The following is a 56,397-nucleotide window of genomic DNA, read 5'->3' as shown; positions in this document are numbered from 1 at the left end:
CCGTTGAGTTCGTTGGCACGGACAACTTCGCGCGGCTCTTCGCGGATCCCACGTTTTGGCGGTCGCTGCTGAACGTCAGCTACTTCGCCGTCGTGGTGGTGCCGGTCCAGTCGGGCCTCGCCCTGGCGATGGCCCTCCTGATCAACAAGAAGTTCCGCGGCGTAAACTTCTTCCGCACCATCTACTTCCTTCCCGTGGTGACGTCCATGGTGGTGGTGTCCCTGCTGTGGATGTTCATGTACCGCAAGGACGGCCTGATCAATGAGTTGCTGTCGACGGCCAGTTTCGGCCTGATCAACGGCCCGGACTGGCTCAACGATCCCGCGACCGCCATGCCGGCCATCATCGCCCTGTCCATCTGGCAGGCCGCGGGTTTCCACATGATCATCTGGCTCGCAGGTCTGCAGAGCATCTCCGGGGAACTGTACGAGGCCGCCCAACTCGACGGGGCCAGCCGCTGGCACCAGTTCCGCTACGTGACCTGGCCCGGCCTCAAACACACGCGCACCCTGGTCCTGGTGACCATCACCATCCAGGCGCTCGGGCTCTTCGACCAGGTCAGCGTCATGACCCAGGGCGGGCCCCTCGATTCCACCACCACCATCATCTACGAGGCGGTGCGCTCCGGCTTCAAGCAGCAGGAGACCTCCTACGCCTCGGCCATCTCGCTCGTGTTCTTCGTGCTCGTGCTGCTGATCTCCGCAGTGCAGCGCTACCTGACCCGAGAGAAGGACTGACGTGAAACAGACACTCAATTCCAAGGGTCTCGGCAGTGCAACGACCATGGCGGTCCGCCTCCTGTTCGCTGCCGTCGCCGCCTTCCCCATCGTGTTCATGATGGTGTCCTCCCTCAAGCCGGACCAGCAGATCTTCGGCGACATGTCCTCGGTGGCAGCGTTCCTGCCGATCGGCAACATTTCGCTGGACAACTACGCAGCCGTGTTCGACCGGGTCCCGGCCGCCCGCTTCCTGATCAATTCCATCGGCATCTCCGCGGTCACGGTGGTGCTCGGCATCTTCATCAACAGCCTCTGCGCGTTTGCCTTGTCCCGCATGGAGGTCCGCGGCAAGCGCGTGGTGTTCACCGCGATCCTCGCCACCCTCATCGTGCCCTTCCAGACGCTGGCGCTGCCGCTGGTGTGGTGGGTCAACCAGCTGCCGTACTTTGAGCTCAACGGGTTCAGCCTCGAGATCTCAAAGGGCTGGCTGGACACCTACCAGGTCCAGATCATCCCTTTCATCGCCAACGCGTTCTCCATCTACCTGTTCCACCAGTACTTCGAGTCCATCCCGAAGGAACTGGACGAGGCAGCCCGGATCGACGGCGCCGGCTGGTTCACCATCTACCGCAAGGTGGTCATGCCCCTCGCGGGACCGGCCACCGCCACCGTGGCCATCCTGACCTTCCTGCCCGCCTGGAACTCCTACCTGTGGCCGCTCATGGTGGTCCAGTCCGAGGAGCTCCGCCCGGTGATGATCGGCATCCAGTACTTCTTCCAGCTCAACGTCTCCTGGGGCGAGGTGATGGCTTACGCGTCCCTCATCACCATTCCCGTGGTGGTCCTGTTCGTCGCGTTCCAGCGATCCTTCATCAACAGCATCGCCTCCAGCGGCGTCAAGGGCTGACCAGCCTCCTCACGCGAAAGCCTGCAAAGAACCCTCATGAAAACACTCACCGAACTCGACTGCCAGTACCGGCCACAGTGGCACTACTCAGCGGAGCGCAACTGGCTCAACGACCCCAACGGTCTGGTCTACTCCAACGGCACCTACCACCTCTTCTACCAGCACAACCCGCACGGCGCTGAATGGGGCAACATGTCCTGGGGCCATGCCACGTCCACGGACCTGCAGCACTGGGACGAGCAACCCGTGGCCATCTGGTGCGATGACCAGGAGGCCATCTTTTCCGGCTCCGCCGTTCTCGATGTCCATAACACCAGCGGTTTCGGCGTCGGCGGAGTGCCTCCGCTGGTGGCCATCTACACCAGCGCGTATTCGCCCGCGTCGCCGCTCGCCGGACGGCAGGCACAGTCCCTCGCCTACAGCACGGACGAGGGCGCCACCTGGACCAAGTACGCCGGGAACCCAGTGCTTGACCGGGCGTCCCCGGACTTCCGTGACCCCAAGGTCTTTTGGCACGACGGTGACGCCGGCAGCTATTGGGTGATGGTCGCCGTCGAGGCTCTCAACCACGAGGTGGTTCTCTACAAGTCGGCGGACCTGTTGTCCTGGGAGTACCTGAGCACCTTTGGCCCCGCGAACGCCACGGAAGGGGTGTGGGAGTGCCCGGACCTGTTTGAACTGCCGGTGGACGGCGATGCCTCAAACACCCGGTGGGTCATGGTGGTAAACCTGAGCCCCGGCGGCATCGCCGGCGGCTCCGGCGGCCAGTACTTCATCGGAACGTTCGACGGCGTGAGGTTCCGTTCCGAAACCACAGTCACCGAAGGCGTGCAGGCCGACGACCGCCGGATGGCCGACTACGGATGGCTCGACTGGGGGCGGGACTACTACGCGGCCGTGTCCTTCAGCAACGTCCCGGACGGCCGGCGGCTCATGATCGGCTGGATGAACAACTGGCAGTACGCCGCCTCAACACCCTCAGACGGCTGGCGCAGCGCGATGTCACTTGTCCGTGAAGTCAGGCTGGTGTCCCGCGGCGGGCGCCCCGTGCTGGTGCAGGAGGCGGTGGACCCGTTCGACAGCGACTGTGCAGAGCCGTTTGCCATGGATCGGCAGCCGTTAGCGGAAGGGGTGACGTGGCTTCCAGCCGAGGCCTGCGGTGATGTGCTGCGAATCGATGCGGAATTCGAGCCGGGCACTGCCAGCAGGGTAGGTCTCGTGCTCCGGGCCGGCAGCGAAACGGACGGTGCATCCGGCTCCAGGTCCGGGCCCGGGGCCGGGGCGCGCATTGTCCTGGCCTACAACTGCCTCACGGCGGAGCTCAGCCTGGACCGGACCGGATCCGGCAACGTGGGGTTCCACGAGGCATTCCCGTCGGTGGAGCGCGTTGCCATGCCATTGGAGGACGGCCGGCTACGGCTCCGGGTCTTCCTGGACCGCTGTTCCGTCGAAGTCTTCGCGCAGGACGGCCTGGCGACCATCACTGATCTGGTCTTTCCTGCACACGCCGGCAACGCCGTCGGACTGCTGGCCGAAGGCGACGGCGGCACCCTGGCGAGTCTGGCCGTCCTCCGTTGACCATCTAAAGCGTTCAACCTCGACCACGGCCCCGCACACCGGTAGAGTTCCCGCATCTGTTCCGGACACTTCTTGGGGGCCATCGTGCTTAAAGGAATCAGCAGGATGACAGGTGCTGTGGCGGGGCTGGTGCTTTCGCTCGGCATGATCGCACCATCGGTGACGGCAGTGGCCGCGGTGGGCTACGACTTCGATTCTGCCGCCAGCCTGCAGGTGGCGGTCAACAAGCACCGGCAGCTGAACCCGGCTGCTTATGTGCCGGGGCAGCTGGTCAGGGTCCAGGGCGAACGCTTGCGGACGCAGGCCGCGGACGCCTACAAGCAGTTTGCCAGAGCCGCCAAAGCGGCCGGCGTGAACGTCATGCCGATCAGCGGCTACCGTTCGTTCAGCGAGCAGGCCAGCCTCTACGACAGCTACGTGCGCCAGTACGGACAGGCGACGGCAGATACCCTTGCAGCCCGGCCCGGCTACAGCGAACACCAGACCGGCCTGGCGATGGACATCGGCAATGCCAGCGGAACCTGCGCCCTGCAAGCCTGCTTCGCAACTACCCCGGCAGGCCAGTGGGCTGCTCAGCACGACTGGGAGCACGGATTCATCATCCGATATCCGGCCGGGGCCGGGGCCACTACCGGCTACACCTACGAGCCATGGCATCTGCGCTATGTGGGACGGGCGATCGCCGAGGATATGCATTGGACCGGGATTAGCACCCTTGAGGAGTACTTCGGTCTGGGCGCGGCCCCGGATTATCTCCCGTAATGGACTCGCTCTTCGCCGTCGTGCGGTGCGCTGTGGGCCGCACGTCACCGGTCAGTGTGTGGAGGCCAACCGCCTGTAGCTGAAGGACTTCAGCGTCAGCGCGCCCCCCGCCGTGGCGGCTTTGATGCTCGGCGTCCCCGCGGAGGGGAAAACGAGTGAGGTCATGGTCTTTTCCCCGCCGTTGATGAAAACCTCCACCGAGCTATAGTCGACGAATATCGATAGCTCCACTTTGCCGTCTCGCGCTGGGCTGACTGCGCGCCGCGATGCCCGATAGTCCGGACTGAGTCCGGCCTTGCCGGTGGCGGCAGCATCAGCCTCGCGGGAGATGAATGCCGATTGGTCGGCAAAGTCATATCCGACAGTCGCGAACGTTTCCCCGTCGCTTCCGAGTTCGATCCTCGCAACGGAACCGTCGTCGTCCGCCGTCCGCTCAAGCGTCACATCGAGCCGGTACGCTCCGCCCTCCGGAGCCGGCAGCTGTCCGGCGCCGTCCTGTGTCAGCCGGCGTTCCCCGGTCGTTGCCACCGGGCCCTCAATGGACTGCATGGCGGCGGAGGGGCTCGACACAAGGGTCGGCGTCCCCGCGATTGTCTTCAGCCGGATGTCGCGCACCATGGAGTCTGCGCCGCCGTGCCAGTCCTCGGTGGGCAACTGCCGGGCGTACGCCCAGTTGTTCATCCACCCGATAGCGTGCCGGGAGGACATCCGCTGGCTTTCGGTGAGCCTCGGATCGTCCCACGTCACGGCTGCGTAGAAGTCGGAGCCGGCGTCGAGCCACTGATGCGGCCCGCCGGACGGGGCGAAGCGCGTTCCGTCCCACTCGCCGGTCCAGTAGGCAACGCCTGTGGTGAATCCCTCGCCGCTCCCGTTCGCGCTGGCCGCCAGGACCCAGGTCCGCTTGGATGGATCACCGTCGAGATCCAGTTGGAAGAGGTCCGGGCATTCGAGGACGCCTAGGCCGGTGCGTTCGACGCCCGAGGCGTAGCGCCAGTTCTTCAGGTCGGGCGAGGTATACATGCCGATTTTGTCGCCTTCGGCCAGGGCCATCACCCATTGGCCGTGGGCTTCATCGCGGATGATCTTAGGATCCCGCCAGTGCGGTTCGCCGGGGTTATCCATGACCGGATTCTGCCTGTACGCGGTGAAGGAGTATCCGTGGTCGGTGGAATAGAACAGGGATTGCCGCTGGATTCCCTGGTCCTGCTGCGTCATGACAGCGATCACGGCTCCTTTGCCAAAGCCGGCCGAGTTGTCATGGTCCACCACGGCGCTTCCGGTCTCGATATCGCCCAGCCCGTTTTTGTACTTGGCGATCGCCACCCCCTCGTCCTTCCAGTGCACCAGGTCTGTGCTGGTCAGGTGGTACCACTCGGTGCCGTTCTCTTTCGGGTAGCCCGCGTTGTAGAGGTAGTAGTAGTGCCACACGCCGTCCAGCAGGATCGGACGCTGCGGATCATTCATCCAGTTCTTCGCGGGCGTGATGTGATAGCTCGGCCGGAACTCGGATGCCCCCTCAGGCCGATCGAAAGCTGAATGCGCCTGCTCGGCCTGGCTCTGGGCGCCCGGACGGGATCCCGTCGCAGGGACCAGCGCCAGCACGACAAGAACGGCCGCGGCCGCTGCTGCGAGCACAATCCAGATCGTCCGAAGGTTTTTCATGACTCAACATTCCTGTTTCTGGCGGAAGCCATCCCGCCCCATCTATGGCCTGTATATGCGGAGGACGGAAGCGCCCGGAATTCCGGGCGCTTCCGCCTCATGACTGCCTATTGCACTACTTGTAAAGGCCGGCTCCGCCGACGTTGAGGTTCGTGGGCAGGTACCCGAACGGGCCAAGGCCGTTCTGGCCGAAGGTGCGGTCAACTGCCGAAACTCCGTTGCGGAAGTTGATCTTCACGGTGGGCGAGAGTGAACCGCCGCGGACACCGTTCACGTTGTCGATGAAGGACTGCACCAGACCGCCCGGCTGCACGTAGTGCGAGTAAGCCTGGAACTGGCGGCCGTTCTGGAGGGGATTCGGTCCTTCGGGCGCGTTGGCCGGCATGTTCAGGTCCGTGGGGGAAGCCAGAGCCAGGCCGCTGTTGTTCATCGGCTGGTAGTCGGAACGGACACCGTTGCCCACGAAGCCGTAGACGCCGTCGGGGCCACGCATTCCGTCAGCGTAGGTGAACTGGTGGCTGATGGTGAACAGGTAGTACTTGTTCTTGCCGTCCTCGTTCTGGATGAAGATCTGCGGGCGCTCGGTCTGGTCGTTGACGCAGTTGGCGGACAGGATCGGCGGCAGGAAGTGCCACTTGGTCAGGTCCTTGTTGTCCGCGACGGCCAGGCCGACATTGGCGGTCTGGAACCAGGAACCGGTCGTGGTGTTCACAGTGTTCGTGGATTCGGCATTCGGATCGCCGGGCTGGTAGCCCAGGTCTTCGTCCTTGCACTTGTAGTCGCCGCGCTTGCCGCCGGTGTTGCCTTCGAAGACCATGAAGGTCTTGCCGGGCTGAGCCGGGTCCGCAAACGTGTACGGGTCCCGGAAGGCAAAGCCCGGGTTCTGCGCCTTGTTCTGGTACATGACACCGTCGGGCTCGAGGAGCTTAGTGTGCTCGAAGCCGTCGAAGCTCACGCCGTTCTGGTCCGCGTGGATGTTGCCCAGCGCCTTGGCAATCACGGCATCAGGGGCGATTCCGCCGCCGCCGGCGTTGCGCTCGGCAACGTCGTAGAACGTGGTTGCCGTGTAGAAGACGTTGACGTTGTCGCCCTGCATGAGACGGGTGGAACCGGACCATTCGGTGTTGCCGATGGAGGTGTTGTCCAGGAACAGGTGTCCACCGTAGTTCCACTTATCCTTGGCCGGGTCGGCGTTGGTCTTGCGGAAGAAATAGCCGATCCGTGCGTTCCAGTGCCGCTGGTCGAAGCCGTATCCGGCGTGGCGATCAGCAACGAGTGAGAAGATGACGTCCCAGCCCTTGTAGCTGATCTGGTTTGCGTTCTCGTCGGTCAGGGACCAGGTGTCCCAAACCCACACGTCGTCGTTCATGGCCGGGAAGTTCTCGGGGATTTCCGGCATGGTGACGTTCGGGCTCATGGAGTTCTGGCCCGGGGACACGGCGGTGCTGCTTTGGGCCATGATCTGCTTGGCATCCGCACGCGTCCACTTGGAGGTGAAGGCTGCGGCGGGATCGAACGACTGCTGGGTGTGCTTCGTGGGCAGGGGGAAGCCGGGCGTCGGAGCCGGCATCTGCCCGCCGCTCGGCGGATCCGAGGGCGTGTTTGCCTGTGCTGACGGAACGGAAAGGAAGACGGAGGCCGCCACGGCCGCCGCCAGTGCCGCGGCGACAGAACGCCACCGCAGCTTCCGGGGTGTATTGGGGTGCTCGTGCATTTTTGCTCTTCTCGCGGAGTGAGACCATTCGTGGAAGACGGGCGTGTGCCCTCATTCCCCGAAACTCCGGCAGCCCCGATGACACCGCAGGCGTCATCGAGGACGCCATTGTGTCGAGGGGGCGGGACCTCGGTAGGGCCCCGCCTGATGGCCCGGGAGGGTGCTGACTTCCCGGACGTTCATCACCGTAGACAGTGCTGGCGAGGATTCAAAACCACATTTCAGGCACGAAAGAGGGCCGGAACGTGAGGCATGTAAGCGCTTGCACAACATTTGCGCGCGCGTGCCACGACTCAAATTTTGTGTCAAATGTTTCACAAAAAATATGCTTTATTTTCTCAGTTGCCCGCTGTTCACCCGTTTGTTCCTCCGTAGTCGTCCGCCATTGCGCCCAACAGGGCCGTCTCAGGCCCAGCGCAAACCAGAGCCCCCGGCCTAGGCCGGGGGCTCTGGTGGACGTCACGTCCAGGCCGACTCAGTGATCTACTGCCACCCGCTTCCGGCTCCGGGAGGGCGCCGCTGCGATGAGCAAGGCTGCAAGCGCCACGGCCGCGCTCAGGATCAGGCCCGGGCGATACTGTTCCAGCATGGCCGCCGCACCCAGGCCGGCGCCGCCGGCGGACGCATTGCCGTGACCGCTGACCATGGCGGTGGTGACGGCGAGAACCAGTGCAGCCCCCACCTGGGTGCTGGTCTGGATCAGGCCGGCCGCCAAACCCTGCTCAGAGTTCCGGATGCCCGCGGTGGCCTGGACGTTGATTGACGGAAAGGCCAGGGCGAAGCCGACACCCAGCAGCAGAACTGAGGGCAGAATGTCCGTCACGTAGTTGGGCGACGTGCCCACCCGCAGAAACAGCAGATAGCCGAGCGCCAGCGAGGACAAGCCGGTCAGGATCAGCCGCGGTGCGCCAAACTTGTCGATGAGCCGGTCAGCGAAAGGTGCGCTCGAGGCCACCAGCAGGCCCGTGGGAAGAAGCGCCAGGGCCATGCCGAGGGGGCTCCATCCCAGCACGGACTGCAGGTAGAGCGTGAGGATGAACTGGAAGCTCAAATATGAGCCGAACAACCCCACGGCGCTGAGGTTCGCCCGCGCCACCCAACCTTCCCTGAGGATGCTGAACCTGATCAAGGGGTGCCTGACGCGGTTCTCGATCACCGCGAAGGCTGCCAGCACCGCTGCCGAGGCCACGAATCCGGCGATAGTTGCCACAGATCCCCAACCGTTCCCGGGTGCCGCGACGAGTGTGTACACGAGCCCCAGCATGCCGGCGGCGAGTGTGACGGCACCCCAGAGGTCGTGCCCGCTGTCATGATTACTGCCCTCGGCCTTGCTGGCGGCGTTGTCCCGCGGGATGTATTTCAGGCCAAGAATCACGACGGCGACCGCCACCGGTACCGAAACCAGGAAGGTCCAGCGCCAGCTCAGAGCAGTCATCAGGCCCCCGACGACCAGACCGAGTGAGAAGCCGCTGGCGCCGAAGGTAGTGAAGATGGACACGGCCCGGTTGCGTTCCCGACCTTCCGCGAAGTTGGTGGTGATGATCGAGAACGCGGCAGGAGCGGTGAACGCGGCAGCTAGGCCCTTGAGGAAGCGGGTGCCGATCAGCAGGGCGGGGTCATCCACCAGGCCGCCGAGCAGGGAAGCTGCGGCGAAGACGCTGAGCGCGATCAAAAAGATGCGCCGCCGCCCGAGCAGATCGGCCATCCGGCCGCCCAGCAGAAGAAGGCTTCCGTAACCGAGCACGTAGGCGGAGACGATCCACTGGAGCGACTCGGTTCCCAGGTGAAGTTCAGTGCCGATTGAAGGCAGTGCCACACCGACCATGGATACGTCCAGCGCATCGAGCGCCAAAACGGTGCACAGGACCAGGAGCAGCATCCACTGCGCACGGCTCCAGCGGACGGGAGCAAGCCGGTCTCCGGCAGGTCTTTGAAGAGTGGAAGTTGAGGTCATGGCACTAATTTATATGACACGTCATTGAATGACAAGGAATATTATGACGTGGACTTTTATTTCGCCATGAACTAGAATTTCGGCATGGCAACACCGCAGGACCGCCAGCTGGTTGAGCAATGGCGCAGCATCCAGACCACGTACTTCCGCACCGCGGCGGCGATCGACCGCGCCCTTGAGTCGCGGTTCAACATCGGCCTGACTGAGTTTGAAATCCTGGATCTCGTGGCCGAAAGCGAAGACGCGGCGTGCCGGATGAAGCAGCTGGGTGAGCGCACCCCCATGACCCAGAGCGCCATGTCCAAGGTGGTGGATCGGCTCGACAAGGCCGGACTCATTTCCCGCCGCTCCTGCCAAGATGACCGGCGCTCACTCTTTCTGGAACTCACCGACGCCGGCCGTGCGCTCCACCGGGAAGCCGCGATCGAACACCGTGCCCTGCTCAAGGAAAACCTCGCCTGAGCCGGCAGAGCCAGGATTTGCCGCGACGCGACCTCGCTTATCACCTCTCCGTGATGCACACCCCTAGCCTGCCCGCATGGGTGGATCACCGCTGCCCCGGTGGCTGGACATGCGAGGATCGGGGTATGGAATACACCCCCGAGGTCCTCCGCTATGCGGCCTTTTCCACGACGCCAAACGGCGGCAACCCCGCCGGACTGGTGCTGGATGCCAGCCATTTGGACGATGCCGGGATGCTGGCGGTGGCGGCCGCCGTCGGGTATGCCGAAACAGCCTTCGTGACGGAGCCGGGCGTCGGCGGGGACCCGCGCCGGAGCCGGGTTCGGTACTTTTCGCCGATCGCGGAGGTGCCATTCTGTGGCCATGCGACGATTGCGCTGGCCGTTGCGCTGAGCGCCCGCGACGGGGCAGGATCCTTCACCTTTGACACTCCTGTCGGCCCCGTCGTCATCGAAACTGCGGGCGACGGCGCCGACATCACCGCCTCGTTCACCGGGGTTGAACCACAGCTGGCCGCATTCGACGACGACGTGCTGGCTGACCTTCTGGGCCTGCTCGGCGTCGGGCTGGCCGATCTCGATCCCGCCTACCCGCCGCGGATCGCGTATTCGGGGAACTGGCATCCGGTGCTGGTCTTCGCCGACAGCAACCTTTTCGACTCCTTTGGCTTCGACCCGGAGGGGGTGCGCCGGCTTATGGATGCCCAGGGCTGGGCCGCCACGGTAGCCGTCCTGCACCCGGTGGCAGATGGCGATTTCGAAGCCCGGAATCTGTTCCCCGTGGGAGCCATCACGGAGGACCCGGCAACAGGGGCCGCCGCGGCGGCAGTCGGCGCCTACCTGCGCATCCTGGGCCTGGTGGAGCCCCCGTCGAGGGTCCTGATCCACCAGGGACGGCACGTCGGCCGGCCAAGCGTACTCACAGTGGACATTCCCGCTGCCGGCGGAATAGTGGTCAGCGGCAGGGCCGTCCGGATCCCCGCCGCTACCGGCAGCAGCTGACTTGTTTAGCTGTTGCCGGTGTAGACGAGACTGTCGGGGTCGATTTCGTGAGCCGGGGCATCCGCAAGTCCCTGCGGGGACAGATCCATGTCCATAAGCCCGGGTGGTTGATTGTGGGCCGTGGAATGCCCGGTGGTGGATGTGCTGTGGTTGGTCACGGTGTGCCCCTAATACTTTGTTGGATACAGACCCCGGATGATGCTGCCTGTCATGGGCGGGGTATTTCCATCTGGAACCCGCACCGGCACCGCAGAACACGCGTCCGGAGATAGTCGCCCAGAATATCCGGAGTCCCGGCATGAGTGGAAACCGGCCGGTGCGCGCTGCGCCGCTCGGGGTCCACCGCTGACATCGGCTCCTGGCAGTGGCGGTAGGTCTCGTCCCTATGGACGGCGCCGCTGCTGTTCCCATTCGGCCCCGGGATGGCTGCGAGAAAGGCCGCGGTCGTAGCCACCACGTGCGAGCTGCCGCAGTTCGTGCAGCTAATGGCGGCCGCGAGGATTTCCCGCTGCGGATTCATCGTCGTGACGGAGTCCAGGAGGAGGTGCCGGTCGGTGTCGCATGTCGCACACCATGGCCGGCGGCCTCGGGGCTGGTGGGCATCCCGGGGCAGGTACGTGCTTGACGTGATTGTCATCCGGGTCAGACCAGACCCGGGTAGCTGGCCAGGATGTAGTCCGCTGCGGCCGGTCCTTTCATGCGGAGGCCGTTGCGCTTGGGATGGATCTGCTTCTCCTTCATGGCCGCCCAGAAGGCATCTTCCGGGCGGGGTGTGGCCTGGCTCAGGAAGCACCAGCTGGTGTAGAGGCCGTAGAGGCAGTCCCGGCCCAGGGAGTGGTCGGATGCAGGGTCTTGGGTAGTGGCTTCCTGCAGGAATTGGTCGTATTGAGAAGTTGCCATGAGTGGCTCGTTTCCTCGCGGTGCATTTTGTGCCGCCGTGTGGCTACAGCAGCTAAGCGTCAAGGCCGTGCACGGGGCGCTGAAGCGTGATCCCGGACTCTACGTCACCGCAGATCCGGGGCAAAGCGTTGCTGGGATGGCAATCCGCGTGGCCGCGGAAACCAGACAAAACAACTTCTCTACAGTGTAGACTGTAGGCGTAGACTACACATTAAGCAACCTGCTTATTGTCTTGGAAATGCGACTTCTCCGCACCGACCCGAACGGAACACCATGTCGCCCGAAGAGCATCCGGCACCCCCAGCGACTCCTGGCAAGAAGGCGCGGCTCAGCCGGGAGCTTGTTCTGTCCGCAGCGCTGGCACTGGTGGACGCCGAAGGACTCGACGCCCTCACCATGCGCAGGCTGGGGCACGAACTCGGGCGGGATCCCATGAGCCTGTACCGCTACGCCGCCAACCGCGCGGCATTGCTGGACGGAGTCTCAGAACTCGTCCTGAATGAACTGGCCATCATTCCCGATGACCCCAACTGGCAGGCCCAACTCCGGCGCATTGCCCACGATCTGCGGCTCCTGGCGCTCCGGCACCCCAACGTAGTGCCCCTCCTCGTGACCCGCCCCCTGTCAACACCGCTGGGCCTCCGGCCGCTGGGGACGCTGCGGCCGCTGGAGCAGATCCTGTCCCTGCTGATCGATGCCGGGTTCGCACCCGACGACGCCCTGCACGTCTACCGCGCCTACTACGGATACCTCTACGGGCACATCCTCAACGAACTGCAGGAATTCGTCGTCGACCCGGACGAAAACGAGGCCCTCCTCCGCCTGGGCCTGCACCGTTTGCCGCCGAAGGACTTCCCCCGCCTCCGCGCCCTCGCCCCCGTCCTCGCCGACTACGACGGGATGGCCGAACTGGACGAAGGAATCACCATCCTGCTCTCGGGCCTCGCAGCCCGCCTTTCACTGCCGGGGGCACCGGCCGGCCCCAGCGATCTCAGCGGGGCTTAGACAGCCGCTCCTTCGCGTGATGGCTTCCTGGCCCGACAGGCACAAGCTCGGTGGCCTGCGCGAGGCCTTCGGTAGGCATCGAGACATACATGCTCTCGGCCCGGCTCACCTGGAATGTCTCATGCCAGATGCCGACGGCGTTGGGGGCCTTTCTTGCCTGGCGGTTGAAAGCAGTCCAGGCTGGCCTGTGCTCGGACTCGGGCGCACTAGCGTAGGCATACAGCTTGTCCAGCGAGTCCCAGTACTGCACGATGACCGGCCCGCCGGCTCCGAGGGCAAATCGAAAACCACGGAGGCCGGACCCCGGCTCCCTGAAGAGTTCTGTCAGCATCCGGGGCATCGCAAGGAAGACCGGCAGCCACAGATCCGGACGCCAGGGACGGTTGATGCGCATGCCGATGAGGAAGACCACCAAATCACCGGAATGGCGGTGCGTGAAACGTCCAGCATTGATGCGTGCCATACTTTTCTCCTAACTAGATACCATCACTCCCCAATATTGGGGAGTATCACTATCTAAGTCAAGGAGAATCTTTGCGCATCTCAGAGCTGGCCGCGGCCACGGAGGTTCCGGTGGCCACCATCAAGTACTACCTTCGGGAGAATTTGCTGCATGACGGCGTGCTGACGTCCGCGACCCAGGCGCGCTACGACGACTCGCATGTCCGGCGGCTGAAGCTCATCCGGGCGCTGATTGGCACCGCCGGGCTCAGCGTCAGCGCCACCCGCGAGGTACTGCTTGGCCTGGAGAATCCGCCAGAGTCCGGCCACGATCTGCTCGGAATCGCGCACCACGCGGTCACCCGGACCGCGCCGGACGACGTCGACCTCTCCTCGGCACAAAAGCTCCTGGACCATTGGGGCTGGGGCGCAGAGACATGCGACCGCGACACCCAGGCTGCCTTGGTGGCGGCCCTGCACGGGCTTTCAGATGCAGGATTCGACGCGCCGGCGGCGCTCTTGGACCGCTACGCCGCGGCAATGCAGGACATCGCGGAGGCCGACGTCGAAAGTGTTCCCACGGATTCGGCCGAGGCCGCGATGCGGCACGTGGTCCTCGGGACACTCCTGATGGAACCCGTACTCCTGGCCATGCGCCGGCTGGCGCAGCAAAGCGCATCCTTCCAGCGGCTTGGCCGGGCGGGGTCCCCCGTGCCGCCCGGCGCGGAATAGCTTGCCGGGGCGAACCCCACTGGCAGGCAGGCTGGAGACGCCTAACTGCTCTGCGGGCGCATCACCGGCGTTCTAGATGATCGGGGAGCGCCGCTCGATCAGCACAGTATCCCGCCATTGACCCGCGCTGGGCCCGTAGCTCATGCGGGCGATGCGGCTACGTCTTCCGACGACGGCGAATCCGTTCGCGAGGTGGAGCTTAAGGCTTGCTGCGTTTTCGGGGAAGATGCTGGCCTGGATAGTCCAGATTCCGCACTGTTCGGTCGACGCTGCCAAGGCCTGAAGCAGTGCGGATCCGACTCCCCTGCCGCGGGCCTCCGCGGCGACGTAGACAGAGTGTTCGACCACGCCGGCATACACAGGCCGCGCGGACACGGCAGAGACAGCCGCCCAGCCAAGAATCTCACCCTCGGGCGCCTCGGCGACCAGACGGTGGCCGGGCAGCCGGGAGTTGGTGAAGCGTTCCCAGTCCGGCACGTCTGCTTCAAAGGTGGCGTGTCCCGTGGCGATTCCTTCGCGGTAGATCCCCAGGACGGCCGGCCAGTCGTCCTCGCGCATGGTGCGGACCGTGACCGCAGGCTGTTCTGGCGCGGTCACAGGGTTGCCAGGAGCCCGGCCGTCTCCTCGAGCGCCCCGGGCACCAGGGAGTAGTAGGCCCACGTGCCGCGCTTTTCACGGTGCAGCAGCCCGGCTTCGACCAGGATCTTCAGGTGATGGGAGATCGTAGGCTGGCCCAGGTCCAGGGGCCCGGTGAGGTCACAGACGCATGCCTCCCCTGACTCGCCGGCTTTGACGATGGAGAGCAGCCGGAGCCGGTTCGGGTCGGCCAGCGCCTTGAAGACCAGCGCTTTCTGCTTGGCCTCCTCTGCGCCCAGGGCAGGCGTTCCTGACGGCGAGCAGCAGGTTCCGTCCATGGTCGGTTCGAGGATAGGCAGGGCGTTCATGTGTCTATTATGCCCTGATATTGATAATCATCAATATATGAGCCGCAGGCCTCGGGTCGGGAGCGTCCCCGGCGCAGACTCGGTTACGGCGGGCACTGGTCGGCCCGTCGCGTGCCGGCGCAGCTTATGAGCTGGCCGGTTCGGCACTGCGCGGGAGAACGACGTCGTCCGCGATGCGGGCCGCGGCCGGGAACAGCAGGAGGAGCAGGCCAAGTCCCACTGCGGCGCCGAACAGCTGAGCAATAATGAATGGTGGAACGGATCCCGGGGCGATGCCGGCGAAGGTGTCGCTGAAGATCCGCCCCACCGTCACTGCCGGGTTCGCGAACGACGTCGAGGACGTGAACCAGTACGCCGCGCCGATATACGCACCCACCGCAGGTGCAGCGAGGGCGCCGCGGGACGTGGCCGCAAGGGCGAAGATCAACAGGATGAGCCCAGCAGTGGCGACGACCTCACCGAGCAGATGCCCTGCGGTTGCGCGCTCCTTGGTGGAGACGGACGTGCCCATGTCAAACATGGCGTTCGCGAGAACGCTGCCACCGATAGCGCCGAGCGTCTGCGCCGCCGTGTAGACGCCCAGCTCCGGCAGGGTCAGGCCGGAGCCGCTGCGGCGGCCCAGGAGCCAGTCAACCAGGGACACCGCGGGGTTGAAGTGCGCGCCGCTTACCGGTCCGAACATCAGGATCAGCACCGTCAAACCCAGCACCGTGGCCGTGCTGTTCTGGAGCAGCTGCAGGCCGACGTCACCGGGGGAAAGCTGCTGGGCGGCGATTCCGGAGCCGACGACGATGGATACGAGCAGGCAGGTGCCGAGCAGTTCGGCCACGGCGCGGCGCCACAGCGGCGGCTGGTTTGAAGTCATGGCAACAGCTTGATCCAAAGAACTAACTCAGTCAAAATTGAATCAATGAATATTGAAGGAGTTGACTCGTTCCGAAGACGGGTAGCCAGGCACGCGGCCCTCGCTGATGCCGCGCGGCTGCGCATCGTCGACCTGCTCACCCTCGGGGATTTTTCCCCGACGGAACTGCAAGCAGAGCTGGGCATGCCGTCCAACCTCCTCTCCCACCACCTGCGGACGCTCGAAGATGCCGGCCTGGCAACGCGCAGCCGCTCCGAAGCCGACCGGCGCCGCAGCTACATCCGCCTCGCCGCCGGCGCCCTGGACGACCTCGTTCCCGGGGCGGAGCACGGTGCCCACCGCGTCCTGTTCGTCTGCACGCACAACAGCGCCCGGTCCCAACTGGCGGCCGCCCTCTGGCAGCAGGTCAGCAACATCCCGTCAACCTCTGCCGGAACCCACCCCGCGGACCGAATCGCCCGGGGAGCCATCGAGGTCGCCCGCCGTCATGGCCTGGACCTTGCGGACCTTCCCCCGCGCACCCTGAACCAGGTGGCAGGCGAGGGCGACTTCATCGTGACCGTCTGCGACAAGGCCCACGAGGAACTGCCCGGACTGGGTGGAATCCACTGGTCGGTGCCGGACCCGCTGCGCCCGGGCACCAAAGAAGCCTTCGACAAGGCGTTCAACGACATCTCCCGCCGCATCAATGACCTTGCACCCCGCATAACCGCCGCCTAGGTCCGTCGCAGAAACCCGCCGAAAGCAAATATTGACATTCATCAATCTATAGCCCGATACTCTCTATATCGATCATCATCAATGTTCGGTTGAGAGCTTCAAACCGGGCGCAAGACTCCAGACTGTATCGCCCACTCACCTCATTGATTCCAGGAGAAACCCCGTGAGCACCGAAACCGCCAAGAAGCCGTCCGTCCTGTTCGTTTGCGTCCACAACGCCGGCCGTTCCCAGATGGCCGCAGCCTTCCTGACCACCCTCGGTGAGGGACGGATCGAGGTCCGTTCCGCCGGTTCGCAGCCCGCCGACAAGGTCAACCCGGCCGCGGTCGAGGCCATGGCCGAGCTCGGCATCGACATGTCCGCCGAGATCCCCAAGATCCTCACCACCGAGGCCGTGCAGGAATCCGACGTCGTGATCACGATGGGTTGCGGCGACGAGTGCCCCTACTTCCCGGGCAAGCGCTACGAGGACTGGGTCCTGGAGGATCCGGCAGGCCAGGGCGTGGAAGCCGTCCGCCCGATCCGCGACGAGATCAAGGGCCGCATCGAGGACCTGATCGAGTCCCTGGCCCCTGCCGCCAAGTAAGGGGCAGCACCACACGTCTGACAGATGACGGAAAGGGGGTGAGCTGAATGAACACCGGATGCTGCGGCGACGGATGCTGCGACGACGAGGATCAGGACTGCTGCTAACCCAACCCCGGCACCTGCCGGCCCACCCCGGCCGGCAGGGCCAACCGAAAACAACCGCAACACCACTACGGATGAAAGAGGACACCAATGGATTCAGCGAAGAACCTTCCCGTTGCCGTGATCGGCGCCGGTCCCGTGGGCCTGGCCGCCGCGGCCCACCTGATCGAACGCGGATTGGAGCCGCTGATCTTCGAAGCCGGCCCCTCCGCGGGTGCCGCCATCGAACAGTGGCGCCACATCCGGCTGTTTTCCCCGTGGCGGTTCAACATCGATGCCGCCGCCGTCCGCCTGCTCGAAGCCGCCGGCTGGGCGCCGCCGCGGCCCACGGCCCTGCCCTACGGCGGGGAACTCATCGACAACTACCTCGGCCCGCTGGCCGCGCTCCCGGCCATCAGCTCGCGGCTGCAGACCGGCGCCAGGGTCATCGCCGTGACCCGCGCCGGCATGGACAAGACCCACACCCGAAACCGCGAGGCCACCCCGTTCGTCGTCCGGGTCGAGCACGAGGACGGAGAAACCCGCGACCACACCGTGGCCGGGGTCATAGACGCTTCTGGCACCTGGTCCACCCGCAACCCGCTGGGTACCTCCGGGCTCCCCGCCGTCGGCGAAGACACCGCCGCGGACCGGATTTCCTCTTCATTGCCGGACGTCACCGGCCGGGACCGCGCCTCGTTCGCCGGCCGCCGTGTCCTGGTCGTCGGTGCCGGCCACTCCGCCGCCAACACGCTGATCAGCCTCGCCGACCTGGCCAAGGACGAACCGAACACCCGGATCCTGTGGGCGGTCCGCGGCGCGTCCGCCGAGAAGGTCTACGGCGGTGGCGACGCCGACGGGCTGCCCGCCCGCGGCCAGCTCGGCGCCCGCCTGCGCCGCCTCGTCGAGGCAGGAACCATCGAACTGCACACCGGATTTGGCATTGGCTCGCTGAAATCCCTCGCCTCGGGAGTAAGCGTCGATTCCGTTGACGGCCGGACCCTGGAGGCCGACGTCGTGGTGCCCTGCACCGGCTTCCGCCCGGACCTGAACATCCTGCGCGAACTCCGGTTGAACCTTGACCCGGCCGTCGAAGCACCCGTGGAGCTCGGCCCGCTGATCGACCCGGAATTCCACTCCTGTGGCACTGTCCCCCCGCACGGCGCAGCACTGCTGGCACACCCGGACAAGGACTTCTACATCGTCGGCATGAAGTCCTACGGCCGGGCGCCGACCTTCCTGCTCGCCACCGGCTACGAACAGGTCCGCTCAGTCGTCGCCGCCCTGGCCGGTGACCGCGAGGCGGCCGACACAGTCCAGCTCGAACTCCCCGAAACCGGTGTCTGCTCCTCTGACGCCGGCACCAGCTGCGACGTCCCAGCACCCGCCACTGCGTCCGAATCCTCATGCTGCGCCGCTCCCGAGCCGGTGCTCGTGGGCTTCCCCACCGGGCTGTCCCACGGACGCTCCGGCGACAGCAACTGATCCGGATTTCCTTTCCGTGAATCACATCCTTGGAGCGCCGAGATGACTGAACCCCACGAAAACCGGTATAAAACCCGCCAGAGGCTGCAGGAGAACACCGAGCTGCTGCAGCGCATCAGCAACCGTCTGGCCGACAAGTTCGCGGGCATCTTCGCCGCCGAAACCGTCGAACGCTACGTCTTCGAGACGTACACGGCCATGGCCCGGACCGCGAAGATCACCACCCACCTTCCTGCCACCACCGAGCACTTCGCCAACGACCGGCTCACTGCGCTGGCCAAATCCAAGGGAGCCGTCGCCTCGGAGGTCCCCGAAGTCTTGTTTGTCTGCGTGCAGAACGCCGGCCGCTCCCAGATGGCCTCCGCGCTGTTGAACGTCGAGGCCAAGGGCCGGATCCGCGTCCGCTCCGCGGGCTCGATGCCGGCGGCGGAACTGGACCCCGGCGTCGTCGCGGCGATGTCCGAAATGGGCCTGGACCTGACCCGGGACTACCCCAAACCCCTCACCGATGATGTGGTCCGTGCCTCGGACGTCGTGATCACGATGGGCTGCGGCGACTCCTGCCCGATCTACCCCGGCAAACGCTACGAGGACTGGGAACTGGCAGACCCGGCCGGACTACCCGTTGCGGCAGTCCGGATCATCCGCGACGAAATTCACGAGCGGGTCAAGGCACTGGCCGCATCACTGCTCAGCAGCCCCAGCTCAGATAAGGAAGAATCCAACGCATGATCGATACCACGAAAACCCCCAGCGTCCTGTTCGTCTGCAGCAAGAACGGCGGAAAATCCCAGCTCGCCGCCGGACTCATGAACCAGCTTGCAGACGGGACCGTCACAGTGCACTCAGCCGGGACCAAGCCCGCCGAATCGCTGAACCCCCAGTCCGTGGAATCCCTGGCAGAACTCGGCATCGACATCACCGGCGAACACCCCAAACCCGTCACCGACGAAGTCCTGGACGGGGCCGACGTCGTTATCGTCCTGGGCAACGAAGCTAAGCTAGAGCCCCGCGAGGGCAAGCGGCTCGAGTTCTGGGATACGGACGAGCCCTCCGAACGCGGCATCGAAGGCATGGAACGCATGAACCTGGTCCGGGACGACATTAGGGCCCGCGTGCAGAAGCTGTATGCGGAGCTCACCGGGGACTAGGCATGCCCGCCCCGGCGTTATCCCGGACACTGGTCGCCGAGGGTGCACCGCGCGGCGGCCTTGCCGCGCTGTGCATCACCCAGACCACCGGATGGGGCGTGCTCTACTACGCGTTGATCGCGGCGGTCCGGCCCATCAGCCAGGACACCGGCTGGGACCCGGCCCAGGTGACGGGAGCCTTTTCCGCCGGCCTGCTGGTCTCCGCGGCGGCGGGGATCGCCGTCGGCAGGATCCTCGATCGGACCGGCCCGCGCATGCTGATGATCGGCGGATCCCTGCTCGGCATGCTTGCCCTGGTCGTGGCGGCGATGGCACCGAACCTGGCAGTGTTCATTGCGGCCTGGCTGCTGGCCGGTACCGCGCAGGCCGCCGTCCTGTACCAGCCAGCCTTCACAGTCATTAGCCGCTGGTACGGCCCGGCGAGGGTGCGGCCGTTGACGATCCTGACCCTTGTCGCCGGGTTCGCGTCCACCATCTTTGCCCCCGCCACCGCAGCCCTGACGTCCGCGTTCGGCTGGCGGGGCGCCTTCATCATCCTCGCCGGGATCATGGGACTCATCGCCGTGCCGCTGCACGCCCGCTACCTGAACCGGAACTGGGCCCCGGCCGCCCCCGGCACCCTTGCGACAGTCCACCGGGCCATGCCGCGTATCGTCCGGCGAAGCCCGGAATTCCTCGGGCTGCAGGCGCTGATGGTCCTGCTCTGCCTGGGGCTTTACACGGTGACGCTGAACATCATGCCGCTGCTCGCGGAGAAAGGCGCCGACTACGCCACGGCCGCGCTCGGTCTCGGTCTCGTGGGCGCCGGTCAGGTCGGTGGCCGGCTACTGTTCGCGGCCATCCCGGCCGGCGCCCGGCTGCAGGTCATCACCGGAACGGCGGCCTGCGCCGCCTTCCTGCTCGCTGCACTGCCCGGCCCGGTGCCGGCGCTGATCGCGGCGGGAATGCTCGCCGGCGCGGTCCGCGGTTGCCAGACCCTGCTGCAGGCCACCATCGTGGCTGACCGCTGGGGAACACAGAATCTTGGCACTTTGCAGGGGCTGTTCGCGGCACCGCTCACAGCCGTTACGGCCGTCGCCCGGCCGCGGGTCCGCTGCTGGCGGCCTGGCTCGGCACCTACACGGGCATGGCCTACGCCATGGCCGCTGCAGCGGCCACGGCCGCCGTTCTCGCCGCCGCCGGAAGCGTTCGGAAGCTCAGGCCCTCCACGATCGGCTGAGAGATCCTCCGCCCCTGCGGCTGATCTACGCGGGACATAATGAAGGCACGTCGCCATGGATGCGGACCATTTGAGGGCCGCGGCCGGCTGAAGACCGAAGACTACGAAAGGCACATCGTGGACCCGACAAGGGAAGAGATCCTGGCCGGGTACAGCCGCGCCCGCCGCGACCTCGCCGCCTTGCTGCAGAGCGCAGCGCCCGCAGATCTCGACCGCAGGAGCGACGGCACACGCTGGACCAACGAGGAGCTGCTCTTCCACATGGTATTCGGCTACATGGTGGTCCGCGCCCTGCTTCCCCTGGTCCACGTTGTCAGCCGGCTCCCCCGCCCGGTCGGCAGGGCTTTTGCTGGCGTCCTCAACTCGGCCACCGGCCCCTTTGATGTGGTGAATTACTGGGGTTCCCGGGCCGCCGCCCGCGTCTACAACCGGCGAAGGATGAGCCGGAAACTGGACAAGACCATCGCTGCGCTCTCCCGCCGTCTCGGTCGCGAGAGTTCCCGGTCCCTCGCCAGGTCGATGCCGTTCCCCGACAGGTGGGACCCTTTCTTCACTCCGCTAATGACACGCAACGATGTGTACGCCTACCCGACACTTCATTTCGACTTCCACGCCAAGCAGTTGAGTCTTCGGCACCCGGACGCACCGGTCGAGTCCTAACATTCAAGCCGAAATAGCATGGGGTTCAGCAGCGGCCGCCCTGTGCCAGCCAACTGCCCGACGTCGGACGGGCCGCCACCCGAAACACAGAGTGGCGGCCCCAGTTCCCTACACCGAGGCTGCCGCCGGGACCTTCAGGGGCTCGATCTTGCCAAGGATGAACAGATAGTTTGCGGCGCCGATCAGTGAAACGATTCCAATGACCGCGAGCGGCGCCACGAAGGACCCCGTCTGATCCACCAGGACGCCGATCAGGATCGGCGTGAAGATGCCGGCCAGGTTGGAGGCAAAGTTCTGGAGTCCGCCAATGGATCCCACGTGCCGGGAGCTCGGGGCAACATCGGCCGGCAGGGACCAGATGCCGGTGGCGGCGACGGTGAGGCTCGAATACGCCACTGAAAGAAGCGCCAGGGCCATCCACGCCTCCGGCACCACGGCAGCGAACATGATGACCGAACCGCCGATCAGGCCACCGGCGATGGCGGTCTTGCGGACCCGGGTCACCGAGACGCCGCGCTGTACCGCACGGTCGGCGACATAGCCGGCCAACCAGCCGAAAGCGACTGCACAGATGCCCGGAATGGCACCAAAGAACCCGAGCTTGAGCAGGTCGAACCCGCGCTCCTTCACGAGGTAGCTCGGAAAGAACGTGATGAAGAAGTAGATAGCGGCGTTCAGGCAAAAGAAGCCGAACATCATGCTGAGTATGGTGCGGTACTTGAAGAGTGACCGCCACGGCAGCTTCGCTGCGCCGGCGTCGTCGCTCGCCTCGCTTCGGGCACCACCCTCCTGGATGTAGGACACCTCGGCGGCGTTGGCAGCCGGGTGTTCCTCGGGGCTGCGGTACGTCTTCCACCACACGGCGGCCCAGACCAGACCGGCAATGCCGATGATGATGAAGACCGCGTGCCACGAGGTGAACGCCACGATCAAGGTAACGATGGGCAGGGCGATGACCGCACCCACACGGGAGCCCGAATCCCAGATGCTGGTAGCAAAGGCCCGCTCCCGGACCGGGAACCAAGTGGCCACAACTTTGGCCGCGGTGCTCGGCGCCGGGCTTTCACCCACACCCAACAGGAACCGGGCGGCGAAAAGCGACCAAAAGCTCGTCGACATGGCCGTGATCATGGTGAAGATGGACCACCAAACCGCCGCAAGCGAGAACGATTTCCGCGGCCCCACCTTGTCGACGTACCACCCGGCTGCCAGTTGGCAGAAGTCGTAGGCCCAGAAGAAGGCGGCGAAGATGAGTCCCTGCTGGGTTGCGGAGAGTTCGAAGTCCTTGCCCATGAACGGCAAGGCCACGCTGAGGCTGGACCGGTCCAGATAATTGATGCTCAGCCCAATGAACGCGAGCCAAATAATCATCCAGCGTTTGCGGGTCATGGTGCGGGGCATATTGGGGGATGACTTGGGGGCGAGCTTACTGCCGAGCGCAGTCATGCGGTCTCCTTTGACATAAACATGGCTTCGGGTGCCTGGGCACCGGGATGGTCAGGCGCCAAGAGTGCCAGCACCAGAATCATATAGGAATCGGGTTAATCATATAGAGAATGTGATCCACGACAAGTCCCTTTCCGGAAAATCTTTCAGACCGCCCCCCGGCGCCCTGTGGCTTATGATTCCCACAGCGACTCCCACCACTCCACACAAAGAGGTAAACGCGTGCCCCCACGTCAATCGTCCGATGCATCCAGAGGCAAGGCGGCCGTGAGTGATGTCTACTCGGCCATGCGCGCCTCCATCCTCACGGGCGAAATTGAACCCGGCACGCGGATCAACATCGATGCCGTCGCCCGCAGCATGGGCGTCTCCCAGACTCCGGTCCGCGAAGTGCTTCAGCGACTGGAGGGCGACAACCTGGTGGTCTACACCCCAGGACGCGGCTACAGCACCACTCCCCTGCTGGACCTGGCCGAGTTGCGCTCCCTTTTTGAATTCCGACTCCTGGTCGAGCCATGGGCGGCGCGCTCTGCCGCCGTGGACCGCCTGGCCAACCCGGCCGGAGCCCTGGAAAAGGAGCTGTCGGCCTTCCGGGACCGGATGCAGAACAGCGGGGACCTTCGGCAGGACCTCGTGGCCCATGACACCCGCTTCCATGACACCATCCTCGCGGCGGCGGGGAACCCGGTTGTGCGGCACGCCTTCGCGCAAACCCACTGCCACCTGCACACGTTCCGCCTCTACCCCGCAGACGTCGACGGCGCCATTACGGTAGCCGAGCACTCGGCCGTGCGGGAGGCCATCCGGACATGCCAGCCGGAACGTGCCGAGGAGGCCATGGCCGAGCACATCAGAAACTCCTTCACCCGGTTTGCCCAGGCTTTCAAGGACAACGCGGCCCTCTCTCCACTGGAGGACAGCGGACCCCCACGGCCGCACATCGTCGGCTGAAAAGAAGCCCCGGCCTGCTGGCCGGGGCTTCTTTACTCTCCGGAACACTTGATCTGGATCACCTTTCCTATATGATTATTGGAATTCATATAGGAATCGTGTCCACTCATTGAACTGATCTGAGAGAAGATATCCATGCCTTCCATCATCTCCATCCACACCCAGGACGTGCGCTTCCCCACGTCGCTGGAACTCGATGGCTCCGACGCGGTCAATGTTGACCCCGACTACTCCGCCGCCTATGTCGTCATCCGCACCGATGCGGGAGACGAAGGCCACGGTTTTGTGTTCAGCTGCGGACGCGGCAACGAAATCCTCACGCATGCCATCGACGCCTACGCCCGCCTGCTCGTCGGCCGGGACATCGACGAACTCATCTACGACCTCGGGGGCGCCTCAAAGCGGCTCATCCACGATTCCCAGCTGCGCTGGCTCGGCCCGGAAAAGGGCGTCACGCAGATGGCCTGCGGTGCGCTCGTGAGTGCCCTCTGGGACATCCGCGCCCGGCGTGAAAACAAGCCGCTGTGGCTCCTCCTCAGCGAGATGCCTGCCGAGGAAATTGTCGACGTCGTCGATTTCACCCATATTCGCGACGCCCTGAGCCCGGAGCAGGCGCTGGACATCCTGCGGGCCGGCGAAGCCGGCAAGGCTGCCAGGATCGCGGCCCTCAAAGTGGAGGGATATCCCGCGTACACCACTTCGCCCGGATGGCTCGGCTACAGCGACGAGAAACTGGTCAGGCTGAGCAAGAAGGCAGCCGCCGACGGCTTCTCCATGATCAAGCTGAAGGTGGGCGGTGACCTCAACGATGACCGCCGCCGCATGGCCCTGGCCCGGGCGGCCGTCGGCGACCTCCCGATCGCGATCGACGCCAACCAGCGGTGGGAAGTTTCCGAGGCCATCGAATGGGTCAACCAGCTGGCAGAGTTCAGCCCCTACTGGATCGAGGAGCCCACGAGCACGGACGACATTTTGGGCCATGCCGAGATCCGGAAGGGTGTTGCACCCGTGCGGGTCGCCACCGGCGAGGCGGTAGCGAGCCGCATCGTCTTCAAGCAGCTGCTGCAGGCCGGGGCCATCGACGTTCTCCAGCTGGATTCCACGCGGGTGGGTGGCGTGAACGAGAACATCGCCAACCTCCTGCTCGCCGCCCGCTTCGACGTGCCGGTCTGCCCGCACGCCGGCGGTGTCGGGCTGTGCGAACTTGTCCAGCACTTCTCGTTCTTCGACTACGCGGCCATCAGCGGTACCCAGGACGGACGGATGATCGAGTACGTGGACCATCTTCACGAGCACTTCGCCGAGCCGGTCCGCATCATCAACGGCCGGTACGCCGCCCCGGAACTGCCGGGGACCGGCGCCGAAATGTTCAGCGCCTCCCGCTCCCGCTGGGAGTTCCCCGCCGGGGCAGGATGGGTGGAAGTGGGAAGCCGCGCCGCCGTCACGGGCGCGTCCCTGACCGAAGCCGGGGCGGTCCGATGACAACCGCTCTTGAGGACCTCAACGCGCGTATCGATGCCGCCCAGGCCGCGTTCGAAAAGGGCCGCGCGGCCGATCCCCACACCCGGGCGTCTTGGCTGGAGGCAGCGGCCGCCGGCCTGGAGACTGACGCGGATTCGCTCGTGGAAATCGCCCACGAGGAAACGCATCTGGGCGACGCCCGGCTCCGGGGCGAATTGAAGCGCACCGTCTTCCAGCTCAGGCTCTTCGCGGCGGAAATCCGTCAGGGCGAGCACCTCGACGCCACCATCGACCACGCAGACCCGGACTGGGGCATGGGGCCGCGGCCGGACCTGCGCCGGCTTAACGTGCCGATCGGCGTCGTCGGGGTTTTCGGGGCGTCCAACTTCCCCTTCGCCTTCAGCGTCATGGGCGGTGATAGCGCCTCGGCCCTGGCCGCCGGCTGCGCCGTCGTGCACAAGGCACACGACGGACACCTGAACCTTGCGGTTCGCACGGCCGAAACCGTTATCGCCGCACTTGACGCCGCCGGGGCACCCTCCGGCCTGTTCTCGCTCGTCACCGGCCGGCCCGCGGCGGAGGCCCTGGTGGACCACCCCGCAGTCAAGGCCATCGGGTTTACGGGTTCGACGGCGGGCGGACGGGCCCTGTTTGACCGTGCCGCGGCCCGGCCCGAACCGATTCCGTTCTTCGGCGAACTGGGCGGCATCAATGCTGTTTTCGTGACCGAGGGCGCCTGGGCGGCCCGGCGCGAGGAAATCCTCTGCGGCTACGCCAGCTCCTTCACCATGGGAATGGGCCAGTTCTGCACCAAGCCGGGGCTGCTGTTTGTTCCCCGCGGACAGACCGACCTCGTCCGGCGGGTGCTCAGCGGCGCCCTGGCGGACTTCGCCGCAACTCAGTTGCTGAGCTCGCGGCTGCACGACGGCTACAGGCAGTCTGTGGCCCGCCTGCAGAGCAACGCTGGTGTCGAGGTCCTGGTGGAAGGAGACTTCGCCGAGACGCCGGCGCCGACCGTGCTTCACACGACTGCAGCTGCGGTGCGCAGCGATCCGTCGATCCTCCGGCAGGAAATGTTCGGACCGGCCAGCCTGGTGGTGGAGTACGGCGACGAGTCGGAACTCCCCGCCCTCGCGGAACTTCTTGAGGGACAGCTGACCACCACTGTCCAGGCGGAGCCCGGCGACGACGTCTCCGACCTCGCCGCGCGGTTGACGGACATCAGTGGCCGCGTGCTCTGGAACGGCTGGCCCACGGGGGTCACGGTCAGCTACGCCCAGCACCACGGCGGACCCTACCCCGCCACGACGTCCGCCACCACATCGGTGGGAACGGCCGCCATCCGCCGATTCCTCCGGCCCGTGGCTTACCAGTCGTTCCCGGAAGCGCGGCTGCCCGAACCGCTGCAGGACGCCAACGGCTGGAACGTGCCGCAGCGGGTGGATGGAGTGTGGCGGCGGCCCGTCATCGCAGAGGGACTTCCCGGGAGCGAGGCTCAGCGATGAACGCACCCCTGAACATCGGCGGAGCATCTGTGCTCCCGGACGATGCAGCGCAGGCATTGCTGATCGGCCGTGTCTGGGACGTTGAAACCTCGGGACCGCGGGTGGTCGCGGTCCAGGAGGAGGGGGTGTTCGACCTTCACCAGCTGGCCGGGACGGTCTCTGAGCTCCTCGAACGTCCCGATCTTGTGGCGGACGTCCGTGCTGCGATGGATGCGGCGCGCTGGAAGACCGCCGACGTCGTCGAAGCATCCCTGGCGCAGGACCCAACGCGTCCGCACTTCCTGGCGCCAGTGGACCTGCAAGTCGTTAAGGCCTGCGGCGTCACCTTCGTGGACAGCATGATCGAGCGCGTGATCGAGGAGCGTTGCGGCGGAGACGCCAGCAGGGCCACAGAGATGCGGGAACTGGTGGCCACCGCCCTCGGCGGCAGCATCGGCGCAATCCGCCCGGGCTCCCCGGCGGCGGCCGAGGCCAAAAAAGTCCTGATCGCGGAGGGCCTCTGGTCGCAGTACCTGGAGGTGGGCATCGGACCGGACCCCGAGGTCTTCACGAAGGCCCCGGTCCTGTCCTCGGTGGGGCTCGGCGCGGGAGTCGGGATTCCGTCCTTTTCCGCATGGAACAACCCCGAGCCGGAACTGGTGCTCATCGTCACCTCGGCCGGTCAGGTTGTGGGCGCGACGCTTGGCAACGACGTGAACCTCCGGGATGTGGAGGGCAGGAGCGCCCTGTTGCTGGGAAAGGCGAAGGACAACAATGCCTCCAGCGCTTTGGGCCCACTGATCCGGCTGTTCGATGACGGGTTCAGCCTGGAAACGCTGCGCCAGGAAGAGATCCTGCTGCGTGTCGAGGGCCAGGACGGCTATTCGCTGGAGGGCCGCAACTCCGTGGCCAGGATCAGCCGGCCGTTCGAAGAACTCGTGGCGGCGACTTTCGGGAAGCACCATCAGTACCCGGACGGGTTCGCGTTGTTCACAGGCACGCTGTTCGCCCCGACCCAGGACCGGGATGAGCCGGGGCAGGGGTTCACCCACCACATGGGAGACGTTGTGACGATCCGCAGCAGCCATCTCGGGGCCCTGATCAACCTCGTGGGCGCTGCGGAAGAGTTGCCGGAATGGTCCTTCGGGCTGCGGCAACTGTTCGGCTATCTGCAGTCCCAACAGCATGTTCAAGCCGTATCCCTCGGCGGCCGGTAGCACGTCCCGCCCGTCCGAAAGCCCAGGCTTGACCTGCTAGGAGGGGCCAGCGACGGCGGCCGCGCACCCGGCGCGCGGCCGCCGTCTTGAGAGAGGCGCAGTTATATGTAAGTATCTGCGTATGAATGCAGATAACAAAGCTTGCACCCTCACGGCGGACAGCCAGTACGTTGAACTGGCGGTGGAGGTTTTCGCCATGCTGGCCGACGCCACCCGGGTCAGGCTGATCCTGGCCCTGCGCCACGGCGAGCTGCCCGTCAACGTGCTCGCCGAAAAGGCGGGGAAATCGGCGGCTGCGGTTTCCCAGCATCTGGCCAAGATGCGGCTGGCGCGCATGGTCGCCACCCGGCAGGAAGGCACCAAGGTCTACTACCGCCTGCAGGACGGGCACGCCTGGCAGCTTGTGGCCGACGCGATTCACCAGGCCGAACACACCCTCGGCACAGCTCCGCATCACACCATCGCTCCGCACAGCCTCAAGAGGGAGGCCGGCGCATGAGCCAGCCGATGCATCCCGGCCACGACGTCCACCGGCACACGCACGCTTACTCTGAACACGGCGTTGGCAAGGGCGACCTTCAAGCTCACGACGGCGACCACCACCACGGCCCGCACGGGCATGTTCACGCGACCGGGTTCAAGGGGTGGCTGCAGGAGCTCTTCGTGCCGCACTCCCATGACTCGGCCGACTCGATCGACTCAGCCCTGGAGACCAGCTCCCAGGGCATTCGCGCCGTCAAGGTATCCCTGCTCGGGCTGGGGGCCACGTCGCTGTTCCAGCTGGTCATCGTGCTCGTCAGCGACTCCGTGGCATTGCTGGCGGACACGGTCCACAATTTTTCCGATGCCCTGACCGCCGTGCCGCTGTGGATCGCTTTTCTGCTCGGACGCCGCCGCGCGACCCGGACGTTTACCTACGGGTTCGGTCGTGCCGAGGACCTCGCAGGGCTGTTCATCGTGGCGATGATCGCACTCTCGGCCGTCGTGGCCGCCGTCGAATCCCTCCGCCGCTTCTTTGAACCCCAGCCGGTCCAGAACCTGGGCTGGGTGCTCGCCGCCGGGCTGGTGGGCTTTGCCGGCAACGAACTCGTCGCGATCTACAGGATCCGCGTGGGACGACGGATCGGCTCCGCCGCGCTCGTGGCCGATGGCATTCACGCCCGCACCGACGGGTTCACCTCACTGGCCGTCGTCGCCGGAGTCATCGGCATATGGCTCGGGTTCCCCCTCGCGGACCCGATCGTGGGCCTGCTCATCTCCGCAGCAATCGCCGTGCTGCTGTGGGGAACCATTCGCGACATCGGGCGCCGGCTCATGGACGGCGTCGACCCGAACCTGACGGACCGCCTGGCAGCAGTTGTCACCGCCCACGCCCCCGAGGGCGCAACGTCCCGGCTGCGCTGGTCCGGCCACCGGCTCCACGTCGAGGTCTCCATCCCCATGACCGCGATCACCGCTTTAGGGGAACTTGCCACTCTCCACGACGAAATCGACCACGCCACCCGCCACGCACTCCCGAACGTGGGATCCGTGACAATGGTGCCCACGTTCACCCAGGCAGGGCCGGTCTAAAGCCTGCACGTCCGGCCCTGCACCCCGGCCGCTCCGAATCACTTTCAGAGACCACGAACAGAAGTGACCGCGGCTTCCCGCGGCTTCGGCCCGTGATCGGGTGCTGATTGATCTGTCCGGCTGGGCGAATCCGCGAAGGGTGCCCGGCTGGAACATTTCAGCGTCGAGGCGATGGCACGGACTGTCGGCCCTGGGTCCGGCGGCGGCCGGCAACCTCCCCACTGTCAGCGAAATACCAGTCGGATGGACCGTTGACCGGCGACACTCACCGATATATCGTTAATTATCGCCGAAGGATCGGCGACCATCAGTGAGATTCAAGTGAAGTGGAAGGACGATGTTGTTATGAAAGGCAATCACGACGACAAATTAACGGACGGCGGACCCGCGCTGGGACGCTTCGGGCGCGGCAGGAGCTGTCGCGGACCCCACGGACACGGCGGATTCGGGCCGGGCCGCGGGTTTGGGCCGGGTTTCGGGCCAGGATTCGGACCGGGTTTCGGACCGGGATTCGGTCCCGGCGGTTCGCGGCGGGCCAACAGGGGCGATGTTCGCTCCGCGATTCTCTCCCTCTTGGCCGAATCACCGTCCAACGGCTACGGCCTGATCAAGACAATTGCCGACAAGACGTCGGGAGCCTGGCGTCCGAGCCCGGGCTCCGTCTACCCGACGCTCCAGCAGCTCGTTGATGAGGAGCTGATCGCGCCCGTGGGTGACGGACGGCGCACCGAGTTCACCCTCACCGACGCGGGCAAGGCTTACGTGGCCGATCACGCCGAGGAGCTGGGGAACGCGTGGAACACCGATCCCCAAGGATCCGGGCCGGCGTTTCACCAGAGCGTGGGAAAGCTCATGGGAGTCATCCACCAGTTCCGCTTCTCGGCGACCGAGGAACAACGCACTGCCGCCATGGAAGTAATCGATGACACCCGCCGCGCGCTCTACCGCATCCTCGCCGACTAACACCCCCGTTTACGGCCCCGAGTTCCATGCGTTGGCTTCGGGCGCGGCCCCCTGCCAATGGTGCCAATGGCCCCTCCCGCAAATGACCCGGCAACAATATAGTTAGAGCCACACCCCGCAGCGGGAAAAGAGCGATGATGCGCGGAATAGGCAGGCGCCAATCTGGCGGGCGCGGAATAGGTCTGATCGGGACCGTGTATCTGGCCATCGGCGTCGTGGTCGCCGCCACCCACGGCTATCTAGTGGCCTGGAACATTCCCGGCAACATTGTGGAAGGCCTGGCGGCAATTATCCTCTGGCCCCTTGTAGCCATCTTCGGAGTGGATCTGCATACCCTGATCGCTTGATCCTGACAGGTTTCCCAGGGCCGCACGGTGGCCCCGGACCGCCGCAAATGGTGTCGGGTCATCGCCCCCACTTTCGGCACATCTGTCCCTACAATTAACTGTGGCCTCCATGGCATTCACGTCGCGGGGGCGACCAAATAAGGAGGATCATCATGGGCCTGGGTGACAAGATCCACAATGCCGCCGAGAAACTCCACGGCAAAGGCAAAGAGACGGCCGGCAAAGCCACCGGCGACGATAAGATGAAGGCAGAGGGCAAAAGCCATCACGTCAAAGCAGACCTGAAGCAGGCCGGCGAAAAAGTCAAGGACGCCTTCAAGAAACACTGAAAACAGGCCTCCGGAGGGCGGAGGTGCGATCCGTATCGCACCTCCGCCCCGGCCTTTTGACCACACAATCCAAGGACTTTCCCTAACGGAGCAGGTCGAGTGCCTCAAGGAGCCGCCCGACCGAGCCGCCGAGGTTCCACTCTTTGGCGAGACGCTCAAGATCGGCCCGGGAACCGCCGAGGACTGGGTGCAGTTGCGCGCCGGCCTCCTCGAGCGTCGGCAGTTCCAGGTCCCGCACGATCTTCACGACGGCGGGCGCGACCGCGAGGTAGTCCGCCGCCGCGGCGAGCTTCGACCGTACGGATGCGGAGAGCCCGCTTTCTGCGTCAGCGGCAGCCGCGAGCAGCCCGTCAAGCGTGCCGTACTCCCCGAGCAGCGACGCGGCGGTTTTCTCGCCGATGCCGGCGACGCCCGGCAACCCGTCGGAGCTGTCGCCGCGCAGGGTCGCGTAGTCGGCATACTGCCCGGGCAGCACGCGGTACTTGCCGACGACGACGGCGTCGGTCAGGACTTCGAGGTTCTTCATGCCGCGCGCGGTGTAGATCACCTGCACGTGGCGGGCGTCGTCGACGACCTGGAAGAGGTCGCGGTCGCCCGTCACCACGTCGACCGGAAGCTCGGCGTGGCTGGCGTAGGTGCCGATGACATCGTCGGCCTCATGCTCGACAGCCCCGACGACGGCGATGCCGGCGAGCCCGAGCACCCGGCGGATCATCGGAATCTGCGCCTCGAGCGCGTCCGGCACGATCTCCACATCGGGGGCGTCGGCCACCACCTCGGCAACTCGATGCGATTTGTAGCTCGGGATGAGGTCCACCCGCCACTGCGGACGCCAGTCGTCATCCCAGCACGCAATGAGGTGCGTCGCGCCGTAGTCGGTGGTCAGCCGCGCGATCATGTCGAGCAGCCCGCGGACGGCGTTCACCGGGGTGCCGTCGGCACGGCGGATGGTGTCGGGTACCCCGTAGAACGCGCGAAAGTACAGCGACGCGGTGTCGAGCAGCATCAGACGGTCGGTCATAACTGATCCTGACACGGAAACGTCGCGAATCAGGAACGGAGGCGCAGGCCGCGAAGCTTCTTCCCTGCCTTGCGGGCTTTCTTCTCCGTTTTCCGGGCAATGCGTTCTTCCATCTCCAGCAAACCCTGGAAGCCGAGGTCAGTGTCGGCGGTCAGGTCCGGGGTGGCCGCCAGTCTCCCCAGCAGGGCTGTTGCCATGACGCTGTCCTGATGGTCGCCGAGGACTGTCTGGAGCCGTCCAGCGGACTTCGTGAGTTTGACGGCGCGTTTGCCGTGGATTTCCGTGACCGATTCGCCCGCGTGGCGCAGGCGCTTGGCATCCTTTCGCACCTCGTGCAGCGCCGTGTCGCGGGAGGTCCGGCCGGCGGAGCGTTTGACGGCCCTCCGGGAACGCTCCACCCGCTCTGCTGCCCTGTTGACCAGCTTGGCCGTCACTTTGCGCGCCGGGCGGAAGGCGCGAGGCTTGGCAGGCGGGTGGTCCCGGAACTCCTCAAGGGAGCCAAGAAGACGGAAATAGCGAGCGGTCCCGAGGGTCTTCAGGACGTTTCTGTAACCTGCGTTGTGGGCTGCGACCAACTCCTGTTCGATCATCTGGTTCAAGGAGCCGGACCTCTGTTTTTCGGGGAGTTCCATGACGTGCCGGCGAAGCCGCTCCAGCATGACTTCGGCATCGCGCGCCGGACCCAGGATCTGGCCCAGCCACTTCAGTTCAGACTGGAGTTCCCGGACCGCTGAGCGGTTGAAGAGTTTGCGATAGGTGGCCAGGGCTGAGCGCGCCCGGCGGGTCGCGGACCGCATCTTGTGGACGGAATCCGGTGTCCCCAGCCGGACGCCGGGATCATTGGCGATGAAGTCTTCGATCCTTGCATCGAGATAGGCCGTCACGACGTCGACTGCCGGTCCTTTCTTCCGGGGTTTTCCGGCCCGGGGGCCGAGCCCGGCTGGCCACGCATCGCCAAAAGTGCGGGCAAGTTTGGAAGGAAAGACGGAGTGGCTCGCTCCCGTGGACGTCAGGGTTTCGGCGGCAGCGTCGAGGAACTCCCGGGGTCCGTGGACGAGTTCGAGCTCCCATTCACGCCAGTCCAGGGCCGGCCCTGGCGGCTGCAGGGCCTCGGCATGGACAACGTCGTCGGCGAAGTCGGCCAGGTGCTCACCGCCGGGTCCGTAGAGCCGGTAGGTGGTGCGTCGCGTACTCAGCCGGGCGACGGGCACCAGTTCATCGCCCCGGGTGAATACCTGCAGATGATCGGACAGTTCTTCCGGTACGGTCTCCGGCTGGCCCAAGGGTGCGTGGATTTCCTCCCGCTGGTCCGTGCCGGCGGGAAGCTTGAGGTGCCAGCCCTCATCCGTTCCCCCCGTGCGGCGCCGCAGGGTCAGGCGCCGTGCGGCGAGGGCCAGGGACCGGGTGTCGAAGTACACAGCCTCAAGATGATCCGTCGCCGGCTCCGCGACGTGGTCCACACCCTCGATTTCCCGCAGGTCTGGAAGCGCTGAGGAGGTTTCGGCGTCGTACTTTTGTTCCGTTTCAAGTTTTCCGGTGGTGTCCATGGCAGGCCCCCTCTACTGGCACCGCTGGAACATGGACTTGATCCTCGGGCGGGCGTGTCCGGCCGGTGCCTTGGCCTGTTGCGCCCAGCCCGATTCTAGGCCCGGGGGTTGCAGCCAGACCAGTCATCAGTGCAGGTCAGCTGAGCGGCCCCGTCCTGACAGGCGTAAGCTATCTATGCTTCCGCGCCCCACGCTTGGCCGCCCTCGGGCGTGATATCCGGGGCGGCCGGAGCCCCAGGACCGGACCGGTGAAGGAGCTGGCGTGGACACCCGGAAGCTGAAGTATTTTCTGGCCGTCGTTGACCACGACGGATTCAGCCGCGCCGCGGAGCACCTGCTCATCGCCCAGCCGTCACTCTCACAGACCATCGCGGGCCTGGAAAAGGACCTGGGGGTGCCGCTCTTTCACCGCATCGGCCGCCGTGCGGTGCTCAGCGAAGCGGGCAAGGAACTCGTCGGGCCGGCCCGGCTCGTCATGCGGGACCTCGATGCCGCGCAGTCCGCGGTGCAGGCGCTGCGGGGCGTGCGGAGCGGGCGGTTGGACATTGTCACCATGCCCTCCCCCGGCATCGAGCCGCTGACGTCGATGATCGCCGAGTACACCCGGGCGCATCCGTCGGTGCGGCTTAACGTCAGTGCCGCGTTCACGCCCGAGGAGGTCGTTGAGTCCGTCCGCAGCGGCAGCACCGAGATCGGCCTGGCCGGATCCCCAAACCCCGTCCGGGTCCCGGGCGTCCAGGTCCTGGAGCTGGAGCGCCAGCCGCTGATCCTCATCGTCAACCCGCAGGCGGACACGTTCGGCCCGGGGCCGGCGATTCAGAGTGAGGATCTGGGCGGGCACCGGCTGATCGCCAGCCAGCGCGGATCCCTGATGCGCTGGCTGGTCGATGATGCGCTGGCCCGCGGCGTCAACACTGAAATCGTGGTGGAGGTCGCGCACCGGACCTCGATCCTGCCGCTGGTCCTGGCCGGGGTGGGCCACGCCGTGATGCCCTCATCGTGGGCGCCGCTGGCGCACAAGTCAGGGTTGCGGACCCTGCTGATCGAACCGGTGTCCCATCTGGACGTCGCCATCCTGAGCCGGAAGGACGGCCTGACGCCCGCCGCCAAGGCCTTCCTGGCGGTCGCAGAGCTGCATGTGGCAGCGGCAGGAGGCCCGCAGGCCGTCGACCAATAGGTTGAGCCTATTTACCGTATCGAATCTTGGTCTTGGACGGCGGCTGGTGCCGGACCGTCTACTTGAAGAGGACAAGCAGTGTGACGCTGCTAACACACTCAACGAGGAGGTAGGCACATGAGCGCCACCCAGAAATTCAGCATCGCTTCTATCCCCGCCGACGGCGTGGGCAAGGAAGTCGTCTCCGCCGGCCGCCGCGTCCTGGATGCCCTTGCCGAGAATTCCGGCGGCAAGTTCGCCTTCGAGTGGACCGAGTTCCCGTGGGGCTGCGGCTACTACGAAAAGACCGGCCAGATGATGGACCCGAACGGCCTGGAAGTCCTCAAGGACTTTGACGCCATCTACTTCGGTGCCGTCGGCTGGGAGAACGTCCCGGACCACATCAGCCTCTGGGGCCTGCGCCTGAACATCACGCAGAACTTCGACCAGTGGGCCAACATCCGCCCGGTGAAGTTCCTGCCCGGCGTCCAGTCCCCGCTGCGCAAGGCCGATCACACCGAGCTCGACTGGATCGTGGTCCGCGAAAACAGCGAAGGCGAGTACGCCGGCCTGGGCGGACGGAACCTCAGCGGCCGCGGCCCCGGCAACGAGGTGGCCCTCCAGACCGCCCTCTTCACCGAAAAGGGCTGCGAGCGGATCATGCGCTTCGCCTTCGACCTCGCCCGGACCCGCACCGTGAAGAAGGTCTCCTCCGTCACCAAGTCCAACGCCCAGCAGTACGGCATGGTCCTCTGGGACGAAACCTTCCAGCGAGTGGCCCTGGACTACCCGGACGTGGCCACCGAAAGCGTCCTGGTCGACGCCATGAGCGCCAAGTTCATCCTGCACCCGGAAGAACTCTCCGTCGTCGTCGCCTCGAACCTGAACGCGGACATCCTCTCGGACCTCGGCTCGGCCCTGGCCGGGAGCCTCGGCCTGGCGGCCAGCGCTAACCTGAACCCGGAACGCCGCTTCCCGTCCATGTTCGAACCGGTCCACGGCTCCGCGCCGGATATCGCCGGCAAGGGTATCAGTAACCCGATCGGCGCGATCGCCAGCGCCGCCCTGATGCTGGACCACTTCGGCCTGCACGAGGAAGCCCGCCGCATCGAGGCCGCCATCGAACAGACCACGGCCGCCGGCCACCTGACACGCGACGTCGGCGGCGAAGCCAACACCGATGACGTCACCGACGCCATCATCAAGGCCCTCGCCCACACCCTGGCCGCCGTCTAGCCAGACCACGTTCGGGCGGGCGGCGCCGCGCACCGTCGCCGCCGCCCGCCCGGCCCAGCTCTTTCATTCTTCAAACACCACCGGCAATCACATTCCACAATGAGGTAGGAATCATGGGACCCATCACCACCCCGGGCGCGGCAACGCCGGCCCCCAAGACACGCTGGTACAGGCAGCTGTACTTCTGGGTATTGACCGGAATCGTCCTCGGCATTCTCGTGGGCTGGCTCGCGCCCGCCGCCGGCATCGCCCTGGAACCGATCGGCACCACGTTCGTCAACGCCATGAGGATGCTGATCGGTCCCATCGTGTTCCTGACCATCGTCGGCGGCATCGCCAGCGTCGCGGACCTGAAAAAGGTCGGCATGACCGGCCTGAAGGCCCTGACGTACTTTCAGATCGGCACCATCTTCGCCCTGCTCTTCGGCCTGGTCGCCATCAACATCTTCCGCCTCGGCGAGGGCGTCAACGCCGACGCCAGCGCCATCAAGACCACGGACTCCGCGGCCAAGCTCATCGAAACCGGCGCCCACCAGGAATGGTGGCAGTTCCTGACCCACATCATCCCGACCAGCATCGCCGCGCCCTTCGTGGAGGGCGACATCCTCCAGATCATCTTCATCGCCGTGATCTTCGGCATCGCCCTGAACGCCACGGGCAAAGTCGGGGCGCCCGTCCTGGACGGGGTCCAGCGCCTCACCGGGGTCATGTTCAAGATCCTGGGCTTCATCATGAAAGCCGCCCCGCTGGGCGCGTTCGGCGCGATGGCCTTCGCCGTCGGCAAGTACGGCGTCTCGTCCCTCTCCAGCATGGGCGGGCTGATCGCCCTGTTCTACGCCACGTCGATCCTGTTCGTCGTCGTGGTCCTCGGATCCGTCATGGCCTTCCTGAAGCTGAACATCTTCAAGATGATCCGCCACCTCAAGGAGGAGTACCTGCTCATCCTTGGCACCTCCACCGCCGAACCGGCGCTGCCGGGCCTGATGCGCAAGCTTGAGCACGCAGGGGTCAAGAAGGAAACCGTCGGGCTCGTCGTTCCCACCGGCTACAGCTTCAACCTCGACGGCGCCGCCATCTACCTTTCGCTGGCCGCCGTCTACATCGCCCAGGCCACCAACACCGAGCTGACCATCGGCCAGCAGCTGGGCCTGATCGCGGTCATGCTGCTCACCTCCAAGGGCGCGGCCGGCGTCGCCGGCGGCGGCTTCATCGCCCTGACCGCCACCCTGGCCACCATCGGCACCATCCCGGCCGCCGGCATCATGCTCATCTTCGGCATCGACAAGTTCATGTCCGAATGCCGGGCCCTGGTGAACTTCACCGGCAACGCCGTCGCCACACTGTTCATCGCCTGGTGGGACCGGACGCTGGACGCGGACCGTGTCCGCCGAGTCTTCAACGGCGAAGTGGTTGAGCCCCTGCCCAGCGAGGATCCGACACCCCTCGACGAGTTCACGGACATCGCTGCTGACCTGACCGCCCACGATCCCCGCACGGCCAGTCCCCAGCACGCAGAACCGGCCGATGACGCCCCCGCCTCCAGTGATGACCGGCGCCCTGCCTACTCGAAAAGCATCTGACATGTTCACCACAACCGCCCCGAAACGCGTGCGAGCCCTGATCGCACCCGACAAGTTCAAGGGCAGCCTCACGGCCGGTGAGGTGGCCGATGCCCTGGCAGCAGGACTCCGCTCCGCCTCTGGTTTCACCGGCGCGGCCGGGACGATCCACTGCGAACTGCTTCCACTGGCGGACGGAGGTGACGGCAGCGTCGACGCCGCCGTCGCCTCCGGCTTCACCCGGCGCAGCTACACCGTCTCAGGACCCACCGGCCAGCCCGTCCAGGCCAGCATCGCGTTCGACGGCGCCACCGCCGTCGTCGAGGTGGCCAACACCTGCGGCCTGGGACTCCTGCCCGGCGGAACACTGGATCCGCTGGGTGCCTCCAGCCGCGGCTTCGGCGAAGCTGTCCTGTTCGCCCTCAGCCTGAAACCGGCCAGGATCGTTCTGGCCCTGGGCGGCAGCGTCAGCACGGACGGCGGCATGGGAATGCTCACCGCCCTCGGGTACAGCTTCCGGGACGCCGACGGCCGCCAGCTCTACGGCAGCGGCGGGGCGCTGGCACAGATCCACAGCATCCAGCGGACCGCCCTCCCCGAACTTGCCGACACCGAGCTCGTCGTCGCCAGCGACGTCCACAACCCGCTGCTCGGCGCCCACGGCGCACCGGCGGTCTTCGGCCCCCAAAAAGGCGCCGGACCCGAGGAGATCGCCTCCCTCGACAAGGGCCTCGAACATTTCGTCACCGGGCTCACAGCGGCGGGAATCACCGAGGCGGACCGGCTCGCCCAGCACGACGGCGCCGGCAGCGCCGGAGGAATCGGCTACGCGTGCCTGCTGCTCGGGGCAAAGCAGGTCTCCGGCGCCGACTACTTCCTGGACCTGCTGGACTTCAATGCCCGCAAGGACACCTGTGACGTCGTCGTCACCGGCGAAGGCAGCCTCGACGAGCAGACCCTTGCCGGGAAGCTGCCGGCGGCCGTCGCCCGGCGGTCCGGATCCCGTCCGGTCATCGCCGTCGCCGGCCGCTCCCTCCTGCCCCAGGAACGGTGGTCCGAAATGGACCTGACCCGGGTCTACACTCTGGCCGACTACACGGACCAGGATTCCGCCAATGACCCCGGCCTTTCCGCCGCGCTGCTCCGCCGGATCGGAAAGGACATCGGCTCCAGCCTGCTCTAGGCCTGACACACTGCACCACGCAGAAACGCCCGCCCGGGGCTATCCCGGGCGGGCGTTTCTGGACTCTCCGAAGGGGCGGCAGCTAGCCGATCAGCGCCAGCACGGCCCCGGCCGCAACCACTCCGCCGGCTTCGGTGCGGACGTCAGTGACAGTGCCGTCCCGGTGCGCGGAGACCTGGGTTTCCATCTTCATCGCTTCAAGGACCACAACCGGGTCCCCGGCCGATACCTCGGCGCCCGGCTCGACGAGCCACTTCACCACGGTCCCGGCCATGTCGGCGCGCAGCTCGCCCGGGTCGGCAGCGGAAGCACCGCCGTCGGACGCCGCTTCCACGGACACACCTGCGGGCAGCGGACTGCCAGAGCGTGCCCAGCCGTCCAGCAAGTCGGCCGGAAGGCCGACGGCGAGGCGCCGTCCGTCCACGTCGACGGTGATAGTGCGGCGTTCGCCGTCGGGCGCTGTGGTGCTGTAGTCGGGATCGGCGGGGATGGAGGCACTGTCCGCGAAGTCGGTTTCGATCCAGCGGGTGTGGATGCCCAGCCCGTCCTCGGACGTGAAGTCCGGGGACTCCAGCACTGCCCGGTGGAACGGCAGCACGGTGGCCACCCCGGTGATGCGCATTTCGGCGAGGGCCCGGCGGGCCCGACGCAGGGCCTGCTGGCGGTCCGCGCCGGTGACAATCAGCTTCGCGAGCAGGGAATCGAACTGCGGCGCGACGAAGGAGCCGGAGCGGACGCCGGTGTCGAGCCGGATGCCAGAGCCGGTGGGGCCGGCGAACTCGCCGATGGTCCCGGGCGAGGGCAGGAAGCCGCGGCCCACGTCCTCGGCGTTGAGCCGGAATTCGAAGGCGTGCCCGCGCGGCGCCGGGTCCTCGGCCAGGCGCAGCGGCTCCCCCGCGGCGATCCGAAACTGTTCCTGGACGAGGTCGATCCCCGTGGTTTCCTCGGTGATGGGGTGCTCCACCTGGAGCCGGGTGTTGACCTCGAGGAATGCCACCGTGCCATCCGCCGCGACCAGGAATTCCACCGTGCCGGCGCCGGAGTAGCCGGCCTCCCGGCAGACGGCCTTGGCGGCGTCGTAAATCAGCTTGGTCTGCTCGTCGCTGAGGAACGGCGCGGGAGCCTCCTCCAGGAGCTTCTGGTGCCGGCGCTGCAGTGAGCAGTCGCGGGTTCCGACGACCACGACGTTGCCGTGTGTGTCCGCCAGGACCTGCGCCTCCACGTGGCGCGGACGGTCCAGGTAGCGCTCCACGAAGCACTCGCCCCGGCCGAAGGCGGCCACTGCTTCACGGACGGCGGAGTCGAAGGCTTCCTCGACCTCGTCGATGACCCTGACCACCTTCATGCCGCGGCCGCCACCGCCGAAAGCGGCCTTGATGGCGATCGGCAGGCCGTGCTGTTCGGCGAAGGCCCGGGCTTCGGCAGCCGTGTCGACAGGACCGTCGCTGCCGGCCACCAAGGGGGCGCCGGCCCGGACGGCCGCGTCGCGGGCCGTGATCTTGTTGCCGAGCAGCCGGATTGCGTCCGGCGTCGGACCGATCCAGGTCAGTCCGGCGTCGAGGACGGCCTGGGCAAAGTCGGCGTTCTCGGAGAGGAAGCCGTAGCCGGGGTGGACGGCGTCCGCTCCGGACTCGGCCGCCACGGCGAGGAGCTTGGGGATGTTCAGGTACGTGTCCGCGGGCGAGTTGCCGTCCAGGCTGAAGGCTTCATCGGCGGCGGAGACGTGCAGGGCGTCGGCGTCGATGTCGGCGTAGACGGCGACGGACGCCAACTGCGCGTCGTCGCAGGCCCGGGCTATGCGGACCGCGATTTCTCCACGGTTTGCGATCAGGACCTTGCGCATCAGTTACTCGCTTCTTCTTCGGTGGTGACGTGTTCAGTGGTGCCGTGTTCGGCGCTGCGCTCAGTGGCGCTGTGTTCGGCCCAGCGGAAGCGGATCTTGCCGCCGATGGGGACCTGCGCGGCGAGGTCCAGCTGGGAGTCGACCACCACGGCGATCACGGGGTAGCCGCCGGTGATGGGATGATCGGCCAGGAAGAGCACGGGCAGCCCCTCCGGCGGGACCTGCAGGGCGCCCGCCACGGTGCCTTCGCTGGGCAGTTCGCCCTGGCGGCTGCGCTGCAGCGGGGTCCCATCAAGGCGCATGCCGACCCGGTTGGACTGCGGCAGCACGGACCAGTCCTGGGCGGTGAACGAGTCCAGCGCCGCCTGATCGAACCAGTCGGCGCGGGGACCGGGGACGACGTCGAGGACGGTCACCCCAGTGCCCGGGTAGTCCGGCTGCAGTTCGGGAGCCCCGACGACGCCGGATTCGGCTTCCCCACCGGCGGCCAGCACCTGCCCGGCGGCCAGGGGCGCCGGACCGATCCCGGACATCGTGTCGGTCGAGCGGCTGCCCAGCACCAGGGCTGTGTCCACCCCACCGCGGACCGCGAGATAGCTGCGGAAGCCGCTCTGCGGCGCGCCAAGGCTGAGCGTTTCACCGTCGAGCAGCGCGAACGGGGCGGCCATCGGCACCGCGCGGTGCCACGTTTCACCATCGCTGTCCGGCGCCGACTCGATACTCAGTGCCGACGGTGCGCCAGTGACGGCGAGGACCTGGTCGGCCACGGCCTGGACCTTGAGCCCCCCGGCGACGGTCTCGATGCCGGCCGCGGCGGGGGCGTTGCCGACGAGGCGGTTGGCCCGGCGCAGCGAGGCCCGGTCCAGTGCACCGGCGGCGGAGACGCCCAGGGCAGAGTGGCCATGGCGGCCCAGATCCTGGATCAGGCTCTGCAGACCGGGCGAAACGATCCGGAGTCCGCGGGCGACGTCCCCGGCACCCGGTTCCGGCACGGTGCCGGCATGCTCAGCCGCAGGCGCCGCGGCTGACTCCGCGACTGGCTCCGCGACGAGCACCGCATCCCGGACCGGCCGGAACTGCACCCGGTGCCCGGGGGCGGCCAGGGCGGGCTGGTCCCGGTCCAGGTCCCACATCCGGGCGTTGGTGCGCCCGATCAGCTGCCAGCCGCCCGGGGAACGGCGCGGGTACACGGCCGAATAGTTGCCGGCCAGCGCCACGGAACCTGCGGGCACGGCGGTGCGCGGCGAGCTGCGCCGGGGCACCTCCAGCTGCTGGTTCTCCCCCACCATGTATCCGAATCCGGGCGCAAAGCCGGCGAAGGCCACGGTCCAGATCTGGCCGGAGTGGGCGGCGATCACACCCTCCGTTCCGAGGCCGGTGAGCCGCCCGACCTCGGCGAGGTCCTCGCCGTCGTACACGGTGTCGATAACCACCAGTTCGCCGTCGAGCTGCACCGGTGCGGTGAGGTCGAGCTGCAGCAGCCGGGCGGCGATGCGCCGGGCCGAGGCCGGGGAATCGGCCCTGACCAGGACGGTCTCGGCCGCGGCCAGGACGTCCTGCTGGCCCGGCAACGGCTTCTCCAGCAGCAGCGCCTGCAGGGCAAGCACATCCTGCGTGCCGGAGAGCTCGGCCAGGACCGCGCGCGTTCCCACGGCCCGCACGGAGCGGACTCTGTGAACTGTTGCGTTCTCTACCTTCGGGGGTTCCCCTGCTGTCTCAATCACGAGTGCCTCACTCATTGTGCCGGTGCCGGTGGACAGATCCGCTGAATAGGATCCAAAGTGCTCAGGCGTGGGCATCCTGCAGGAGCCGCTCTTCTTCGTCGGTATGCGGGTTGCGCCCGATGGCCAGCCCGATCACCGTCACGATCGAGGCGACCGCGAGGTAGCCAGCGATCAGGAACCAGTTGCCGCTAGCGGCGAAGAGGGCGGTGAAGACCAACGGTGCGATGGCGCCGCCGACCACGCCGGCCAGGGTGTAAGCCAGCGAGCTGCCGGCGTAGCGCAGCCGGGCCGGGAACTGCTCGGTGATGTATGCGGCCTGCGGGCCGTACATGAAGGCGTGGAAGGCCAGCCCGATCACGATGCCGACGGTCAGCGTGACGACCGACTTGTCCTGGATCATGACGAAGAACAGCGGGATGTAAATGGCGGTTCCGACGGCGGCGATGCCGTATACGAGGCGGCGGTTGATGCGGTCCGTGAGGGCGCCCGCCGCGGGGATCAGGACCAGCTGGAAGGCGGAGCCGATCAGGATGGCGGTCAGTACGTTGCTGGTGCTCATGCCCAGTTGCTTGGTGGCGTAGACGGCCATGAAGACGGTAAGCAGGGAGTACAGCACGTCCGGGCTGATGCGGGACAGGGCAGCGGACACGAGGGCGCGCGGCTCCTTGGTGAAGACCTCCTTGATGGGGGCCTTGGGCTGTTCGCCGTGGGCCTGGATGGCCTTGAAGACGGGGGTTTCCTCAAGCTTCAGCCGGATCAGCAGGCCGAAGCCCACCAACAAGGCCGAGGCGAGGAAGGCCACACGCCAGCCCCAGGAGAGGAAGTCTTCGTTGCTGAGGGTCGCGGCGAGCACGGCCAGGACGCCGTTGGCCATCAGGTTGCCGGCGGGCGGGCCGATCTGCGCGGCGGAAGACCAGAAGCCGCGCCGCTTGGCGTCGCCGAATTCGCTCGAAAGCAGGACGGCACCGCCCCATTCGCCGCCGACGCCGATGCCCTGTGCCAGGCGCAGCAACACGAGGATGATGGGAGCGGCTATACCGATGGTGGCGTAGCCCGGGAGCACGCCAATCACCACCGTTGCGATGCCGATCAGCAGCAGGGTGGTCACGAGGACGTGCTTGCGGCCGATCTTGTCACCGAGCCGGCCGAAGATCACGCCGCCGATGGGACGGGCGAGGTAGCCTACCGCAAAGGTCGAGAAGGACAGCAGCAGCCCGACGTATTCGTCGTTGCCCGGGAAGAAGACCTTGGGGAACACCAAGGCCGAGGCCACGGAGTAGATCGCGAAGTCGTAGTACTCCAGCGAAGTGCCGGTGAGGCTCGCGACGTAGGCCTTGAGGGCGCCTGGCGGGATCCTCCTCTTGCCGGCGGCCGGGGTGGCCTGATGCGGTGCTGCAGTCATGGTTTTCCTCCAGGTGTGCGGGTGCTGCCTGTTGCTTGGGTGTGAGTGCGGGTGATCCCGGCGGAACCGGGGATGAAGCAGGTGTTGCTTCGGCTTAGACGAAGGCGGCGGTGGTGATGTCCGCGGCGTTGAGCGCTTCGCGGACAGCGGCGGCCATGGTGACGGCTCCCGGGGAGTCGCCGTGCACGCAGATGCTTTCGGCGCGGATTTTCAGGATGGAGCCGTCGATAGTGCGGACGGCGGAATCGGTGGCCATTCGGAGGACATGCTCAGTGACGAGAGCGGGGTCCTCCAGCACGGCTCCGGGGAGCGTACGGGATACCAGGGTGCCGTCCGGGCTGTAAGCGCGGTCGGCAAAGGCTTCGGTGACCGCGCGGAGGCCGGCGGCCTCGGCGAGGCGCAGCACTTCCGAGCCCGGCAGGCCCAGGATCGGCAGGTTAGGGTCAACGGACTTCACGGCGTCGACGACGGCCTGCGCCTGGGCGGTGTGCGAGACGATGGCGTTGTAGAGGCCGCCGTGCGGCTTCACGTACCTGACAGTGCCGCCCTCGACGGCGGCCAGCGCCTGCAGCGCACCGATCTGGTAGACGACGTCGTCCGCCAGTTCGATCGGGTCGATGTCCATAAAGCGGCGGCCGAACCCGGCGAGATCGCGGTAGCCGACGTGGGCGCCGATCACGACACCCGCAGCCACGGCCTCGCGGCAGGTCCGGCGGATGACGCTGGGATCCCCCGCGTGGAATCCGCAAGCCACGTTGGCGCTGGAGACCGAGCGGAACATCGCCGTGTCGTCGCCCAGGGTCCAGCGTCCGAAAGACTCGCCAACGTCGCTGTTCAGGTCGATGGTTGCCATTTGTGATCCTCGTCTCATGATAGCCCCCTACTAGGATGCATCAATTTCTCCGATTGTTCAACAATCCGACGATTTAAAGTAGGAACAATCGTGTAGATTCGGCACTATGACGACTTCCGAAGCAGCTGCCGGTCCCGCCCTGGCCGCGGCTGCGGCGCGGCTGCGGGTGGCCGTTCCTTCCGTGGCGGACCGGGTGGCAGCCGAACTGCGCCTGCAACTGGCGGAGGGCCTGCTCCTGCCGGGAGCCCGGCTCACGGAATCGACCATCGCCGAAGACCTGGGCGTTTCGCGCAACACGGTCCGCGAGGCGTTCGCCGAACTTGCGGCCGAGCGCCTGGTGGTCCGGCACCCGAACCGGGGTGTCTTTGTGGCCAGTCTGGAGGCGGGCGACATCCACGACGTCTACACGGTGCGCCGCGCTATTGAAGTCAGCGCGATCAGCGGCGGCGGCAGTCCGGAGCGGGTGGCCGCGGTCCGCGCGGCTGTGGAAGAGGGCAAAGCCGCGGCGGCCGCCAACGACGAGGAGGGCCTGGGCAACGCCAACCAGCATTTCCATGGCGCGATCGTTGCCCTGGCCGGAAGCCGGCGGCTGGACACGATCATGTCCCAGGTCCTGGCCGAGATGCGGCTGTTCTTCCACAAGGCCACCGTGGATGCGCATTTCTACCGGGGCTATCTGCCGGACAACGAGGAAATCTGCAGCGCCCTGGAGGCCGGGGACCTGGACCGCGCCGGGGAGCTGCTGCTGGCCTATTTGAACCGGTCAGAGGAGCGCCAGGCCGCCGTCCACGGCGAGTGAGCGCGCCGGACTTGGACGCTCGGCGACGCGCGTTCAGCCTGGCGACGCGCTAATTTCCTCGCGACGCCGGGATTCCCGTGTCGGGAGGAAATTTGCGCGTCGCAGGACATTCTGCGCGTCGAAAGATACCCGCGCAAAAACGAGCGACCCGGGTTGGCCTCCTGAAGGCCAACCCGGGTCGCAGCAGTCTGCGGTATCCCGCGCTAGTTTCCGGCCGGTACCGGGACCGGACGCTCCTCCGCCGGCCTCCCGGCGTCGGCATCCGCCGCGGGCGGGGTTTTCAGCTTGAGGCGCTGAATGATCGAGGCCCCGCCGCCCTTGCCGCTGCGGTTCTTGTTGAAGATGTCGAAGCCGACGGCGAGGAGCAGCACCAGGCCCTTGATGAGCTGCTGGTAGTCGGTGCCGAGGCCCAGGATCGACATGCCGTTGTTGAGGACACCCATGATGAGGCCACCGATCATGGCCCCTGCAACGGTTCCGATGCCGCCTGTGACTGCGGCGCCGCCGATGAACGCCGCCGCGATGGCGTCCAGTTCGAAGCCTGTGCCGCCGGCCGGCTGGGCGGAGTTGAGCCGGGCCGTGAACACGAGGCCGGCCAGTGCGGCAAGGACGCCCATGTTCACGAACAGCCGGAAGGTGACGGCCTTGGTCTTGATGCCGGACAGCTCAGCAGCGTGGAGATTGCCGCCGAGCGCGTAGGTGTGCCGGCCGAAGACGCTGTTGTTCATCAGGGCCGTGTAGACGATCACCAGGACCGCCAGCACGATCAGGACGATCGGGGTGCCCCGGTAGCTGGCGAGCAGGAAGGTGATGGTCAGCATGAGCAGGGCAATAAACGCGGTCTTGGTGGCGAACCAGGCCATCGGCTCGTTCTCGAGTTCGAACTTCTTGCGGATCCGGCGTTCCTTGACTGCCTGGATCACGAGCGCCAAGGTGGCGCCGACGCCAAGGATGACCGTCAGCCACTCCAGAACCGACGTGCCGCCGGAAATGTCAGGCAGGAAGCCGCCGCCCAGCGCCCGCAGTTCGCCCGGGAACGGCGTGATCTGCTGGTTCTTGAGAACGATCAGTGTCAGGCCGCGGAAAATCAGCATCCCGGCGAGGGTGACGATGAAGGCGGGAATGCCGACGTACGCGATCCAGTAGCCCTGCCAGGCACCCACCAGCGCACCGACCAGCAGGCAGGCCGGGATGGCGAGCCACCAGTCCCATCCCCAGTGCACGATCATGACACCGGCGCAGGCGCCGATGAAGCCGGCGACCGAACCCACGGACAGGTCGATGTGGCCGGCGATGATCACCATCACCATGCCGATGGCCAGGATCAGGATGTAGCTGTTCTGGACCACCAGGTTGGTGACGTTCTGCGGCTGCAGCAGGATCCCGTCCGTCAGGATCTGGAACAGCAGGACGATCAGGATCAGGGCGACAAAGATGCCGACCTGGCGGAGGCGGCTTGCCAGGAAGCCCAGGGATTCTCGGAGGGCGGACATGTTCGCTATTCCTTCTCTTTGGTCATGTAGTGCATGAGGGTTTCCTGCGATGCTTCGGCGATCGGGACCTCGCCGGTGATGTGCCCGGCGGACAGGGCGTAGATCCTGTCGCAGATGCCCAGCAGTTCGGGAAGTTCGGAGGAGATCACAATGACCGCCTTTCCTTCCGCGGCCAGCTTCGCGATGATCGTGTAGATCTCAAACTTCGCGCCGACGTCGATCCCCCGGGTGGGTTCGTCGAGGATCAGCACGTCCGGGTCGGAGAACATCCACTTGCTCAACACGACCTTCTGCTGGTTGCCGCCGGACAACTTGCCCGTGATGGCGGCAACCGACGGAGCCTTGATATTCATGCTCTTCCGGTAGTCGTTGGCCACCACGGTTTCCTGGTTCTTGTCCACCCAGCCGCCCTTGACCAGCTTGCGCAGCGCGGCCATGGAAACGTTGCGCTTGACGTCCTCGATGAGGTTCAGGCCGTAGAGCTTGCGGTCCTCGGTGGCGTAGGCGATGCCGTGCTTGATGGCCTCCGAGACGGTGGAAGTGTTGATTTCCGTGCCGTGCTTGAACACTTTGCCCGACGTTGCGGTGCCGTAGCTGCGCCCGAAGACGCTCATGGCCAGCTCCGTCCTGCCGGCACCCATTAGTCCGGCAAGCCCCACGACTTCCCCCTTGCGGACGTTGAGGCTGGCGTTGTTGACCACCATCCGGCTGTAGTCCTGCGGGTGCCGGACGGACCAGTCCTCGATCCGCAGGACTTCCTCGCCAATCCGTGGTTCCCGGTCCGGATACAGGCTTTCCAGGTCCCGGCCCACCATTGCGCGGATAATGCGTTCCTGGGTGATCTCGCCGTCGCCCAGGCGGAGGGTTTCGATCGTCTTGCCGTCGCGGATGACTGTGACGGCGTCCGCAACTTTGCGGATTTCGTTGAGCTTGTGGCTGATGATGATGCTGGTGACACCCTGGCCCTTCAGGTGCAGGATCAGGTCCAGCAGGTGGCTCGAGTCCTCGTCGTTGAGGGCCGCCGTCGGTTCGTCGAGAATAAGGAGTTTGACCTCCTTCGAGAGTGCCTTTGCGATTTCCACGAGCTGCTGCTTGCCCACGCTGATGTGCTGGACGGGGGTGACCGGGTTTTCACTCAGGCCCACCCGGGCCAGGAGTTTCGCGGCTTCCAGGTTGGTCTTGCGCCAGTCCACCCAGCCGCGCTTGGCCTGTTCGTTGCCGAGGTAGATGTTCTCGGCGATCGACAGGTAAGGGCTCAGGGCCAGCTCCTGGTGAATGATCACGATTCCGCGCTTCTCGCTGTCGCTGATGCTGGAGAAGTTGCAGGGTTCGTTTTCGAAGAGAATGTCGCCGTCGAAGGAGCTGTGCGGGTAGACGCCGGACAGCACCTTCATCAGGGTGGATTTGCCGGCGCCGTTTTCACCGCAGATGGCATGGACTTCGCCGCGGTTCACCTGCAGGGTGACGTCCTGGAGGGCCTTCACGCCCGGGAAGGTCTTGGTGATTCCTCGCATTTGAAGAATGGGTGTGTTCATCGCCAATTCTCACTGACTGGTAGTGCTTGGGACGTCCTGCGGCTGCAGGGGTCTACGGGAAGGGTGGCGGCCCGGACTCGACGCGGCCCGCCACCCTTCGAGGTGGCTACTTGACGTCGGCCGCGGTGTAGTAACCGGAGTCGATGAGTTCCTTCTCGTAGTTCTCATTCGTGATGATCACGGACTTGAGCAGGTACGCAGGGACTACCTTGACCTTGTTGTCATAGGTCTTGGTGTCGTTGACCTCGGGTTCCTGTCCCTTCAGGAGGGCGTCGACCATCTTCACGGCCTGGGCTCCGAGCTGGCGGGTGTCCTTGAAGATCGTGGAGTACTGCTCGCCGGCGGTGATGGACTTCACCGAACCCTTTTCGGCGTCCTGGCCGGTGACGATCGGCAGGCTTCCCTTGGCGTAGCCGCCGGTGCTGGTCAGGGCCGAGATGATGCCGATGGAGAGGCCGTCATACGGGGAGAGGACGCCGTCGAGCTTGGTGCCGGAGCTGTAGGCGGCCGTGAGGATGTCCTCCATGCGCTTCTGGGCCACGGGGGCCTGCCAGCGCAGGATGGCAGCCTGCTCAAACTTGGTCTGGCCGCTGGGCACCTTCAGGGTTCCGGCGTCCAGGTACGGCTTGAGGGTGTCCATGGCGCCGGTCCAGAAGAAGTTGGCGTTGTTGTCATCCGGGCTGCCGGCGAAGAGCTCCACATTGAACGGGCCCTTGCCTTCGACCTTGTTGCCGCTGGCGTCAACAAGGCCCAGGCCGGTCAGCAGCGAAGTGGCCTGCTGCACGCCCACCGTGTAGTTGTCGAAGGTGGTGTAGAAGTCGACGTTCGGAGTGCCGTTGATGAGCCGGTCGTAGGCGATGACCTTGACGTTCTGTTCTTTCGCCTTGGCGAGGACGTCGGTCAGCGTGGTGCCGTCGATGGCCGCGACGATCAGGGCTTTGGCGCCCTTGGTGAGCATGTTCTCGATCTGGGACACCTGCGTGGGGATGTCGTCATTGGCGTACTGCAGGTCAGCCTTGTACCCGAGCTTCGTCAAGGAGTCCGAGACGTTCTTGCCGTCGGCGATCCACCGTTCCGAAGTCTGCGTCGGCATCGAGATCCCGACGAGGGAACCGGCAGCATCGGCACTGGCGGCCGGGGCAGCCGTGCCGGGCCGGCTGCCGCACCCTGTGGCCCCTACGGTCACAGCGAGGGCAACCGCAACGGCGCCCAGGAGTTTCCTGATCTTCACAATTTTCTCCTTCCGCGGACCCATAGTCCGCGAAGTTGCTCCTGATCGCAGTCCTGCACGTCATTGTGCCCCTGCGGGGCTTTAACATCGGGAGGATTGCGGAGGTCTGAATAGAACGGGGATTCAGCCGGTAAGGGAACCGCGGCCGATTGTTATCGCTAACAATATGATCAAAGATAGCTTCTCGAAACATGTGAGTCAACGCACATCCGACGTTTTACCTCCTTCGACTGACGGCGTGAGATCTGGCCGTCAGTCGGCAAAGATGCGCCAGGTCGCGTCGTGTGAGGCTCCGGGTTCGAGCCGCACGAGGTCCGTGCCGGTGTTGAAGGCGTCCGGCGGGCAGGTCATGGGTTCCACGGCGAGCCCCAGCCGGTCGGGTATCGGTGGCTGCTTGTCGGCGGTGTGGACCTGCAGCCAGGCGCAGCTGCGATCCCAGGCCAGGCCGACGCCGGCCCCGCCCGGGTCCCGGAGCACAACGTGTGCCTGCCCACCGCCGTCGAACACAATGTCGGTGAAAGCGTGGTCGATCTGGGTCGCACCGATGACGCGGGCGGTGCGGAAGTCGTACTCGTGACCGTCAACGGGCCGGGTGGTGACCGGCAGCAACCGGTCGGGCGTCACCTCAAGGAACGTCCGCGCCGGGACCTCGAGGGTCCATTCGTCCAGCGGAGCCGGTCCTGCCAGCAGGTAGGAGTGCGGACAGACCCCGTAGGGCGCCGCGCGCTCCCCCACATTGGAAGCCGTGATTCTCGTGTGCAGGCCGCCGCCGTCAAGCCGGTAGCGCGCTGTGATCGACAGCGCGAAGGGGTAGCCGGGCACCGGCTCGATGGCGCAGGAGAGCTCCACGGCGGATTCCGTCCGGAACTCCATCTTCCAGTCAAGCTCCGGGGTAAAGCCGTGCAGGGCGCACTGCCGGCCGGGCTCATTGACGGGCACCAGGTAGTCCACGCCGTCGAAGGTGTACCTGCCGTCAGGAATCCGGTTCGGCCACGGCGCAACGACGACGCCGCGGAAGTCCGGGTTGGGCCCGCCCGCCGGGAACGGGACGATCAGGTCCCGTTCCCTGTGCCGCAGTTCCCGCACCGCCGCACCGCGGGCGGTGATGAGCGCGGAGTATTCCCCGTGCCGGAGCCCGAATTCGTCCCCGGTCACAGACCGCCGGCCAGTTTGTAGTAGGCGGCGTTCCAGGCCAGTTCCTTCTTGAATCCCCGGATGGTTGTGCCGTCGTCGATGGTCAGCAGTTCGGTTTGGGCGATCTCGGCGAAGTCCTCGAAGACGTCCATGCCGACGGCGGTGGAGAGGACGGTGTGGTGGGCGGCCCCGGCGGTCAGCCAGGCGGCCGCGGAGGTGGCGAAGTCCGGCTTGGGCGACCAGAGGGCGCGGGCCACCGGCAGGTTGGGCAGCGGCTCCTCGAGGTCCACGACGTCGACGGCGTTGGCCACGAGGCGGAAGCGGTCGCGCATATCGGACAGCGCCACCACGACGCCGGGGCCGGCGTCGGTGTCGAAGACCATGCGGACCGGGTCTTCCTTGCCGCCGATGCCGAGCGGGTGGATTTCCACGCGGGGCGTGGTGGCGGTCAGGGACGGGCAGACCTCGAGCATGTGGGCGCCCAGGATTTTCTCCTGGCCCGGGACCAGATGGTAGGTGTAGTCCTCCATGAGCGAGGCGCCGCCGGGGAGCCCGGCGCCCATGACCTTGGCGGCGCGGACCAGGATGGCGGTTTTCCAGTCGCCCTCGGCGCCGAAGCCGTAGCCGTCGGCCATGAGCCGCTGCACGGCCATGCCCGGCAGCTGGCGGAGTGCGCCGAGGTCTTCGAAAGAGGTGGTGAAGGCCGCGGAGCCGTTGGCCTCGAGGAAGCTGCGCAGGCCCAGTTCGATCCGGGCGCTGTAGCGCAGCGACTCGTGCCGGGCTCCGCCGGCCCGAAGTTCGGGGGCCACGTCGTAGAGCCGCTCGTATTCGGCGACGAGGGTGTCGACGTCGGATTCTTCCGCGCCGTGCACGGCGTCGGCGAGTTCGTTGACGGACCAGGTGTTGACCGAGACGCCGAAGCGCAGCTCGGCCTCGGTCTTGTCCCCTTCGGTGACGGCAACATTGCGCATGTTGTCGCCGAAGCGGGTCAGTTTGAGGGTCCGGACGGCGGCCCAGCCCGCCGAGGCGCGCTGCCAGGATCCGACCTGGCGGGAGACCTCGGGGTTGGACACGTGCCCCACCACGGTCTTGCGGGGAATGCCGAGGCGGGACTGGATGTAGCCGAACTCGCGGTCGCCGTGCGCGGCCTGGTTCAGGTTCATGAAGTCGAAGTCGATGTCCGCCCAGGGCAGTTCGGCGTTGGCCTGGGTGTGCAGGTGCAGCAGCGGTTTGCGGAGCAGGTCCAGGCCCTGGATCCACATCTTGGCCGGGCTGAAGGTGTGCATCCAGGCGGTCACGCCGATCACGGCGTCGTCGGAATTCGCTTCCAGGGCGGTGCGGCGGATGGCATCCGAGTCGGTGAGCACGGGCTTCCAGACGATTTTCACCGGGACATCGGCGGCGGCGTTCAGCGCGTCGGCGATCTCCTGCGACTGGGCGGCGACCTGCTTGAGGACGTCCTCGCCGTAGAGGTGCTGGCTGCCGGTGAGGAACCAGACCTCGTACTGCTCAAGGGACGTGTTGTTGGCGTTGGACATGTTTTCTCCTGACGAAGGCGAAGGGCGACCGCGGTTTCGCGGCCTGGCGGCTTGGGTTTTGGGCCTGGCGGCCTGGTTTATTGGGCCTAGCGGCCGTAGACGTTCTGGTAGCGGGCGTAGAGCGAGTCGATCTGGGCCGGATCGATCGGCAGGGGCTCGCCGAGCTGGCGGGACACGTGGACCGTCTTGGCCACCTCCTCGCACATCACTGCGGCTTTCACGGCGGAGCGGGCATCCTTGCCCACCGTGAAGGGCCCGTGGTTCTGCATCAGCACGGCGGGAGAGGTGGACTGGACCAGAGTGTCCACGATGCCCTGCCCGATCGAGTCGTCCCCGATCAGCGCGAACGGGCCCACCGGGATCGTCCCGCCGAACTCATCCCCCATCATGGTCAGCACGCAGGGGATCGGCTCTCCCCGGGCAGCCCAGGCCGTGGCGTAGGTCGAATGGGTGTGCACCACTCCCCCGACCTCGGGCATATGCCGGTAAACGTAGGCGTGTGCCGCGGTGTCCGAGGACGGCGACAGGGCCGGGTTGCGCCATTCGACGGTCCCGCCGGCGGCGCCGTCTCCGGCGGGAACTGAGCTGACCGGGGTGCCGTGCAGGTCGGTAACCACCATGAGCTCAGGCGTCAGCTCGTCGTAGGAGACGCCCGAAGGCTTGATGACCATGAGCTCGTAACCGGGGATGCGGGCCGAGACATTGCCGGCCGTCCACACCACCAGCCCGTAGCGGGTCAGCTCCGAGTGCAGTGTGCAGACTTCCTGCCGGATGCGGGCAATGGTCTCCAGCAGCGCGCTCATGCCGGCACTCCTTCGGTGAGGAGGGTCTTGGTGACGAGGGGCCGGACAGCATTGCGCTGGATCGCCTTGAGCCGGTGCATGACCTCGTTCGCTCCCCTGCCAAAGTAGTCGTGCAGGGTCCGGTACTCCCGGAAGAGTTCCTCGTAGGCCGCGACGTTCTCCGGGATCGGCGTGTAGACGGCGCCCGGCGCCGAGCCCATCGCGGCCGCAGCCACCCTGATGTTCGGGTACTTTCCGGCAGCGACGGCGGCGTGGATGGCCGAACCCAGGGCCGGCCCCTGCGCCGATCCGATGGTGGAGAGCTGCAGACCTGTGACATCGGCATAGATCTGCATGAGCAGCTCGTTCTTCAAGAGCCCGCCGGCGACGATGAACTCCTTCACCGGCACCCCTGAGTCACGGAAGGCGTCCACGATGGTCCGGGTGCCGAAAGCCGTGGCCTCCAGAAGCGCCCGGTAAACGTCCTCCGGGCGGGTGGCCAGCGTCTGGCCGACAACCAGGGCGGAGAGTTCGTGGTCCACCAGCACGGAACGGTTTCCCGAGTGCCAGTCGAGCGCGATCAGGCCGTGCTGCCCGATCGCCTGGCCGGACGCGAGTTCGGTGAGATATTCGTGGATACCCAGTCCGGCAGCTTTGGCGCCCTGGTGGTATTCCGGCGGAACGCCGTTCCTGGTGAACCAGCCGAAGATGTCCCCCACCCCGCTCTGCCCGGCCTCGTAGCCCCAGAGGCCGTCCACGATCCCGCCGTCGACGACGCCGCACATGCCGGGCACTTCCCGCAGTTCATCGCCGTTCAGAACGTGGCAGGTGGAGGTTCCCATGATGGCCACCAGCTGGCCCGGCTCCACCGCTTTGGCGGCCGGGGCGGTGACGTGCGCGTCCACATTGCCCACCGCGACGGCGATCCCCTCGGGCAGTCCGGTCCAGGCGGCGGCTTCGGCGGTCAGGCGGCCCGCCGCGTCGCCAAGGCGGCCGATGGTGTGCTGGAGTTTAGCGCTAACAAAATCCTTGAATTCCGGGTTCAGGGCGGCCAGGAACTCTTCGGACGGGTAGCGCCCGTCCTGGTAGATCCCCTTGTACCCGGCCGTGCAGGCGTTGCGGACGTAGTCGCCGCAGAGCTGCCAGACGATCCAGTCCGCGGCTTCCACCCAGCGGTCCATCGCGGCGTAGCTCTCCGGGTCTTCCTCGAGCAGCTGCAGTCCTTTGGCGAATTCCCATTCGGAGGAGATCAGCCCGCCGTAGCGCGGCAGCCAGCTTTCGCCCCGTTCGGCGGCGAGGGCGTTGATGCGGTCCGCCTGCGGCTGCGCGGCGTGGTGCCGCCAGAGCTTCACATAGGAGTGCGGCCTGTCCGCAAAGCCCGGCAGTTCACTGAGCGGGGTGCCGTCGGCCTTGACCGGAACCATGGTGCAGGCCGTGAAGTCCGTCGCGATCCCCACGACGGCGGCCGGATCGATGCCGGCGTCGGCGATCGCCGCTGGCACAGCGTGTCGCAGGACCTCCCGGTAGTCATCGGGCACCTGGAGTGCCCATTCGCCCGGAAGCCGGATGCCGGCGACGCCCGCTGTGTCCTCCGGAAGCTCGCCGGTGACCACGGCATGCGGGTAGTCGAAAACTCCGCTGCCCAGTTCCTTGCCGTCCCGGACCCGGACGACGACGGCCCGCCCGGAAAGCGTGCCGTAGTCCACGCCAATGACAAATTTTTCGGTTCCGTCCACTGAGACGTCCATCAAATCCTCCAATAGGTTCCGCAACGTTGCGACCTCCCTTATTGTTAGCGCTAACAAAGATACTGTCAAGAAGTGCTGGCAGGCATAGCCGGAAACGGAGGGCTTCGGCCCTTAGGAGGGCAGGGGCCGCGGCGCGGTGCTGGCGCGCACCACGAGCTCAGGTTTGACCACCAGGGCGCCGCTGGTGGCATCGTCCTCGATCTGGGCGCGTATCAGGTCCATGCAGCGCTTTCCGAGTTCCTCGAAGTCCTGCCGCACGGTAGTCAGCGGCGGCATGAAGTAGGCGGATTCGGGCTGGTCGTCGAAGCCGACCAGGGAGACGTCTTCCGGCACGCGGATGCCCTTTTCGCCGAACGCCCGCAGCAGTCCGAGCGCCATCTGGTCGTTGCTGACAAACACCGCGGTGGCGCTGCGCTGCTCTGCCAGCTGCTGCCCGATCCGGTACCCGCTGCCCGCACTCCAGTCCCCCTCGACCAGAAGTTCGTCGGAGAGGCCGGCTTCCGCCAGCTCCTCGCGCCACCCGTCAACCCGGGCTTTGCCGTCCACCCAGTCCAGCGGTCCGGAGACATGCCCGATCTGCTGGTGGCCCAGGCTGATCAGATGGGCGACGGCCAGCCGCGCCCCCAGCTTCTGGTCGACCATTGCGCCGCTCAGCCGCCCTTCCCCGGTTCCGCCGACGACAATCACCGGAAGATCCAGGTTCAGGTCCTCGAGCACCTGAAGTGTCCCGTCGTGCGGCACGATCACGATCATTCCGTCCGCGCCCTGGTCCGTCAGATGGCGCACAGCATCGGAAATGGCCTTCGCCCCGGCCCCCTTGATCGCGGCAATGCTCACGAAATACCCTGCTTCCCGGGCGGCTTGCTGGACCCCTAGCAGGGTATTCGCAGGGCCGTACTGCCCGAGCTCGGAGGCGAGGACGCCGATGGTCTGGGTGCGCCGGGTCACCAGACTCCGAGCGGCCGTGTTGCGCCGGTAGCCGAGTTCGGCGATCGCTGCCTCGACCCGCGACCTTGTTGCCGTGCTGACGTTCGGGTGGTTGTTGATCACCCGCGACACAGTCTGATGGGAAACCTTGGCCAGCGCTGCGACGTCTTCGAGCCGCGGCTGCCGCCGGTCGTTGCTGTTCCCCATGCGAGGCCCCTTCCGCTCCGATGCGTCCACCGGCTTGAAATCAAACTATAGGAGGGCATTGGACGCCCGCTGGTGGCCCGCCCCCGGATCCTGTTAGCGCTAACGATAGACCATTTGGCCCCTGCCGGCCGCAGGGAAGGACGCCGGGAACAAGTATCG

The 56,397-nt window shown here is 66.2% G+C and carries 53 protein-coding genes (1 of these 53 only partly in view); 29 read left to right on the top strand and 24 right to left on the bottom strand.

Translation table 11 applies throughout. The features are described from left to right. The 4 genes from LQV16_RS09245 to LQV16_RS09230 all read left to right on the top strand — a co-directional run. On the top strand, positions 1-737 hold part of the coding region annotated (locus tag LQV16_RS09245) for a sugar ABC transporter permease (RefSeq protein WP_229993591.1) (this coding region is incomplete at its 5' end). The annotated region extends 181 nt beyond the left edge of the window; 737 of 918 annotated nt are visible. A gap of 46 nt (positions 738-783) precedes the next feature. After that, a complete protein-coding gene (locus LQV16_RS09240; protein ID WP_229993595.1) occupies positions 784-1,626 on the top strand; it encodes a carbohydrate ABC transporter permease in 843 nt (280 codons plus the stop codon). Between the two features lie 36 nt (positions 1,627-1,662). Beyond that, positions 1,663-3,204 carry a glycoside hydrolase family 32 protein gene (locus tag LQV16_RS09235; RefSeq protein ID WP_229993590.1) on the top strand — a complete coding sequence of 514 codons (1,542 nt, stop codon included), beginning with the start codon at positions 1,663-1,665 and terminating at the stop codon, positions 3,202-3,204. Positions 3,205-3,309: 105 nt separating this feature from the next. Further along, the gene (locus LQV16_RS09230; RefSeq protein WP_229993589.1) at positions 3,310-3,966 is read left to right on the top strand and encodes a M15 family metallopeptidase; all 657 of its coding nucleotides are present in this window, start codon (positions 3,310-3,312) and stop codon (positions 3,964-3,966) included. Positions 3,967-4,017: 51 nt separating this feature from the next. On the opposite strand, the gene LQV16_RS09225 is transcribed toward LQV16_RS09230, so the two are convergent. The 3 genes from LQV16_RS09225 to LQV16_RS09215 form a co-directional block, all read right to left on the bottom strand. After that, positions 4,018-5,628 carry a glycoside hydrolase family 32 protein gene (locus LQV16_RS09225; RefSeq protein WP_229993588.1) on the bottom strand — a complete coding sequence of 537 codons (1,611 nt, stop codon included), beginning with the start codon at positions 5,626-5,628 and terminating at the stop codon, positions 4,018-4,020. 115 nt (positions 5,629-5,743) lie between these two features. Then, entirely contained in the window at positions 5,744-7,342 is a 1,599-nt protein-coding gene (locus LQV16_RS09220) for a glycoside hydrolase family 68 protein (RefSeq protein ID WP_229993587.1), read from the bottom strand. Positions 7,343-7,817: 475 nt separating this feature from the next. Beyond that, on the bottom strand, positions 7,818-9,296 hold the full coding sequence (locus LQV16_RS09215) for an MFS transporter (RefSeq protein WP_229993586.1): 1,479 nt from the start codon (positions 9,294-9,296) through the stop codon (positions 7,818-7,820). Positions 9,297-9,380: 84 nt separating this feature from the next. Here LQV16_RS09215 and LQV16_RS09210 point away from each other — a divergent pair, with 84 nt between their 5' ends. Together LQV16_RS09210 and LQV16_RS09205 are read left to right on the top strand one after the other, a co-directional pair. Continuing rightward, entirely contained in the window at positions 9,381-9,758 is a 378-nt protein-coding gene (locus tag LQV16_RS09210; RefSeq protein WP_229993585.1) for a MarR family transcriptional regulator, read from the top strand. Positions 9,759-9,883: 125 nt separating this feature from the next. Continuing rightward, positions 9,884-10,759 carry a PhzF family phenazine biosynthesis isomerase gene (locus tag LQV16_RS09205; protein ID WP_229993584.1) on the top strand — a complete coding sequence of 292 codons (876 nt, stop codon included), beginning with the start codon at positions 9,884-9,886 and terminating at the stop codon, positions 10,757-10,759. A 5-nt stretch (positions 10,760-10,764) separates the two neighbouring features. On the opposite strand, the gene LQV16_RS09200 is transcribed toward LQV16_RS09205, so the two are convergent. Beyond that, the gene (locus LQV16_RS09200) at positions 10,765-10,917 is read right to left on the bottom strand and encodes a hypothetical protein (RefSeq protein ID WP_229993583.1); all 153 of its coding nucleotides are present in this window, start codon (positions 10,915-10,917) and stop codon (positions 10,765-10,767) included. 484 nt (positions 10,918-11,401) lie between these two features. After that, complete coding sequence (locus tag LQV16_RS09195) at positions 11,402-11,659, bottom strand: hypothetical protein (RefSeq protein WP_229993582.1); 258 nt, start codon at positions 11,657-11,659, stop codon at positions 11,402-11,404. A 273-nt stretch (positions 11,660-11,932) separates the two neighbouring features. Between LQV16_RS09195 and LQV16_RS09190 the strand changes: the two genes are divergently transcribed. After that, positions 11,933-12,664 carry a TetR/AcrR family transcriptional regulator C-terminal domain-containing protein gene (locus LQV16_RS09190; RefSeq protein WP_229993581.1) on the top strand — a complete coding sequence of 244 codons (732 nt, stop codon included), beginning with the start codon at positions 11,933-11,935 and terminating at the stop codon, positions 12,662-12,664. On the opposite strand, the gene LQV16_RS09185 is transcribed toward LQV16_RS09190, so the two are convergent. After that, entirely contained in the window at positions 12,651-13,127 is a 477-nt protein-coding gene (locus LQV16_RS09185; RefSeq protein ID WP_229993580.1) for a DUF4188 domain-containing protein, read from the bottom strand. The two genes, LQV16_RS09190 and LQV16_RS09185, sit on opposite strands and share 14 nt — an antisense overlap. A 71-nt stretch (positions 13,128-13,198) precedes the next feature. Here LQV16_RS09185 and LQV16_RS09180 point away from each other — a divergent pair, with 71 nt between their 5' ends. Next, positions 13,199-13,837 carry a MerR family transcriptional regulator gene (locus LQV16_RS09180; RefSeq protein ID WP_229993579.1) on the top strand — a complete coding sequence of 213 codons (639 nt, stop codon included), beginning with the start codon at positions 13,199-13,201 and terminating at the stop codon, positions 13,835-13,837. Positions 13,838-13,909: 72 nt separating this feature from the next. Here the strand turns inward: LQV16_RS09180 and LQV16_RS09175 are convergent, their stop codons facing one another. The 3 genes from LQV16_RS09175 to LQV16_RS09165 all read right to left on the bottom strand — a co-directional run bounded on the left by LQV16_RS09175 (position 13,910) and on the right by LQV16_RS09165 (position 15,646). Next, entirely contained in the window at positions 13,910-14,395 is a 486-nt protein-coding gene (locus LQV16_RS09175; RefSeq protein WP_229993594.1) for a GNAT family N-acetyltransferase, read from the bottom strand. A 35-nt stretch (positions 14,396-14,430) separates the two neighbouring features. Continuing rightward, positions 14,431-14,781, bottom strand: a complete 351-nt coding sequence (locus tag LQV16_RS09170; RefSeq protein WP_229993578.1) for a metalloregulator ArsR/SmtB family transcription factor — start codon at positions 14,779-14,781, stop codon at positions 14,431-14,433. Positions 14,782-14,905: 124 nt separating this feature from the next. After that, the gene (locus tag LQV16_RS09165) at positions 14,906-15,646 is read right to left on the bottom strand and encodes an MIP/aquaporin family protein (RefSeq protein ID WP_229993577.1); all 741 of its coding nucleotides are present in this window, start codon (positions 15,644-15,646) and stop codon (positions 14,906-14,908) included. A gap of 45 nt (positions 15,647-15,691) precedes the next feature. Here LQV16_RS09165 and LQV16_RS09160 point away from each other — a divergent pair, with 45 nt between their 5' ends. The 7 genes from LQV16_RS09160 to LQV16_RS09130 all read left to right on the top strand — a co-directional run bounded on the left by LQV16_RS09160 (position 15,692) and on the right by LQV16_RS09130 (position 21,550). Next, entirely contained in the window at positions 15,692-16,366 is a 675-nt protein-coding gene (locus LQV16_RS09160; protein WP_229993576.1) for a helix-turn-helix domain-containing protein, read from the top strand. 163 nt (positions 16,367-16,529) lie between these two features. Continuing rightward, on the top strand, positions 16,530-16,952 hold the full coding sequence (locus LQV16_RS09155; protein WP_229993575.1) for an arsenate reductase ArsC: 423 nt from the start codon (positions 16,530-16,532) through the stop codon (positions 16,950-16,952). A gap of 194 nt (positions 16,953-17,146) precedes the next feature. Continuing rightward, positions 17,147-18,520 (top strand): FAD-dependent oxidoreductase, encoded by a 1,374-nt coding sequence (locus tag LQV16_RS09150; RefSeq protein WP_229993574.1) that lies wholly within the window; start codon positions 17,147-17,149, stop codon positions 18,518-18,520. A 42-nt stretch (positions 18,521-18,562) separates the two neighbouring features. Next, entirely contained in the window at positions 18,563-19,252 is a 690-nt protein-coding gene (locus LQV16_RS09145) for an arsenate reductase ArsC (protein ID WP_229993573.1), read from the top strand. Further along, complete coding sequence (locus LQV16_RS09140; RefSeq protein ID WP_229993572.1) at positions 19,249-19,671, top strand: low molecular weight phosphatase family protein; 423 nt, start codon at positions 19,249-19,251, stop codon at positions 19,669-19,671. The genes LQV16_RS09145 and LQV16_RS09140 overlap by 4 nt, the downstream gene beginning before the upstream one ends. A gap of 2 nt (positions 19,672-19,673) precedes the next feature. After that, positions 19,674-20,930 (top strand): MFS transporter, encoded by a 1,257-nt coding sequence (locus LQV16_RS09135; protein WP_229993571.1) that lies wholly within the window; start codon positions 19,674-19,676, stop codon positions 20,928-20,930. Between the two features lie 77 nt (positions 20,931-21,007). Further along, positions 21,008-21,550, top strand: coding sequence for a DinB family protein (locus LQV16_RS09130; protein ID WP_229993570.1), 543 nt, complete (start codon positions 21,008-21,010; stop codon positions 21,548-21,550). Positions 21,551-21,658: 108 nt separating this feature from the next. Here the strand turns inward: LQV16_RS09130 and LQV16_RS09125 are convergent, their stop codons facing one another. Further along, positions 21,659-22,996, bottom strand: a complete 1,338-nt coding sequence (locus tag LQV16_RS09125; RefSeq protein WP_229993569.1) for an MFS transporter — start codon at positions 22,994-22,996, stop codon at positions 21,659-21,661. A 267-nt stretch (positions 22,997-23,263) separates the two neighbouring features. On the opposite strand from LQV16_RS09125, the gene LQV16_RS09120 reads away from it, so the two are divergent. The 9 genes from LQV16_RS09120 to LQV16_RS09080 all read left to right on the top strand — a co-directional run bounded on the left by LQV16_RS09120 (position 23,264) and on the right by LQV16_RS09080 (position 31,320). Beyond that, positions 23,264-23,947: a GntR family transcriptional regulator gene (locus LQV16_RS09120; RefSeq protein WP_290369355.1), complete on the top strand. Its 684-nt coding sequence runs from the start codon at positions 23,264-23,266 to the stop codon at positions 23,945-23,947. 135 nt (positions 23,948-24,082) lie between these two features. Further along, the gene (locus LQV16_RS09115) at positions 24,083-25,429 is read left to right on the top strand and encodes an enolase C-terminal domain-like protein (protein ID WP_229993568.1); all 1,347 of its coding nucleotides are present in this window, start codon (positions 24,083-24,085) and stop codon (positions 25,427-25,429) included. Continuing rightward, entirely contained in the window at positions 25,426-26,913 is a 1,488-nt protein-coding gene (locus LQV16_RS09110; RefSeq protein ID WP_229993567.1) for an aldehyde dehydrogenase (NADP(+)), read from the top strand. Before LQV16_RS09115 ends, LQV16_RS09110 begins: the two co-directional genes overlap by 4 nt. Continuing rightward, a complete protein-coding gene (locus LQV16_RS09105; RefSeq protein ID WP_229993566.1) occupies positions 26,910-28,109 on the top strand; it encodes a fumarylacetoacetate hydrolase family protein in 1,200 nt (399 codons plus the stop codon). The genes LQV16_RS09110 and LQV16_RS09105 overlap by 4 nt, the downstream gene beginning before the upstream one ends. A gap of 121 nt (positions 28,110-28,230) precedes the next feature. Beyond that, positions 28,231-28,608, top strand: coding sequence for a metalloregulator ArsR/SmtB family transcription factor (locus tag LQV16_RS09100; RefSeq protein WP_229993565.1), 378 nt, complete (start codon positions 28,231-28,233; stop codon positions 28,606-28,608). Further along, complete coding sequence (locus LQV16_RS09095) at positions 28,605-29,681, top strand: cation diffusion facilitator family transporter (RefSeq protein ID WP_229993564.1); 1,077 nt, start codon at positions 28,605-28,607, stop codon at positions 29,679-29,681. The genes LQV16_RS09100 and LQV16_RS09095 overlap by 4 nt, the downstream gene beginning before the upstream one ends. A gap of 345 nt (positions 29,682-30,026) precedes the next feature. Then, on the top strand, positions 30,027-30,644 hold the full coding sequence (locus LQV16_RS09090) for a PadR family transcriptional regulator (RefSeq protein ID WP_229993563.1): 618 nt from the start codon (positions 30,027-30,029) through the stop codon (positions 30,642-30,644). A 194-nt stretch (positions 30,645-30,838) separates the two neighbouring features. Further along, positions 30,839-30,991: a hypothetical protein gene (locus LQV16_RS09085; RefSeq protein WP_229993562.1), complete on the top strand. Its 153-nt coding sequence runs from the start codon at positions 30,839-30,841 to the stop codon at positions 30,989-30,991. 152 nt (positions 30,992-31,143) lie between these two features. Beyond that, a complete protein-coding gene (locus tag LQV16_RS09080) occupies positions 31,144-31,320 on the top strand; it encodes a CsbD family protein (RefSeq protein ID WP_229993561.1) in 177 nt (58 codons plus the stop codon). Positions 31,321-31,402: 82 nt separating this feature from the next. Here LQV16_RS09080 and LQV16_RS09075 read toward each other — a convergent pair whose 3' ends face one another. Both LQV16_RS09075 and LQV16_RS09070 read right to left on the bottom strand, forming a co-directional pair. After that, complete coding sequence (locus LQV16_RS09075) at positions 31,403-32,341, bottom strand: 5'-3' exonuclease (protein WP_229993560.1); 939 nt, start codon at positions 32,339-32,341, stop codon at positions 31,403-31,405. 29 nt (positions 32,342-32,370) lie between these two features. Next, complete coding sequence (locus LQV16_RS09070; protein WP_229993559.1) at positions 32,371-33,888, bottom strand: CYTH and CHAD domain-containing protein; 1,518 nt, start codon at positions 33,886-33,888, stop codon at positions 32,371-32,373. Positions 33,889-34,150: 262 nt separating this feature from the next. Between LQV16_RS09070 and LQV16_RS09065 the strand changes: the two genes are divergently transcribed. The 4 genes from LQV16_RS09065 (at position 34,151) to LQV16_RS09050 (ending at position 39,022) form a co-directional block, all read left to right on the top strand. Continuing rightward, positions 34,151-35,065, top strand: coding sequence for a LysR family transcriptional regulator (locus LQV16_RS09065; protein ID WP_229993558.1), 915 nt, complete (start codon positions 34,151-34,153; stop codon positions 35,063-35,065). 117 nt (positions 35,066-35,182) lie between these two features. Beyond that, complete coding sequence (locus LQV16_RS09060) at positions 35,183-36,280, top strand: tartrate dehydrogenase (protein WP_229993557.1); 1,098 nt, start codon at positions 35,183-35,185, stop codon at positions 36,278-36,280. Positions 36,281-36,393: 113 nt separating this feature from the next. Next, positions 36,394-37,860: a C4-dicarboxylate transporter DctA gene (gene dctA / locus LQV16_RS09055; protein ID WP_229993556.1), complete on the top strand. Its 1,467-nt coding sequence runs from the start codon at positions 36,394-36,396 to the stop codon at positions 37,858-37,860. Position 37,861: 1 nt separating this feature from the next. Further along, positions 37,862-39,022 carry a glycerate kinase gene (locus LQV16_RS09050; RefSeq protein WP_229993555.1) on the top strand — a complete coding sequence of 387 codons (1,161 nt, stop codon included), beginning with the start codon at positions 37,862-37,864 and terminating at the stop codon, positions 39,020-39,022. Positions 39,023-39,104: 82 nt separating this feature from the next. On the opposite strand, the gene LQV16_RS09045 is transcribed toward LQV16_RS09050, so the two are convergent. The 4 genes from LQV16_RS09045 to LQV16_RS09030 form a co-directional block, all read right to left on the bottom strand. Continuing rightward, complete coding sequence (locus LQV16_RS09045; RefSeq protein WP_229993554.1) at positions 39,105-40,865, bottom strand: biotin carboxylase N-terminal domain-containing protein; 1,761 nt, start codon at positions 40,863-40,865, stop codon at positions 39,105-39,107. Next, positions 40,865-42,517 carry a 5-oxoprolinase/urea amidolyase family protein gene (locus LQV16_RS09040; protein WP_229993592.1) on the bottom strand — a complete coding sequence of 551 codons (1,653 nt, stop codon included), beginning with the start codon at positions 42,515-42,517 and terminating at the stop codon, positions 40,865-40,867. Before LQV16_RS09040 ends, LQV16_RS09045 begins: the two co-directional genes overlap by 1 nt. A 133-nt stretch (positions 42,518-42,650) precedes the next feature. Next, complete coding sequence (locus tag LQV16_RS09035) at positions 42,651-43,991, bottom strand: MFS transporter (RefSeq protein WP_229993553.1); 1,341 nt, start codon at positions 43,989-43,991, stop codon at positions 42,651-42,653. 94 nt (positions 43,992-44,085) lie between these two features. After that, a complete protein-coding gene (locus LQV16_RS09030) occupies positions 44,086-44,844 on the bottom strand; it encodes a 5-oxoprolinase subunit PxpA (RefSeq protein ID WP_229993552.1) in 759 nt (252 codons plus the stop codon). A gap of 106 nt (positions 44,845-44,950) precedes the next feature. Here LQV16_RS09030 and LQV16_RS09025 point away from each other — a divergent pair, with 106 nt between their 5' ends. Continuing rightward, on the top strand, positions 44,951-45,643 hold the full coding sequence (locus LQV16_RS09025) for a GntR family transcriptional regulator (RefSeq protein ID WP_229993551.1): 693 nt from the start codon (positions 44,951-44,953) through the stop codon (positions 45,641-45,643). Between the two features lie 203 nt (positions 45,644-45,846). On the opposite strand, the gene mmsB is transcribed toward LQV16_RS09025, so the two are convergent. The 8 genes from mmsB to LQV16_RS08985 all read right to left on the bottom strand — a co-directional run bounded on the left by mmsB (position 45,847) and on the right by LQV16_RS08985 (position 56,238). Next, positions 45,847-47,136, bottom strand: coding sequence for a multiple monosaccharide ABC transporter permease (gene mmsB / locus LQV16_RS09020; RefSeq protein ID WP_229993550.1), 1,290 nt, complete (start codon positions 47,134-47,136; stop codon positions 45,847-45,849). Positions 47,137-47,141: 5 nt separating this feature from the next. Further along, a complete protein-coding gene (gene mmsA, locus LQV16_RS09015; RefSeq protein ID WP_229993549.1) occupies positions 47,142-48,671 on the bottom strand; it encodes a multiple monosaccharide ABC transporter ATP-binding protein in 1,530 nt (509 codons plus the stop codon). Positions 48,672-48,777: 106 nt separating this feature from the next. Next, positions 48,778-49,902, bottom strand: a complete 1,125-nt coding sequence (gene chvE / locus LQV16_RS09010; RefSeq protein ID WP_356815729.1) for a multiple monosaccharide ABC transporter substrate-binding protein — start codon at positions 49,900-49,902, stop codon at positions 48,778-48,780. Positions 49,903-50,154: 252 nt separating this feature from the next. Beyond that, a complete protein-coding gene (locus LQV16_RS09005) occupies positions 50,155-51,057 on the bottom strand; it encodes an aldose 1-epimerase family protein (protein WP_229993547.1) in 903 nt (300 codons plus the stop codon). Continuing rightward, on the bottom strand, positions 51,054-52,574 hold the full coding sequence (gene araA / locus LQV16_RS09000) for an L-arabinose isomerase (RefSeq protein WP_229993546.1): 1,521 nt from the start codon (positions 52,572-52,574) through the stop codon (positions 51,054-51,056). Before araA ends, LQV16_RS09005 begins: the two co-directional genes overlap by 4 nt. Before the next feature lie 86 nt (positions 52,575-52,660). Continuing rightward, complete coding sequence (locus LQV16_RS08995) at positions 52,661-53,377, bottom strand: L-ribulose-5-phosphate 4-epimerase (RefSeq protein WP_229993545.1); 717 nt, start codon at positions 53,375-53,377, stop codon at positions 52,661-52,663. Further along, positions 53,374-55,104 (bottom strand): ribulokinase, encoded by a 1,731-nt coding sequence (araB, locus tag LQV16_RS08990; RefSeq protein WP_229993544.1) that lies wholly within the window; start codon positions 55,102-55,104, stop codon positions 53,374-53,376. Before araB ends, LQV16_RS08995 begins: the two co-directional genes overlap by 4 nt. A gap of 111 nt (positions 55,105-55,215) precedes the next feature. Next, complete coding sequence (locus tag LQV16_RS08985; protein ID WP_229993543.1) at positions 55,216-56,238, bottom strand: LacI family DNA-binding transcriptional regulator; 1,023 nt, start codon at positions 56,236-56,238, stop codon at positions 55,216-55,218. Positions 56,239-56,397 lie beyond the last annotated feature (159 nt).

Source organism: Arthrobacter sp. Bi26 (assembly GCF_918697925.1).
Lineage (GTDB): Bacteria > Actinomycetota > Actinomycetes > Actinomycetales > Micrococcaceae > Arthrobacter.
This window is presented reverse-complemented; position numbering and strand designations above follow the sequence as displayed.

What these genes read in the sequence shown, in the direction of transcription:
- LQV16_RS09240 (WP_229993595.1), top strand. Translation starts at nt 784, where the DNA reads ATGGCGGTCCGCCTCCTGTTCGCTGCCGTCGCCGCCTTCCCCATCGTG.
- LQV16_RS09235 (WP_229993590.1), top strand. Translation starts at nt 1,663, where the DNA reads ATGAAAACACTCACCGAACTCGACTGCCAGTACCGGCCACAGTGGCAC.
- LQV16_RS09230 (WP_229993589.1), top strand. Translation starts at nt 3,310, where the DNA reads ATGACAGGTGCTGTGGCGGGGCTGGTGCTTTCGCTCGGCATGATCGCA.
- LQV16_RS09225 (WP_229993588.1), bottom strand. Translation starts at nt 5,628, where the DNA reads ATGAAAAACCTTCGGACGATCTGGATTGTGCTCGCAGCAGCGGCCGCG.
- LQV16_RS09220 (WP_229993587.1), bottom strand. Translation starts at nt 7,342, where the DNA reads ATGCACGAGCACCCCAATACACCCCGGAAGCTGCGGTGGCGTTCTGTC.
- LQV16_RS09215 (WP_229993586.1), bottom strand. Translation starts at nt 9,296, where the DNA reads ATGACCTCAACTTCCACTCTTCAAAGACCTGCCGGAGACCGGCTTGCT.
- LQV16_RS09210 (WP_229993585.1), top strand. Translation starts at nt 9,381, where the DNA reads ATGGCAACACCGCAGGACCGCCAGCTGGTTGAGCAATGGCGCAGCATC.
- LQV16_RS09205 (WP_229993584.1), top strand. Translation starts at nt 9,884, where the DNA reads ATGGAATACACCCCCGAGGTCCTCCGCTATGCGGCCTTTTCCACGACG.
- LQV16_RS09195 (WP_229993582.1), bottom strand. Translation starts at nt 11,659, where the DNA reads ATGGCAACTTCTCAATACGACCAATTCCTGCAGGAAGCCACTACCCAA.
- LQV16_RS09190 (WP_229993581.1), top strand. Translation starts at nt 11,933, where the DNA reads ATGTCGCCCGAAGAGCATCCGGCACCCCCAGCGACTCCTGGCAAGAAG.
- LQV16_RS09185 (WP_229993580.1), bottom strand. Translation starts at nt 13,127, where the DNA reads ATGGCACGCATCAATGCTGGACGTTTCACGCACCGCCATTCCGGTGAT.
- LQV16_RS09175 (WP_229993594.1), bottom strand. Translation starts at nt 14,395, where the DNA reads ATGCGCGAGGACGACTGGCCGGCCGTCCTGGGGATCTACCGCGAAGGA.
- LQV16_RS09170 (WP_229993578.1), bottom strand. Translation starts at nt 14,781, where the DNA reads ATGAACGCCCTGCCTATCCTCGAACCGACCATGGACGGAACCTGCTGC.
- LQV16_RS09165 (WP_229993577.1), bottom strand. Translation starts at nt 15,646, where the DNA reads ATGACTTCAAACCAGCCGCCGCTGTGGCGCCGCGCCGTGGCCGAACTG.
- LQV16_RS09160 (WP_229993576.1), top strand. Translation starts at nt 15,692, where the DNA reads ATGAATATTGAAGGAGTTGACTCGTTCCGAAGACGGGTAGCCAGGCAC.
- LQV16_RS09150 (WP_229993574.1), top strand. Translation starts at nt 17,147, where the DNA reads ATGGATTCAGCGAAGAACCTTCCCGTTGCCGTGATCGGCGCCGGTCCC.
- LQV16_RS09145 (WP_229993573.1), top strand. Translation starts at nt 18,563, where the DNA reads ATGACTGAACCCCACGAAAACCGGTATAAAACCCGCCAGAGGCTGCAG.
- LQV16_RS09140 (WP_229993572.1), top strand. Translation starts at nt 19,249, where the DNA reads ATGATCGATACCACGAAAACCCCCAGCGTCCTGTTCGTCTGCAGCAAG.
- LQV16_RS09135 (WP_229993571.1), top strand. Translation starts at nt 19,674, where the DNA reads ATGCCCGCCCCGGCGTTATCCCGGACACTGGTCGCCGAGGGTGCACCG.
- LQV16_RS09125 (WP_229993569.1), bottom strand. Translation starts at nt 22,996, where the DNA reads ATGACTGCGCTCGGCAGTAAGCTCGCCCCCAAGTCATCCCCCAATATG.
- LQV16_RS09115 (WP_229993568.1), top strand. Translation starts at nt 24,083, where the DNA reads ATGCCTTCCATCATCTCCATCCACACCCAGGACGTGCGCTTCCCCACG.
- LQV16_RS09110 (WP_229993567.1), top strand. Translation starts at nt 25,426, where the DNA reads ATGACAACCGCTCTTGAGGACCTCAACGCGCGTATCGATGCCGCCCAG.
- LQV16_RS09105 (WP_229993566.1), top strand. Translation starts at nt 26,910, where the DNA reads ATGAACGCACCCCTGAACATCGGCGGAGCATCTGTGCTCCCGGACGAT.
- LQV16_RS09100 (WP_229993565.1), top strand. Translation starts at nt 28,231, where the DNA reads ATGAATGCAGATAACAAAGCTTGCACCCTCACGGCGGACAGCCAGTAC.
- LQV16_RS09095 (WP_229993564.1), top strand. Translation starts at nt 28,605, where the DNA reads ATGAGCCAGCCGATGCATCCCGGCCACGACGTCCACCGGCACACGCAC.
- LQV16_RS09090 (WP_229993563.1), top strand. Translation starts at nt 30,027, where the DNA reads ATGAAAGGCAATCACGACGACAAATTAACGGACGGCGGACCCGCGCTG.
- LQV16_RS09080 (WP_229993561.1), top strand. Translation starts at nt 31,144, where the DNA reads ATGGGCCTGGGTGACAAGATCCACAATGCCGCCGAGAAACTCCACGGC.
- LQV16_RS09075 (WP_229993560.1), bottom strand. Translation starts at nt 32,341, where the DNA reads ATGACCGACCGTCTGATGCTGCTCGACACCGCGTCGCTGTACTTTCGC.
- LQV16_RS09070 (WP_229993559.1), bottom strand. Translation starts at nt 33,888, where the DNA reads ATGGACACCACCGGAAAACTTGAAACGGAACAAAAGTACGACGCCGAA.
- LQV16_RS09060 (WP_229993557.1), top strand. Translation starts at nt 35,183, where the DNA reads ATGAGCGCCACCCAGAAATTCAGCATCGCTTCTATCCCCGCCGACGGC.
- dctA (WP_229993556.1), top strand. Translation starts at nt 36,394, where the DNA reads ATGGGACCCATCACCACCCCGGGCGCGGCAACGCCGGCCCCCAAGACA.
- LQV16_RS09050 (WP_229993555.1), top strand. Translation starts at nt 37,862, where the DNA reads ATGTTCACCACAACCGCCCCGAAACGCGTGCGAGCCCTGATCGCACCC.
- LQV16_RS09045 (WP_229993554.1), bottom strand. Translation starts at nt 40,865, where the DNA reads ATGCGCAAGGTCCTGATCGCAAACCGTGGAGAAATCGCGGTCCGCATA.
- LQV16_RS09035 (WP_229993553.1), bottom strand. Translation starts at nt 43,991, where the DNA reads ATGACTGCAGCACCGCATCAGGCCACCCCGGCCGCCGGCAAGAGGAGG.
- LQV16_RS09030 (WP_229993552.1), bottom strand. Translation starts at nt 44,844, where the DNA reads ATGGCAACCATCGACCTGAACAGCGACGTTGGCGAGTCTTTCGGACGC.
- LQV16_RS09025 (WP_229993551.1), top strand. Translation starts at nt 44,951, where the DNA reads ATGACGACTTCCGAAGCAGCTGCCGGTCCCGCCCTGGCCGCGGCTGCG.
- mmsB (WP_229993550.1), bottom strand. Translation starts at nt 47,136, where the DNA reads ATGTCCGCCCTCCGAGAATCCCTGGGCTTCCTGGCAAGCCGCCTCCGC.
- mmsA (WP_229993549.1), bottom strand. Translation starts at nt 48,671, where the DNA reads ATGAACACACCCATTCTTCAAATGCGAGGAATCACCAAGACCTTCCCG.
- araA (WP_229993546.1), bottom strand. Translation starts at nt 52,574, where the DNA reads ATGTCCAACGCCAACAACACGTCCCTTGAGCAGTACGAGGTCTGGTTC.
- LQV16_RS08995 (WP_229993545.1), bottom strand. Translation starts at nt 53,377, where the DNA reads ATGAGCGCGCTGCTGGAGACCATTGCCCGCATCCGGCAGGAAGTCTGC.
- araB (WP_229993544.1), bottom strand. Translation starts at nt 55,104, where the DNA reads ATGGACGTCTCAGTGGACGGAACCGAAAAATTTGTCATTGGCGTGGAC.
- LQV16_RS08985 (WP_229993543.1), bottom strand. Translation starts at nt 56,238, where the DNA reads ATGGGGAACAGCAACGACCGGCGGCAGCCGCGGCTCGAAGACGTCGCA.